A 57,671-nucleotide genomic window follows, 5' to 3' on the forward strand; every position below is an offset into this window, starting at 1 on the left:
ACCGGTGTGCCGGCCCCCCACCGCACCTCACCCCGCCGGTTACTTCGTGGGTGCCTGGGCGCCGGACTTTGCCGCGTGGGCCTCCAGCTCGCGGGCGAGCGTCTCCGCGTCGTACGGGCCGGTGTGCCGGCGGTCGCCGACGAAGAACGTCGGGGTCCCGCGGGCACCGCTGGCCTCGGCGCTCGCGGCGTCCGCCCGCACCCTGGCGGCGGTCCGCTCGTCGTCGAGGTCGCGGAGGAACCTCTCGACGTCGAGCCCGAGCCCGGCGGCGTAGCCGGCGAGGTCCTCGTACCCGAGTTCGTCCTGGTGCTCGAAGAGCAGGATGTGCATCTCCCAGAAGCGTCCCTGCGCGTCGGCGGCGACGGCCGCCCGCGCGGCGAGTTCGGAGTGCGGGTGCACGTCGGGCAGCGGCAGGTGGCGGAAGACGTAGCGGAACCGGTCGCCGAACCGTTGCCGCAGTTCCTGGGTGACGCCGGTGGCGCGGGCGCAGAAGGGGCACTCGTAGTCGCCGTACTCGACGAGGGTGAGCGGCGCCCCGGGGGGCCCGTAGACGTGGTCCGTCCCCGGGTCGACCGGGCGGTCCAGGCGGCGCGGCAGGTCCGCGTCGGTCTGGCCGCGCAGGACGGCGGCCAGGTGGAACACGAGCCAGCCGAGGGCGGTGGCGAACACGGCCGCCAGCAGCACGCCGACGGTGGCCTCGGCGCGTACCACCGGGTCGTCGAAGGCGAGCCCGACGATCAGCAGGGACACGGTGAAGCCGATCCCGGACAGGGCACCGCCGCCCAGGACGTGGCCCTGCCCCACACCGGTCGGCAGCCGCCCGAGGCCGGCCCGGGTGCCGAGCCGGGCGCCGCCCCAGATACCGGCCGGCTTCCCGACGACGAGACCCACGGTCACGGCCCAGGTGAGGGAGGAGGTCAGGGCGTTGGTCAGGACGCCGCCGCGCAGGTCGACACCGGCGTTGGCCAGCGCGAACACCGGGACGATGACGTAACTCGACCAGGGGTGCAGCACCGTCTGGAGCCGTTCGTTGACGGAGACGGCCCGCTGGAGGCCTTGGTGTGCGATCCTGCCGACGTCCGCGAGGGGGGACTGGCGGAAGGCGCGGAAGAGCCGCGCGGCCTGCTCCACCCCCTCGCGCGACGGGTTCCTGGCGGGGATCAGGAGACCGCCGAGCATGCCGGCGATGGAGGCGTGCAGGCCGGCCTGGAGGGTGGCGAGCCACATCACCAGGACGATCAGGACGTACGGGGCGGCCCGCCACACGCTGAAGCGGGTCAGCGCGGACAGCACCACGCCCAGGACGAGCGCGACGACCAGTTCCGGCACGCTGATGCTGCCGGAGTAGACCACGCCGATCACGGTGACGGCCACGATGTCGTCGATGACGGTGATGGCCAGCAGGAAGACGCGCAGCTGCGTGACGAAGTGCGGGCCCACCACGGCGAGCGCGCCCAGCATGAACGCCGTGTCGGTGCCGATGACCACACCCCAGCCCGTGGCGGCGTCACCCCCGGGCGCGATCGCCAGATACAGCAGGACGGGCACGATCATGCCGCCGATTCCGGCGAGGCCCGGGAGCATGAGCTTGCGGCGGCTGTTCAGCTCGCCCACGGAGACCTCGTAGCGGACCTCCAGGCCGATGACGAAGAAGAACAGGGCCATCAGCCCGTCGTTGACCCAGTGCCCCAGGTCCATCGACAGCCGGGTGTCGCCGAGGGAGATCGACAGGCCGGTGTGCCAGAGGGAGGTGTACGCCTCCGACCAGGGCGAGTTCGCCCAGACCAGGGCCACCGCCACCGCGGCCAGGAGCAGGCCCGCGCTGCCCGCCTCGGTCGCCATGAAGGTGCGCACCGGGGTGGACAGCTGGGCCGCCAGTTCTCTTCTCCGCGACCGGGACTGGGAGCCCCCGGACTTGTTCTTGCGCAGGATCATCAGGAGGTCACCGTGCCCGTCCGTCCGTCGGTCCGTCTCCTGGCCGTGTCACGCGGGTGAGGCGTGAGGGCGAGGGGGTGCCGGCCCGAGTGCTTCTCCTGAAGTGTCGCGCACATGTTCCTCACTTTCGTACAACCATGTGCCGCAGCCGCGTATCTGATCATGTGAGTCAACAGACTCCATGGTCACTCGGGTCCCGGACGTGACGACGAGCCGTTGGGTGACGTACCCAGAAGGTTGGGTGACGTACCCAGAAGGTTGGGTGACGTACCCAGAAGAACGTCGACCACCGGGACCCCTTTCTCCACATGGGGAACGCATGCGTATTCGTGCCACCGTCGCCGCAGTCTCCGGCGCCCTGGCCCTGTCCGCCCTCGCCGTCCCGGCCGCGCAGGCCGACGGTCCCGGCGACGGGAACCCGACCAAGTCCAGCGCCGCCGAGCGCTTCGGCACCTCCTCCGCCAAGTCCTCCGCCAAGTCGACGGCCCGGGTGGCCGCCGCCGCCGCGCCCACCGTCTCCAGCGTCAAGGTGAACGCCGGCAAGAACGTCGTCCTCGGCACCACCGCCGCCAAGACCTTCGCCGTGTCCCTGACCGCCAGCCACCCGAGCGGTATCGCGGACGCCTACATCGACCTCTGGCACGGTACCGACGTCGAGGACGGCCTCGACGGCTACCTCCCGCCGAACGAGGACGTCGCCACCTGCACGGCCATCAGCGCCACGACGTCCAGCTGCAAGCTCACCATCACCGCCGAGCCCGGCTACGAGGGCAACGTGTACGCCAACTTCCTGGCCGGCACCTGGAAGGTGTCCGCCGGCGTGCTGGCCAACGACGGCGAGATGTTCTGGGACGACTACTACAAGACCCACAAGGTCCAGCGCCTGTCGAAGCTGACCGTCAACGCCTCCCCGGAGCCGGTGACCAAGGGCAAGACCCTCACGGTCACCGGCAAGCTCAGCCGCGCCAACTGGGAGACCGGCTCCTACTCCGGCCTGCCCAGCGGCCAGTCCGTGGCGCTGCAGTTCCGCAAGTCGGGCACCAGCACCTACACCAACGTCAAGGGCATCAAGACCGCTGCGGGCGGCGCCCTGAAGACGACCGTCACGGCCGCCACCGACGGCTACCACCGCTTCAAGTACGCCGGCATCACGAGCACCCCCCCGGCCACCGCGGCGGGCGACTTCGTCGACGTGAAGTAACACCGCCCGGGCTGGTCACGCGGATCGCCGAGGCGCCCCCTTCCGGGGCGCGGAGCCGTGTCGGCACGCGGCTCCGCCGCGCGGGCGCGACCAGCCCCCACCGAACCCGCGGGTGATCCACAAGAGGTACCCCGCGGCGTTCACCCGCAGAGCCGAGCGCTAAGCGGGAAAGCGGCGGTCCACCCACTTCCACAGGAACTCCAGAGTGGCCGCCGCCACCGCCGCGATGCCGACCGCCACCCACGGCATCGTCATCCCGACCAGCTTCAGCGCGAAGAACTCCTGGAGCCACGGCACGACCAGCACCAGCAGGAACCCGGCGCCCATCGCCGCCACCAGGCCGATCCGCCACCACGTGTACGGGCGGGCGATGATCGCCAGCACCCAGATCGAGATCAGGAACAGCGTCAGCGTCGCCGCGCTCGTCTCCGCGTCCAGTGCCCCCTCACCGCTGTAGTGGTGGCGGGCGATCAGATACGTGGTGAACGTCGCCAGCGCGGCCAGCACGCCGCCCGGCACCGCGTACCGCATGACCCGCCGTACGAAGTTCGGCCGCGCCCGCTCCCTGTTCGGGGCCAGGGCCAGGAAGAACGCCGGGACGCCGATGGTGAGCGTGGACAGCAGCGTCAGATGGCGCGGCAGGAACGGGTACTCCACCTGCGAGCACACCACCAGCACCGCGAGCAGCACCGAGTAGACGGTCTTCACCAGGAACAGCGTCGCGACCCGGGTGATGTTGCCGATCACCCGCCGCCCCTCCGCCACCACCGACGGCAGCGTGGCGAAGCTGTTGTCGAGCAGCACGATCTGCGCGACCGCCCGGGTGGCCTCCGAGCCGGAACCCATCGCCACCCCGATGTCGGCGTCCTTGAGGGCCAGCACGTCGTTCACCCCGTCGCCGGTCATCGCGACCGTGTGCCCGCGGGACTGGAGCGCGCCCACCATGTCCCGCTTCTGCTGCGGGGTGACCCGCCCGAACACCGTGCCCTCGTCGAGCGCCCCGGCCATCGCCTCCGGGCCGGCGGGCAGCCTGCGCGCGTCGACGACCGTCCCCGCCAGCCCGAGCTTCCCGGCGACCGCGCCGACCGACACCGCGTTGTCACCCGAGATGACCTTGGCGTCGACGTCCTGCTCGGCGAAGTACGCCAGCGTGTCCGCCGCGTCCGGCCGCAGCCGCTGCTCCAGCACCACCAGGGCGGTGGGGCGGACCCCGACGGCGGCCTCGGGGTCGTCCAGGCCTCGCTCGCCGCGGGCGAGGAGCAGCACCCGCAGGCCCTGCTCGTTCAGCCGCCCCGTGCGGGCCAGAGCCGGGTGGTCGGCGTCGAGCAGGACGTCGGGTGCGCCGAGCAGCCAGACGGACGCGGTCCCGTCCTCCTCGGTGAAGGCGGCGCCGCTGTACTTGCGGGCGGAGGAGAAGGGCAGGGCGTCGGTGCGCCGCCAGTCACCGGTGTCGGGGTAGGCGTCGGCGATCGCCCGGAGCGAGGCGTTCGGCCGCGGATCGGAGACGCCGAGAGCGCCGAGCACCTTCCGCACGTACGCCTCGCCGCTGCCGCTGCCGCTGCTGCCGCTGCCGCCGTTGGTGCTGCTGCTGCCGCTGCCGCTGTCGGAGGTGCCGCCGTCGTCGAGCAGGTGCAGCTCCGTGACGTCCATGCCGCCCTCGGTGAGGGTGCCGGTCTTGTCCAGGCAGACCGTGTCGATGCGGGCCAGTCCCTCGATCGCGGGCAGCTCCTGCACCAGACACTGCTTGCGGCCGAGCCGGACGACCCCGATCGCGAAGGCCACCGAGGTGAGGAGCACCAGCCCCTCGGGGACCATCGGCACGATCCCGCCGACCGTGCGGGCGACGGAGTCCTTCACCTCGTTGTCCTTGACGAACAGCTGGCTGATGATCAGCCCGGTCGCGGTCGGGATCATCATCCACGTCACGTACTTGAGGATCGTGGAGATGCCCGAGCGCAGCTCGGAGTGGACCAGCGTGAACCGGGACGCCTCCTCGGCGAGCTGCGCCGCGTACGCCTCGCGCCCCACCCTCGTCGCCTGGAAGGCGCCGCCGCCCGCGACCACGAAGCTGCCGGACATGACCCGGTCCCCCGGCCGCTTGACCACGGGTTCGGCCTCTCCGGTGAGCAACGACTCGTCGATCTCCAGCGCGTCCGCCTCCGCGCACACCCCGTCGACGACGATCTTGTCGCCCGGCCCGATCTCGATCAGGTCGTCCAGCACGATCTGCGAGGTGCCGATCCTGGCGCTCGTCCCGTCCCGGCGCACCGTCGGCCGCGCCTCGCCGATCACGGCCAGGGAGTCCAGGGTCTTCTTGGCCCGCCACTCCTGGATGATGCCGATCCCGGTGTTGGCGAGGATCACGAAGCCGAACAGGCTGTCCTGGATGGGCGCGACGCCCAGCATGATCACCCAGAGGATGCCGATGATCGCGTTGAACCGGGTGAGGACGTTTCCGCGGACGATCTCGGTCAGCGACCGGCTGCTGCGCACCGGCACGTCGTTGACCTGCCCGAGGGCCACCCGCCGGGCCACCTCGGCTGAGGTCAGGCCGGTCACCGGTGACGTCGGGGTGCCGGGGTGCGCGGCACCGGACCGCGGGTCCGTGTCGAGATGCGTCATGCGGACGACGGTACGTGCGCGGGCGCGGCCTCACCCACCGGTTGCGCGGAAGATCCGACCCGGGGGAGGACGGCCGTAGGACCGTGGTCGTACGGGAGCCGCGGGTGACTCGGCCGACCGGCAGGGACGCGCGAAGACGTCCGACCGGCAGCGACGTCAGTCGGTCGAGGAGGCGGGGGAGGCAGGGGTGGTGGGGGAGGCGCTGCGGAGCGGTTCGGTCTCCGGGGCGTCCGTGCTTCCGACGGCCTGTCCGGCCCGCGCGCGCCTGATCGCGCTCTCGCGCCGGCGGACGTGCCAGATGCCGATGAAACCGAGGCCGCCGCCGGCCAGGCAGGTCCACAGCCACCAGGTGTGCCCGTGGTCGTCGAACCAGCCGTAGAACGGCAGTTGCACCAGGAAGAGGGCGAACCAGACGAGCGTGCCGCCGACGACGGTGGCGACCACGGGGCCCTCCAGGGGCTCCGGCGCCTCGTGCTTGGGGGTCCCCTTGACGATGTCGGAGAGACCCGAGAGGAAAGCGGCCATGCGGACAGCTTACGAGGAGCGGAGGGTGTGACGGCCGCCGCGTCCGCGCCACGCCGTCCGCTTCGGTCTACGCGCGGAGATAGCGAGAGCATCGTTATATGTTCATACTGAATCCGTTTGTCTCTGGCCACTTCTGTTCGTAGAAAACGCCAAAGGGCTTGGGGGAAGTCCGTCGGCGATGAGGTTTCCGCATGCCCACGTCGGCCCCCGCCAAGGCTCCGATGCCCGACCAGCCGGGGTCCGGCCCCGGCCCCGGCCACGGCGCACTCGACCGCTACTTCAGGATCTCCGAACGGGGCAGCTCCCTGCCCCGCGAGATCCGTGGCGGCTTCGCCACCTTCTTCGCGATGGCCTACATCATCGTGCTCAACCCGATCATCCTGGGCAGCTCGACGGACCTGTACGGCAACCAGCTCGACAACGGTCAGCTGGTCACCGCGACCGCCCTGACGGCGGCGTTCACCACGCTGCTCATGGGCGTCATCGGCAACGTGCCGATCGCGCTCGCCGCCGGCCTCGGCGTGAACTCGGTCGTCGCGCTCCAGCTCGCCCCCCGGATGTCCTGGCCGGACGCCATGGGCATGGTCGTGCTGGCCGGTTTCGTCGTCATGCTGCTGGTCGCCACCGGTCTGCGCGAGCGCGTGATGAACGCCGTCCCGTACGGTCTGCGCAAGGCCATCGCCATCGGTATCGGCCTGTTCATCATGATGATCGGTCTCGTCGACTCCGGCTTCGTCTCCCGCATGCCGGACGCCGCGAACACCACCGTGCCGTTGCAGCTCGGCACCGGCGGTCACCTCACCGGCTGGCCGGTTCTCGTCTTCGTCCTCGGCGCGCTGCTCACGCTGGCGCTGATCCTGCGCAAGGTGCCCGGCGCGATCCTCATCTCGATCGTGGTGACGACCGTCCTCGCCGTGATCATCGAAGCGGTGGCCGACGTCCCCTCCTGGGGCCTGACGGCCCCGGCCTGGCCCGGCAACCCGTTCGCCACCCCCGACTTCGGCCTGATCGGCGAGGTCAGCCTGTTCGGCGGCTTCGAGCAGGTCGGCCTGCTGACCGGTGTCCTGTTCGTCTTCACCGTGCTGCTGTCGTGCTTCTTCGACGCCATGGGCACGATCATGGGTGTCTCCGACGAGGCCAGGCTGACCGACGCCCGGGGGCAGATGCCCGGCATCAACAAGGTCCTCTTCATCGACGGTGTCGCGGTCGCCGCGGGCGGCGCCAGCTCCGCCTCCGCCACCACCGCCTTCGTGGAGTCCACGGCCGGTGTCGGCGAGGGCGCGCGCACCGGCTTCGCCAACGTCGTCACGGGCGCGCTCTTCGCCGTCGCGCTGTTCCTCACGCCCGTCGCCACCATGGTCCCGTCGCAGGCGGCGACCCCGGCGCTGCTCGCGGTCGGCTTCCTGATCCTGGCGGGCTCGGTCGGGGAGATCGACTGGGCGGACCACACCATCGCCATCCCGGCCTTCGTGACCATGGTGATGATGCCGTTCACCTACTCGATCACCAACGGCATCGGCATGGGCTTCATCACCTTCGTGGTGCTGCGCCTGGCGGCCGGGCGCGGCAAGGGGGTGCCGGCGGCGATGTACGTGGTGTCGGCGGTGTTCGCCTTCTACTACCTGATGCCGGCACTGGGCCTGACCTGAGCCGGTCCCGCGGGGGAACCCGTGGAGAACCCGTAGGGGAACCCGGGGGAGAGGGAGCACGGCTCAGATGACGTCGTAGAACTTCTCCGTCTCTTCGACGGCGGTCTGGAACCGCTGGTCGAAGTCATCGCGCATGAGCGTCCGGACGACGTAGTCCTGGACGCTCATTCCGCGTTTGGCGGCATGCTGCCGGAGTCGCTCGAGCAGCTCGTGGTCCATGCGCAGGCTGAGTACGTCGGTCCCCATGGCCATGAGCGTTGCCGCACATCCCGGCTCGGCGTGCGCGCTTCCACGCCGAGGTCACCCGTATGAGTGATTCGAGTGAGTAATTCGGCCTCGCGGTTCACCGGGGTGTGCGGGTGGCCGGTGTGCGCGTGGCCGGTGTCACGGGTGCCGGCGGAACCCGCGTGCGCCCCGAGGGGTCCTTTAGCGAGAGTAATGAGTTACGCTAAAGAACATGCCGGACCTCAGCCATGGCGACGACGCAGCCGCCGTGAACGCCCTTCGATCCGCCGTGATGCGACTGTCCCGTCGGCTCAAGCACCAGCGCGTCGACGAGTCGCTCAGCCCCACCGAGATGTCGGTGCTGGGCACCCTGGCCCGGTGCGGCCGGGCCACCCCGGGCGAACTCGCCCGCAAGGAGCACGTCCAGCCGCCCTCGATGACCCGCATCGTGGCGCTGCTGGAAGGCAAGGGCCTGGTCCGGCTGGAGCCGCACCCCGACGACCGGCGCCAGAAGGTCGTCACGCAGACCGAACGGGCCGAGGCGATGCTGGACGAGAGCCGCCGCAAGCGGAACGCCTTCCTGGCCACCCTGGCCGAGGAGCTCGACGAGGACGAATGGGCGAAGCTCCGTGCCGCCGCCCCCGTCCTGGAGAAGCTCGCGCACGTCTAGGCGTGCGGGGCACGCGGGGGCCGGGGCGCGCGGTGCGGCACCGGCGAGGTGCGAGGCACTGGGCACGAGGTACTGGACCCAGGTACCGGGCACGAGGTACCGGGCACGAGGTACGAGGCAACAACAGCTGTCACCAGGAGGCGAACCTTGAGTACGGGACCCGGAGCAGACTCCGCCCCCGCACCGGACCACGACGACGACCGGACCGCCCGCGCCACCGGAACCGGCACCCACACCGGAAGCGGCACCCACACCGGAAGCGGCACCGACACCGGCGCCGTGGGGGACACGCCCCGCAGGGCCGGGATGTTCTCCTCGCTGAAGATCAGGAACTACCGCCTCTTCTTCGCCGGCCAGGTCGTCTCCAACACCGGCACCTGGATGCAGCGCATCGCCCAGGACTGGCTGGTGCTCACCCTCACCGGCTCCTCGGCCGCCGTCGGCATCACCACGGCCCTGCAGTTCCTGCCGATGCTGCTGTTCGGCCTGTACGGCGGCGTCCTCGTCGACCGGCTGCGCAAGCGCCCCACCCTCCTGTTCACCCAGTCCGCGATGGCCCTCACCTCGCTGGCACTGGCAGCCCTCACGCTCACCGGCCACGTCCAGATCTGGCACGTCTACGTCGCCGCCTTCGTCACCGGCCTGGCCACGGTGCTCGACAACCCCGCCCGCCAGTCCTTCGTCGCGGAACTCGTCGGCCCCGGCCGGCTGCAGAACGCGGTCAGTCTGAACTCCGCGAACTTCCAGTCCGCCCGGCTGGTCGGCCCCGCCGTCGCGGGGGTGCTGATCACCGGCGTCGGCACGGGCTGGGCGTTCTTCCTCAACGGCGTGTCCTTCGTCGCGCCGATCGCCGGCCTGCTGATGATGCGCTCCCGCGAACTGCACGCCGTCACGCCGTCCCCGCGCGGCAAGGGGCAGCTGCGGGAAGGGCTGCGCTACGTCGCGGGCCGGCCCGAGCTGCTCTGGCCGATCGTCCTGGTGGGGTTCATCGGCACCTTCGCCTTCAACTTCCCCGTCTACCTCTCGGCCTTCGCCGACGACGTCTTCGACGGGGGCGCGGGCGCCTACAGCCTGTTCAACACGCTGATGGCGGTCGGCTCGGTGGCCGGCGCCCTGCTCGCCGCCCGGCGCGGCACGGCCCGCCTGCGGCTGCTGATCCTGGCCGCGCTGGCCTTCGGCGGACTGGAGATCGTCGCCGCCGGGGCACCCGCCCTGTGGCTGTTCGCCCTGCTCATGGTCCCGATCGGCCTGGTCGCGATGACGGTCAACGTCACCACCAACACCAGCATCCAGATGGCCACCGACCCGGCCGTACGCGGTCGCGTCATGGCCCTGTACATGATGGTCTTCCTCGGCGGCGCGCCCGTCGGCGCCCCGATCGTCGGCTGGATCACCGACACCCACGGAGCCCGCGTCGGCCTCGCGGCGGGCGGTGCGGTCGCGGCCCTCGCCGCCGCCGTGATCGGCCTGATCCTGGCCCGCGTCGGCAACCTGCGCCTGACGGTCGGCTGGCACGGTGGGCATCCCCGGATGCGGTTCGTGCCGCGGGAACGGCAGGAGGCGCTGACGCCGGTGGGGTGACGGGGCCGACGGAGCGGACGCGGGCGCCCGGGAGGGGCGGTCAGTCGCGGGGGAACCCGTCGGTCCTGAGGACGAGGCCGACGGCCGTCCGGGTCAGGTCGATCTCTTCGCCGAAGTCGAAGGTGACGTCGACGTGGTACTTCCCGTCCTTCGGCTGCGTGTGCAGGTGCCACTCGCCGGTGTACGGGTCCACGATCAGGTACACCGGTACGCCGGCGGTGGCGCAGGTGTCCTTCTTCGGGCCGTAGTCGTTGCTCGCGGTGTCCTTGAAGATCACCTCGGCGATGAACTCGACGTCCTCGTGACGCCAGCGGCCCTTGACACCCTGCTGGGCGCCGTCCGCGAGGGCCACCACGTCGGACGCGAACCCGTTGAGGCGTCCCGGGTGGTCCATACGGATGTCGGATGTGACGCGCTCGCGCGGGTACGTGGCGCGCGGTTGCTCAACGATGTCCAGGATGATGTCCCCGTGGGTGTTCCGCTGCGGCGTCATGAAGATGTGCCCCCCGACGATCTCGGTCTTGTATCCCTCGGGGACGGGCATCTTCTCCAGCCACTCGAACATCGCGTCGAGCGTGAGGTCGCCGGTGCTTTCGGCCATCTCGATCCTGTCGGCAAGGACCGTCATCGTGGCGCTCCTCCCCGGCTGCGCTCCGGACGAGTGCAGCCGCGCGGTACAACGATACGCACGGTGTCCAGGACACGCACGGGCGTACACGCGTTCCACCGGGAGACTGGACGCATGAGACTCTTCGCCGCCCTGCTGCCCCCCGACGACGTGTCCCGTGAGCTCGCCGCCGAGGTCGAGGTGTTGCGAGGGCTCCCCGGTGCCGAGGAGCTGCGCTGGACGGGCCGTCCCGGCCGGCACTTCACGCTCGCCTTCTACGGCGAGGTCGACGACGCTCTCGTGCCCGGGCTGACGGCGCGCCTGGAGCGGGCGGCGGCACGGACCGGGCCGTTCGAGCTGGCGCTGAGCGGGGGCGGCCACTTCGGGCACGGGAGGGCGGTGTGGGCCGGGGCGGACGGTGACCTGCGGACCCTGCGCCTGCTCGCCGGACGCGCCGAGGCGGCGGGGCGGAAGGCGGGCGTCGAGAGGGAGGAGCACCGCCGCTACAAGGCCCACCTGACGCTGGCCCGCAGCGGCACCGGCGTCGACGTGCAGCCGTACCTGCGGGCGCTCGCCGGGTTCCGGAGCCGTTCCTGGACCGTGGGAGAGGTGGCGCTGGTGCGCAGCCACCTGCCGAGGTCGGGCGTACCGGGCGAGCAGCCCCGTTACGAGGTGGTCGCGCGCTGCCCGCTCGGGCCGGCCGGTTAGGCTCGACGACGTGGACCCGAAAACCCGGAACCGGATCATGGCCGGTGCGCTCGTACTGATGTTCGTCGTGGTGGCGCTGGCGTCGGCGCTCGGAGGATAGAGCCCGATCCTCGCGCCGACGCCACCACCCCGACCGTGACGGCCGTCCTACCAGGCGAAGGCCTCCGGGGACGGGCCCGGGCCGGGGAAGATCTCGTCCAGCGAGGCCAGCAGCTCCTCGCCCAGTTCCAGCTCGACCGCCCGCAGCGCCGATTCCAGCTGCCCGGCGGTGCGCGGACCGACGATCGGACCGGTCACCCCGGGGCGGGTGAGCAGCCAGGCCAGGGCCGCCTCGCCGGGCTCGATGCCGTGCTTGTCGAGCAGGTCCTCGTACGCCTGGATCCGGGCACGGCCCGCCGGGTCGGCGAGGGTCTCGGCGGCCCGCCCGGAGGCACGGCGCCCGCCTTCGACCTGCTTCCTGATCACACCGCCGAGCAGCCCGCCCTGCAGCGGCGACCAGGGGATGACCCCGAGCCCGTACTCCCGCGCGGCCGGGACGACCTCCATCTCGGCCCGGCGCTCGGCGAGGTTGTAGAGGCACTGCTCGCTGACCAGGCCGATGGTCCCGCCGCGCCGGGCCGCGGTCTCGTTCGCCTGGGCGATCTTGTAGCCGGGGAAGTTGGACGACCCGGCGTAGAGCACCTTCCCCTGCTGGACCAGGACGTCGACGGCCTGCCAGATCTCGTCGAACGACGTGCTGCGGTCGATGTGGTGGAACTGGTACAGGTCGATGTGGTCGGTCCGCAGCCGCTTCAGCGAGGCGTCCACGGCCCGCCGGATGTTCAGGGCGGACAGCTTGTCGTGGTTGGGCCACGCCTCGCCGTCGGCGCCCATGTTCCCGTACACCTTGGTGGCGAGCACGACCTTGTCGCGCCGCCCGCCGCCCTTGGCGAACCAGTTGCCGATGATCTCCTCGGTGCGGCCCTTGTTCTCGCCCCACCCGTAGACGTTGGCCGTGTCGAAGAGGTTGATACCGGCGTCCAGCGCCGCGTCCATGATGGCGTGGCTGTCGGCCTCGTCGGTCTGCGGACCGAAGTTCATCGTCCCGAGGACGAGCCGGCCGACCTTGAGTCCCGTGCGTCCCAGCTGCGTGTACTTCATGACCCCAAGCCAACGTCTTGGAGTGCCCTCCAGGCAAGCGGGCCGGGGACGGGGGAGCGGGATCAGTCGCGGGGGAGGTCGGCCGTGCCTGCGGGGACGACCCAGGCCGTCGGCTGTCCGGTGACCGAGGCGATTATGTCGAAGTCGCCGTCATAGTGCAGAACGATGGCGTCGTGACGTTCGGCTGTCGCTGCGATGATCAGGTCGGAGACCGACAGGGCCTTCCAGTTCCCCCTCTGGATGAGAAGCGTCTGGACGCCGAGCGCCCGGTCCCAGGCTTCGTCCGGAGTCGGTAGCCACTCGAAGCCGCGCATTTCGTCGCGGATTCGTTCGGCGTCGGCCTTGGACCGGGCACTGTGCAGGACCTCGAGTTCCACCGCGCCGCACACCGCCAGCAGTCCGGCGTTGTGCAGGGGGTCGACGACGGCGCGGACCGTCGGCTTCGGATAACGGGCCAGGGCCGACTTGTCGATCAAGTAGTGGCCGGTCACGCGGCTCCCCGCGAGTCGGTCGTCTCCTCCACGGGCCCCGTGAGCCCGGGCAGCCCGCCTTCGGCAAGCCAGTTCAGGAACGACGCCCGCTTCCGGCGTTTGATGGCGTCCTCGAGAGCCGCGTTCACGGTGGCGACCTTGGTGTTCGTTCCGAAGATCTCGGCAGCTTCGGCCAGCTTGTCGTCGTCGATGTCGATGACTGTTCGTGCCATGTGAACCTCCGGGACGGGCCAGCGCTCAACAGGGCGAGGATATCAAAATCATCGACACTTGATATCTCTGGTTACCGTTTCCCCGGAGCCTCGCTCGGGGCTCCGGGTCTCGTAGGGCCCGCCCAGCTTCCAGCCCTGGTGCATCGCCTCCGCGAAGGCCTCCGCGATCCTGTGTTCGCCGTTCGCGTTGGGATGGGTGCCGTCGTACGTGTCGGTGTGGATGTCGTACGCGGACGGGAGGGTGGCCAGCAGGACGGGGGAGGCCGGGGTGTCGAGGTCGGCGGCCGCCTTCGCCAGGAGTTCGTTGAAGCGGGTGACCTGGGCGGCGAAGTCCGGGTCGGCCCCCGCGCGGATGTTGGGGATCACCGGGAGCAGGACCAGGCGGACGCGCCGGTTGGCCGCCCGTGCCTCGGCGACGAAGGAGGCGACGTTGTCCGCGGTCTGTTCGGCGTTCGTGTAGAAGCCGAGGTCGATCAGGCCCAGGGAGACCAGGAGGACGTCGGCGCGCAGGGCCCGGACGGCCCCGCCGATCAGCGGTGCCATGTGGTGCCAGCCCTCGCCCCAGCCGGCCAGGTGCCCGCGCGGGAAGTCCGGGTCGGCGTAGGCGTACGAGGTGGGGGCGTCCGTCTGTTGGTCGTGCAGCGTCTCGCGCGGGCCGACGAGGGTGAACGGGCCGCCGTACTCCGCGCACAGGTGCTGCCACAGGCGGTAGCGCCAGGTGTGTTCACCCGCGCTCCCGATGGTCATCGAGTCGCCGACGGGCATGAACCTGAGCATCGGATCATCATGGACGATCGGGCCCCGCCACCGCGATGTGAGTCCGACCACCCGACGTGAACCGCTCGGCCCCCCGCCGTGAACTGCGCGGTGCGGTGGCAGTCTTGGGTCATGCGCCGACCCTTCGCACTGCTCGCCGCGACCCTCCTCCTCGGGGCGGGTGCCGCACCCGCCTCCGCCGCCGACGGCGACGACGCGGGTGCCGGGAACGAGTCCTTCACGATCCGGGACCCGCGGATCACCGAGTCCAGCGGGCTCGCCGCCTCCCGGCTCCACCCGGGCGTCTACTGGACCCACAACGACAGCGACGACGGCGCCCACCTCTACGCCGTCGACAGCGCGACCGGCGAGACCGTCGCCCGGATCACCTTCACCGGGGTCGGCAGTCCCCGGGACGTCGAGGGCATCTCCATCGGGCCGGACAACCGGATCTTCGTCGGGGACATCGGCGACAACCTCGGCGGCACCTGGCCCCACGTGTGGATCTACGAGCTGCCCGAGCCGAAGGAACTGCGGGACCAGACCGTGCGGGCCACGCAGTACGTCGTCACGTACTCCGACGGGGCCCGCGACGCCGAGTCCCTCGTCGTGCACCCGAAGACCGGGCGCGTCTACATCGTCGACAAGAAGGAGGAGGGCGGGCACCTGTACGAAGGGCCCGCCGAACTCTCCGCCTCGGGCGGCAACGTCTTCCGGCCGGTCGCCCCCGTCGACCTGTGGGCCACCGACGCCGCCTTCTCGCCCGACGGCCGGGAACTCGCCGTGCGGTCGTACTTCGGCGGCATCCAGTACGCCTGGGACGACGCCACGGACGGGAAGATCGAGCGCAAGGGGCGGCTCAGCGTGCCGCTCGCGGGGCAGGGCGAGTCCGTCAGCTACTCCGCCGACGGCTCCCGGCTGATGTACGGGAGCGAGGGCGAGCAGAGCCCGGTCGAGTCCCGGGAGGTGCCCGGGGGCGGCGGCGCCGGTGGTGGGGGCGGGGAGTCGTCCGGGGGCGGGGGCTCGGCGGCGGACGGGGAGGGCGGGGCCGGTGGGGACGGGCTCGGGGTCGGGGTGGTCGGGGTGGTCGTCGTGGGGGCCGTCCTGCTCGGGCTACGCCGGCTGTTCCGGCGGAGCTGACCGGTCCGGCCCGGCCGCCGGGGCGGACGGCGGGGCGCCCTTCGCGGTGCGGGCGGTCACGAACACTTCCAGGCCGTCCAGGATGCGTTGCAGTCCGAACTCGAAGTGGTCGAAGTCGGAGCCGAAGGTGTCCTCGGAGAGCGAGGCCAGGACGGGGTAGCGTCCGCTGAGCATGGCCTTCTCCAGGGCCGGCCGCTGTGCCTCCCAGAACTGCGCGTCCGTCAGTCCCGAGCGGTGCTCGGCCTCCGCCCCGTACAGCTGGGTGCGGGCGGCACCGACGACGTATCCGTCGATCATGACGATCGCCGACACCAGTTCGGGGTCGGACAGGTTCATCGGCTTGATCCGGGTGAGTACCTTCTCCATGCCGTCGAGCGCGCTCGGGCCGAGGATCGGGCGGGACTGGTTGACCTCCAGCAGCCACGGATGGCGGCGGTACAGCGCGAGGGTGGCGCGGCCCAGGGCTTCCAGGGCGGAGCGCCAGTCGCCGGCACCGAGGTCGGCGGGATCCTCCGACGGGCGCTGCACACGGTCCAGCATCAGGTCGAGCAGCTCGGCCTTGCCGGGGACGTAGCGGTACAGGGACATCGTGCCGGTGCCGAGCTCGGTGGCGATCCGGCGCATGGAGAGCGCGCCGAGCCCCTCCCGGTCCGCGACCTCGACGGCGGCCTCCACCACGCGGTCCAGGGTCAGGCCAGGCTTCGGCCCCCGGCTGGGCCGTCGGCCGGTGTCCCACAGCAGGTGGAGGGTGCGGGTGATGTCACCGCTGCCACTGGATTCCGTACCGCCCGTACCACTCTTCATGGGGGCAGTTTAGGTCCGCGCGAAAAAACTGAGTACGGCGTACGCGCAATCGGGTACGGTGTACCCGGTTATCGGAAGGGGGACCCATGAACGACGGTTACGCGGTGCGGGCCGAAGGGCTGGACAAGCGGTACGGCGAGAAACGCGCCCTCGACGGCTTCGATCTCGCCGTCCGCACGGGCACCGTGCACGGCCTGCTGGGGCCGAACGGCGCCGGCAAGACCACCGCGGTACGCATCCTGTCGACGCTGGTCCGGCTGGACGGGGGGCGGGCCACGGTGGCCGGTCTCGACGTCGGACGGCGGGCGCGTGAGGTGCGGGCGCGGATCGGGCTCACGGGGCAGTACGCCGCCGTGGACGAGGTGCTCACCGGGCGGCAGAACCTCGAGATGTTCGGGCGGCTGTTCCACCTGGGCGGGAAGCGGGCCCGGTCGCGGGCCACCGAACTGCTGGAGCGGTTCGACCTGAGCGGCGCCGCGGACAAGGGCGTCGGCGGATACAGCGGAGGCATGCGGCGGCGCCTGGACCTCGCCGCCTCCATGATCCTCGCGCCGGCCGTGCTCTTCCTGGACGAGCCGACGACGGGGCTCGACCCCCGCAGCCGGAACGAGGTCTGGGACTCCGTACGGGCGTTGGTCGCGGACGGCACGACCGTGCTGCTCACCACGCAGTACCTGGAGGAGGCCGACAAGCTGGCCTCCCGCATCACCGTCATCGACCAGGGGCGGGCCATCGCGGACGACACCCCGGACGGGCTGAAGAACCTCGTCGGCGGCGACCGCATCGAGGTCGTCGTCGCCGAACGGGCCGACATCCCGCGGGTGGTGAAGGTGGTGTCCCGGGTCACCGACGGCGAACCCGAGTCGGACGAGAGCGAGTTGCGCGTGCACGCCCCGGTGACGGACCGGGTGGCCGCGCTGACCGAGGTGGCGCGCACCCTCCAGGACGAGGGGGTGCGGGTCGAGGACATCGGCCTGCGCAGGCCCAGCCTCGACGACGTGTTCCTGCGTCTCACCGGCCACCGCACAGAGGTTTCGCAGACGAAGGGGGCCGCCGCGTGAGCGCCGTCGACCTGGCCGGCCCGACCGGCCCGACCGAACCGACCGGCCCGACCACCGCACCCGTCGCGCGCAGCCGCGCGTACTGGGCGCTCTCCGACTGCTGGAACATCGTCCGTCGCGGCCTGACCCACTACCGGCGCCAGCCCGTCAACATCGCCTGGCAGCTGGGCTTCCCGATCCTGTCGGTGCTGCTCTACGGCTACGTCTTCGGCAGCGCGATGAGGGTGCCCGGCGGCGGGGACTACAAGGACTTCCTGATGCCCGGGATGTTCGTGATGACGATGGCGTTCGGCTTCATCAACACCGCGACCATCGTGGTGTACGACGCCACCAAGGGTGTGATCGACCGGTTCCGCTCGATGCCGATGGCGCCGTCCGCGGTGGTCGCCGGGCGCGGGGTGACCGATCTGGTCGTGGCCTGCGCCGAGTTGGGCATCCTCGTGCTCACCGCGCTGGCCATGGGCTGGCGGCCGGACGGTGGCTGGGGCTTCCTCGCGGCGTTCGGGCTGCTGCTGTGGCTGCGGTTCGCGCTCATCTGGCTCGGGGTGTGGCTCGGACTGATCGTGCCCAACCCGGAGGCGGCGGGCGGGCTGTTCGCGGTCGCCTTCCCGCTGACGATGATCTCCAGCATCTTCGTGGCCCCGCAGCTGATGCCCGACTGGCTGGGCTGGATCGCCGGCTGGAACCCGATCTCGTCCACGGCCGCGGCCACGCGTGAGCTGTTCGGTACGCCGGTCGGCGGCGGCGACTCCTGGGTCGAACAGCACGCGCTGCTGATGGCGGGGGTGTGGCCGCTCGTCCTGACGGCGGTCTTCCTGCCGCTCGCGGTGCGGAGGTTCCAGCGGCTCAGCCGGTGAGCGGCTGACCGGGTGTGACGCGGGCATGAGGCGGACACGGGGCGGGCGGTGTTCGAGAGGTGAACACCGTCCGCCTTCTTGACGTGTCCATGCGGCATGGCTTGCATGGAGGACGCGGGGTAGTGGGAGCGCTCCCATTCGTTCCGGGCCCGCCCCTCCGAGAGGAAGCAGCGACATGTTCTGCAGCTTGCGAAGAGCGCTGTGCGTGGCCGTGGCGGCGTTCCTGTTACCGCTGGCGGGTGTGCAGTCGGCCGGCGCGGCGGAGCCGGGCGACGGCACGGCCCGTACGGCGGCGGCCGGTGAAGGGTACTGGCACACCGACGGCCGTCGGATCCTGGACGCGTCCGGGCAGCCCGTACGCCTCGCCGGCATCAACTGGTTCGGCTTCGAGACCGACGTCCACGTGGCCCACGGCCTGTGGGCCCGCGACTACAAGGGCATGCTCGACCAGATCAGGTCCCTCGGCTACAACACCGTCCGCGTCCCCTACAGCGACGACATCCTCAGGCCGGGCACCCTGCCCGACAGCATCAGCCACGACGGCATCAACACCGACCTGCGGGGCCTGACCTCGCTCCAGGTGCTGGACCGGATCGTGGCGCACGCGGGGCGGGCGGGCCTGAAGATCGTGCTCGACCGGCACCGTCCGGACGCGGCAGCCCAGTCCGCGCTCTGGTACACCGACGCGGTCCCCGAGGCGACGTGGATCACCAACCTCAAGGCACTCGCCGCCCGTTACGCAGGCGACCCGACCGTCATCGGCATCGACCTGCACAACGAGCCCCGCGACCCCGCCTGCTGGGGCTGCGGCGACACGGCGCGCGACTGGCGGCTGGCCGCCGAGCGGGCCGGCAACGCGGTGCTGTCCGTCAACCCCGAACTGCTGGTCTTCGTCGAGGGCGTGCAGTCGTACAACGGGGTCAACGGCTGGTGGGGCGGCAACCTGATGGGCGTCGCCGAGCACCCGGTCCGCCTGGACGTGCCGGACCGGCTCGTCTACTCCGCCCACGACTACGCCACCAGCGTGGGCCGGCAGCCCTGGTTCGAAGACCCCTCCTTCCCCGCCAACATGCCGGGGATCTGGGACAGGTACTGGGGCTACGTCTTCAAGCAGGACATCGCCCCGGTCTGGCTCGGCGAGTTCGGCACGACCCTCCAGTCGGGCGTGGACCAGCGGTGGCTGTCCGCACTGGTGTCGTACCTGCGGTCCACCCCGGAGCACGGGGCCGACAGCTTCCACTGGACCTTCTGGTCCTGGAACCCCAACTCCGGTGACACCGGGGGGATCCTCAAGGACGACTGGACGACCGTGGACACGGTGAAGGACGGGTACCTCGCGGGCATCAAGGCGCCGGGATTCGCGGCGGGCGACCCCGGCGATCCGGGTGACCCCGGCGACCCCGGTGACGGGGCCGAGTGCGCCGCCGCCTACACCGTCAGCAGCGACTGGGGCGGCGGCTTCAACGCCGAGGTGAAGGTCACCAACACCGGGACCGTGCCGCTGGGTTCCTGGAAGGTGACGTGGACCTGGAGCGGGAGCCGGCGGGTCACCAGCATGTGGAACGCCTCCTACACCCAGTCCGGGGCGACGGTCACCGCCGTCAACGCCGGACACAACGGAGCGCTCGCGGCGGGTGCGTCGGCGAGCTTCGGCTTCGGGGGGACTCCCGGCGGCGGGAGCGTACCGGGCGTGAGCTGCGAGGCGATGTGAGCGACGTCTGATCAGGACCCGGCACAGTATTCCGGACACGGTGCCGGGTTTCCTGCCGACGCAGGCCGTACGACTGATGCCAGGGGGCGTGAGTTCCAGGAAAGGTCCGATTCACCCGTCGCCGATACGCTGCCTGTATGGGGCAGCTGGTGCTTCCACCTGCGGATTTCCGGCTCTACGGGGAAAGTGGCCCTCACGGAGGGGGAGCTTTCGGTCACGTGTCCACACGGTGGCTGGATGGCTTGCTGTCTGGCTCAGGTGGCGCGACACTGGGCGGTCGAGGTCCTATGTGTTTTTTGGAGAGCACTCAAAGGATCTTGCTCTCGTAGACCCCCGGTGTGCCGGGGGTTTCTGCGTTTCTGGGCGCCATCCGTGTCGAGCCACACGATGCCATCGGTACCGTGGTCGGGAAGCCAGTGCTGTGACAACCGCCGGTAGGACTTCGCCACAGCCCTCACTGGATTCATCTTCGGGGTCCCGGTCGTTCACCTCGTTCAGCGGCGCGCTCCGGGAGCGCCGACGGGGGAGTGCGTCAAGAAGTCGCCGGAGCATGAGCCCTCGTTGTCTCCGGGAGTGTGAAGCGGGCCCACACGCACTTCGTGTACGGCTCCTGCCCGCATCCCCACGCGTCGGCCAGCGCCTCCACGAGGATCAGTCCGCGTCCGCCTTCTCCGCCGGGTGCCGGGCGGCGCGGCCGGGGGAGCCGGTCCCGGTCGGGGTCGGTGACCTCGAGGACCAGTTCGGCTCCGTCCAGGGTGAGGGTGACGCGGACCTGCGCGCAGGAGACACGGCAGTGGAGCACGGCGTTCGTGACCAGCTCGCTCGTCAGCAGGACGACGGTGTCCGTGAGTTCCTCCGCGACGCCCCAGTCCGCGAGGGCTTCGCGTAAACGCCGCCGAGCCGCTGACACGTGTCGCCTGTGCTGGGGATGCGGAAGGTTTCGGTTGAGGGCATGGCGTGAAGGTAGGGCTGAAATCAGGGCGGATGCAATGCTCTCAAGTGAATGCATTCAGTTGTCCACTCGATCGAGTGATGGAATTTCGGAGCTGACGGCCCGTGCGGCATCGTTGCGTTCGGACGAGGGAGGTCTCATGCCCGCAGGTGGACGGCCGACGGTGCGCAGCAGGCGCCTGGGTACGGCGCTGAGGCAGTACCGGCTGGCCGCCAAGCTCGACCAGCCGCAGGCCGCCGAGGTCATCGCGTCAAGCCAGGCCAGAGTCAGCCGACTTGAGACCGGACACGTCACCGCGCGCGTCATCGAGGTGCGGCTGCTGCTGGACGCGTACGGGGTCACGGACCCGGAAGCGCGAGCGAAACTCGAGGAGTTGGCCAAGCACTCCAAGAAACGCGGCTGGTGGCTGGAGCACGCGGCGCACCTGCGCCCGGACTACCTCGACCACATCGCGCTGGAGGACGACGCGACGTACATCCGGGAGTGGCAACCGGTGCTCGTCCCAGGGCTTTTGCAGACCCCGGCTTATGCCGAGGAGATCACGGCGGGAAGCCCCAACTGCATCGCCCCGGACCGGGTTGCCCAGTTGCTGAAGGTCCGGGAGGCGCGGCAGTCGAAGATCGAGGAGGGTGGGGCAACCTACTCCGCCATCCTCTGGGAGTCAGTCGTCGCACGTCCGCTGGTGCGCGTCGAGATTCATCGGGAGCAACTCGCGGCGATCCTGGAGATCGCCCAGCGGAAGAACGTCACCGTGCAGGTGCTGCCGTCCAGTACGGGCGTGCTCGGAGCGGTGACGTCTGCCTTTTCCACGTTCAGCTTCGACTCCGAGCCGGTGGTGGAAGCGGTGGCCCTGGAGAACCTGAGAGGGACGTCGGTCCTCGAGGGTTCGGAAGACCTCACCGCTTACGCCAATATGTACGACCTACTACGATCGTCGGCACTGGCGCCGGACGCGAGCGCGAGGCTCATCCGGAGCGTACTGCGGAGTTTGAAGGAAGACGCATCGTGACCGAGGTTATAGGCCCCTTCCGGAAGTCGTCCTACTCCCAGGCGGAGAGCAACTGCGTCGAGGTCGCCGAAACGGCCCCAGGCGGCCCGGCCGTCCGTGACAGCAAGCAGTGTGAAGGAGGCCCCCTGCTCACCGTCTCCCGCGAGAGCTGGCAGGCTTTTCTCCGCCAGTTCGCGTAGGCATCGGGTACACGCAGGGCGCCCGGCGGATCACCGCCGGGCGCCCTGCGTCGTTGTGCCGGGGGACGGTTACAGCTGCCCGATGACGTAGTCCACGCACTTCGTCAGGGCCTCGACGTCCGCCGGGTCGACCGCCGGGAACATCGCCACGCGGAGCTGGTTGCGGCCGAGCTTGCGGTACGGCTCGGTGTCGACGACGCCGTTGGCGCGCAGCACCTTGGCGACCGCGGCGGCGTCGATCTCGTCCGTGAAGTCGATGGTGCCGATGACCTGGGAGCGCTTCGCCGGGTCGGTGACGAACGGGGTCGCGAACTTCGACTCCTCGGCCCAGCCGTACAGGCGGGTCGACGAGTCCTTGGTGCGGCCGGTGGCGAAGTCCAGGCCGCCCTGGCCGTTGAGCCACTTCAGCTGCTCGTTCAGCAGGAACAGGGTGGCCAGCGCCGGGGTGTTGTACGTCTGGTTCTTGCGGGAGTTGTCGATCGCCGTGGGGAGGGAGAAGAACTCCGGGACGTGGCGGCCGGACGCGTGGATCCGTTCGGCGCGCTCGATCGCGGCCGGGGAGAACACGCCGATCCACAGGCCGCCGTCGGAGGCGAAGGACTTCTGCGGGGCGAAGTAGTAGACGTCCGTCTCGGCGATGTCCACGGGCAGGCCGCCGGCGCCGCTGGTCGCGTCCACGAGGACCAGGGAGCCCTCGTCGGCGCCGGGCACCCGCTCGATCGGCATGGCGACGCCGGTGGAGGTCTCGTTGTGCGTGAACGCGTAGACGTCCACGCCGGCCTCGGCGGCGGGCGTGGGGTGCGTGCCCGGGTCGGCGGCGACGACGGTCGGCTCGGCGAGCCACGGGGCGAGCCTGGCCGCCTTGGCGAACTTGGAGCTGAACTCGCCGAAGGCGAGGTGCTGCGACCTGTTCTCGATCAGGCCGTGGGTCGCGACGTCCCAGAACGCGGTGGAGCCGCCGTTGCCGAGGACGACCTCGTAGCCGTCGGGGAGCCGGAACAGCTCGCGGACGCCCTCGCGCACCTCGCCGACCAGGTTCTTCACCGGGGCCTGGCGGTGGGAGGTGCCCATCAGGGACGTGCCGGTCGCGGCCAGCGCGTCCAGCGCCTGTGTCCGCACCTTGGAGGGACCCGCACCGAAACGACCGTCGGCGGGCTTGATGTCAGCAGGAATCCGGATCTCAGCCACGACGGGAGCCTAGCGGCTCCGGGAAACCCCGGTGAAACCTCGTCCGTCGGCTGAGACGCGGATCCGAGGGGCGGTCGCACCGCTGGACGGGCGGGAAACGTCCGTCCAGCGGTGCGGCCCCGGGCGGGTCAGCCCAGCGTGACCGGAAGCTCGTACAGGTCGTTCTGCGTGACCACCGGCTTGTTGCGGAGTGCGGACGCCCCGACCGCCAGGTCCAGCTTCGGGAAGCGCGCGTACAGGGCCGGCAGGGCCACGCCCGCCTCCAGGCGGGACAGGGCCGCGCCGGGGCACACGTGCGGGCCGTGCCCGAAGGCGATGTGCCGGTTGGCGCTCTCACGGGTGATGTCGAAGACGCCGGCGCTCGGGCCGTGCGCCCGCTCGTCCCGGCCGAGCGCGGCGTACGACACGATCAGCGCCTCCCCGGCCGGGAGGACGGCGTCGCCGACCGGTACGTCCTCGGTGGCGAAGCGGATCAGTACGTGGGAGGTGGGCGTGGAGTACCGCAGGGTCTCCTCGACCACCGCCGACCAGCCCACCTCGCCGGACAGCACCCGGGCCCGCTGTTCGGGGTGGAGGGAGAGGTTGACCACCGCGTTGACGATGAGCGAGATCGTCGTCTCGTGACCGGCCGCGATCATCAGCTGGAGCGTGGAGACGATCTCCTGGTCGGTGAGCCGGTCGCCGTTCTCGGACGCCTCGATGAGCGCGGACGTCAGGTCGTCGCCGGGGTTCTCCCGCTTGTGCGCGACCGTCTCCGTCATGATCTGCGCCAGTTCGGTCAGCGTCGCGACGACCTCCTCGGGCGGGGTCTGCGTCGAGAAGAACTTCTCGAACAGCTCCTTCAGCCGCGGCAGCCGCTCCTCGGCGAGCCCCATCAGGTCGGCGACCACGTACATCGGCAGCGGGTAGGCGAACAGGGCCTTCAGGTCGACCGTCGGGCCCCGCTCCTTCGCCACCCGGTCCAGCAGGCCCTCGGTCAGCTCCGTGATCCGCTCGCGCATCCGCTCCACCCGGCGCACGGTGAGCGCCTGGGCGACCAGGGTGCGCAGGCGGCGGTGGTCGGCGCCGTCCACGGTCAGCATGGAGCGGCCCGGGTTCGCCAGTCCGATCAGCGGCCAGTCGTTCGCGATCTCGCCGCGCTGCCAGGCGCCCCAGACGCCGATGTCCTTCACCACCCGGGGGTCGGTGAGCAGTTTCTTCGCCTCGGCGTGGTGCGTGACCGCCCACACCGGCACGTCGCCCGGCAGCACCACCCGGGCGAGGGGGCCCGCGGCCCGTAACGCCGCGCTCTCCGCGTCGAGATCGGTGACGAACGGGTCCAGGGGGATCGGGTTCCCCCCGGTGCCGGGCGCGGGTGTCTGTGTGTCCGTACCAGCCGTCATGGGTGCGAGCCTCCGTGGGCGGGAGTGGGTGTGAACGTGACCGGGAGTTCGGACAGCCCGCGCAGCCACGGCGACGGGCGGCGGGTCAGGGACGCGGCCGGCACCGTGAGGTCGATGTCCGGCAGCCGGTCCAGGACCACCTCGATGCCGGTCCGCGCGATCACCTCGGCGATCTCCTGCGCCGGGAACGGGCACCGGTGCTCCCCGTGGCCGAAGGAGAAGTGCGCGCTGTTCCCGCCGGTCAGGGCCGAACCGTCGGGCCGCACCTGGGGATCGGAGTTGGCGCCCTGGAGGCCGAGGAGCACCAGGTCGCCGGCGCGGATGCGGCGGCCGCCCAGCAGGGTGTCGCGGGAGGCCCAGCGGCCGGCCACGTTCTGCGAGGGAGTGTCCTCCCACAGCACCTCGTTCATCGCCTCGGCGACGCTGTTGCGGCCGCCGAACAGGGACGCGGCGAACCGCTGGTCCGTCAGCATCAGGTGCAGGGAGTTGCCGATCCAGTCGGCGGTCGGCTGGTGCCCGGCCGCCATCATCACCATCAGGTCCTGGACGATCTCCTCGTCGGTGAACCCGGCGGTGTCGGCGAGCATCCGCGACGCCACGTCCTCGGCGGGTTCCTTCCTGCGCGCGGTGACCAGTTCGGTCATCGACGTGAACAGGTGGGTCTGCCCCGCCAGCGCCCGCTCCCGCCCGTCGATCATGTCGTTGAGGGCGGTGACGAGCGCCGGCCCCTGCTCGTCGGAGAAGCCGTAGAGCCGGGCCAGGACGCGTACCGGCAGCAGCATCGCGAACTCGCCGATGATGTCGGCAAAGCCCTGGGGACAGATGCCGTCGATCAGTTCGTCGGCGAACCTCTCCGTGTACCCGCGCAGTTCGAACGGGTCCACCGCCTCCAGCGCGTGGGCCAGCATCCCGGCCCGCTCGCGGTGCCGCTCGCCGACGGTGTAGAGGATGGAGGGCTGCTTACGGCCGATCATCGGAAGCAGCGGCCAGTCGTCGGGGATGACGTCCCACTGGTTCCACAGCTCGGAGTCGCGGCTGAACAGCACCGGGTCCCCGGTGATCTGGTGCAGTTCGCGGTAGCCGAGCACCAGCCAGGCCGGTACGCCGCCGTCGAGCAGCACCGGGACCACGCTGCCGTGCTCGCGCCGCATCTTCCGGTACGCCCCGGCCGGGTCGTTCTGGAGCAGGGGGCCGCCGAAGCGGACGACGTTGGGGACGGAGGCAGGGCTCACACCAGCTCCTGACGGGAGACTCGGGCCTGGTCGGCGTAGAGGGCCTGGACGTGCTCCACCAGCGTGATCAGCACCAGCTTGCTGGACTCCCGGGACCGCGCGTCGCAGGTGACCAGCGGTACGTGCGGGTCGAGGTCGAGTGCCTCGCGGATCTGCTGCGGGGCGAAGGCGGGACCGCCGAAGTCGTTGCAGGCCACGATGAACGGCGTGCCGTGCTTCTCCAGCCGGTCGATGGCGTACCAGGAGTCGTCGATGCGCCGGGTGTCGACCAGGACGACCGCGCCCAGCGTGCCCGAGAACAGCCGGTCCCACAGGAACCAGAAGCGCTCCTGCCCCGGTGCCCCGAACAGGTACAGCACGTTGTGCCGGTCCAGGGTGATGCGGCCGAAGTCGAACGCCACGGTGGTCGCGGTCTTGCCGCTCACCGCGCTGATGTCGTCGACGGCCTCTCCGGCCCTGGTCATCGTCTCCTCGGTGCTGAGCGGACGTATCTCGCTCACCGAGCGGACCATCGTCGTCTTGCCGGCACCGAAGCCGCCCACGACCACGATCTTGAGGCCGTTGTCGGCCGACGCGCCCAGCGGCGTACGTGTCTCGGACGGCGTACACGTCTCAGAGGTTGCGGAGTCCAACGAGCACCTGCTCCAGGATGTCGGGGTCGGGTAGGGCCGCCTTGCGGGGGTGACGGGCGCTGACGCGACCCGACGCCTGGAGGTCGGCGAGCAGGACGCGGGTGATGCTCACCGGCAGCTTCAGCTCGGCCGCGATCTCCACGACCGCCGTGGGCCGTTCGGTCAGCCGCAGGATCGCGGCGTGCTCGGACTGCATGCCGGGCACCGGATCGCACTCGGCGACGACCAGGGTGACCAGGTCGAAGGGGTTGTCGGCCCCGGACCGGCTGCGCCCGCCTGTGACGGTGTACAGACGATCGGGTGCGTCGTCCCTGCCCGGCCTGCTCATGAGCTGCGCGGGGGAGCGGTCAGGTGGTCCCCGAGTTGCTCCACGAGCTCGCTCATGTTGTGCCCGATGAGCCCGGCGTCGGCGTCCTCGCTGGTGACCAGGGCCAGATGCGCGCCCTGGCCGGCCTCCACGATGAACAGCACGCCGCCGTAGAACTCGGTCATCGCCGAGCGGACGCCTCCGCTGCCGTCGCCGAACTCCACGGACGCGCCGTGCGACAGCGACTGGATGCCCGCGGCGATCGCGGCGAGCTGGTCGGCCTGGTCGGCGGAGAGTTCGGGGCTGCGGCACAGTTTCAGGCCGTCCCTGGACAGGACGAGCGCGTGCCGCGCGCCCGGTGTGCGCTCCAGCAGGCCCTCTATCAGCCAGGTGAGCTTCTCGTCGGCGGTCGTCGTGCCGGTCATGAGGTGGTGTCGCCTTCCGGGGTCGCGGGAGTGGTGGGGGTGGCGTGCGGGGCGGCCCCGGACGGGGCGCCTCCGGTGGCTTCGACGGCTTCGGTTCCCGGGGCTGCGTCCGTGACCGTGGCATGCGTGGCCGTGCCGTGTGCGGGGGTGGCGCGTACGGCCTGGCGGAAGCTGCTGAAGCGGGCCGTGCGGGCCTTCGTCTCCTCGGCGCCGGACGGCGCCTGGCGCGGGGAGGCGGTACGGTTTTGGGAGCGGGCGCGCTCGGCCTCGGCGAGGGTCCGGCCGCGGCTGCGGCGGGGGAGGACGAGCGGGGGTTCGGCCGTGTCCGCGTCGGCGCCGGTGGCCTTGCCGGTGCCCGGGGACTCGTGGGTGGGCACCGGGTCGGGGTCGAGGTCGGCCGCCGCGCGGGACGCCGCGTACGAGTGGCTGGGCGTGGAGGAGGGACCGGGCGTCTCCCGGTCCGTCTCCGTCCGGGGCACGGCGTGCGTGTCCCGGACGTCCCGGACCTCCTGGGTGCCGGGTCCCTCGTGCGGGGTGCTGCGGTCCGTCTCCGGGGCCGTCCCGTCGGCGGGGTGGGCCGCCGGTGTGCCGGCCGGTCGGGCGCGACGGCGCTGCGGTAGGCCGTCCGCGGTGGAGGGCCCGGGGCCCGTGGCCGTTGGAGTCCGCGGCTGCCCGGCCACGGGGGTCTCCGGCTCGGCGGCGGTGGGCGGCTGGACGGACCGGGTGTGCGTCGCGGTGCCGGACGGGGTGCCGCTGCCGGTGGTGGTCGCCGTGGCGGTACGGGCCGCCGGGACCGTCGTGCGGGGGAGCGAGGGCTTGGGCGCGTCCTGCTGTACGAGGAGGTCCTGCGGTACGAGCACCAGGACGCCCGTGCCGCCGCGGGCCGAGGGGCGGTACGAGACCCGGAGTCCGTACCGCTGGGCCAGCCGGCCCACCACGGCCAGGCCGAGCCGTGTGCCGGTGAGGCCGCCGAGCCCGGCCGTCTCGCCGGCGACCGCGCGTTCGGCGCGCCGCAGCTGGGCCTCGCCCATGACGAGCCCGCTGTCCTCGACCGAGACGATGACCCCGGCCGGTACCTCCTCCACGTAGACGTGGACCTCGGCGGTCGGCGGCGAGAAGTTGGCCGCGTTGTCGAGGAGTTCGGCGAGCGCGTGCATCACGCCCTCGGCTGCGTGCCCGGCGACGGCGACGTCGGCGGCGGAGTGGACGCGGACCCGCCGGTAGCCGCTGATCCGGCCCATGGCGCCGCGCAGGATCGACTCCATGCTGATCGGCCGGGCCCAGCGGCGCCCGGAACGGGCACCGGTGAGGACGGCGACGGAGTCGGCGAGCCGGCCCGCCTGTGCGGTGCGGTGGTCGAGGTGGAGGAGGTCGGCGAGTACCTCCTCGTCGTGGTGCTTGTCCTCCATCGCGCGCAGGTCCGCGAGCATGCCCGTGGACAGGGCCTGCATCCGGCCGGCCGCGTTGGCGGTCGCGGACAGGGCGGCCGCGCGGGCGCTGTTGGCCTCGCGCAGCCGGACGGCGAGCCGGGCGTTCTCGTCGATGTGGCGGTCCCGGTCCCGGGACAGCCGCTCCCGCTCCTCGCCCAGCCGGTCACGTTCCTCGCGGAGCCGGTCGCGCTCGGCGGAGTGCTCCTGGAACAACGCGGCGGTGTGGACGGCGTGTTCTTCCTCGCGTCGGCGCAGTTCCCCGGCGTGCTCGTCGGCGAGCCTCGCGAGCGAGGCCGCGTGGTCGTCCGTGAGCCGGGTGATCTCGGCGGTGTGCTGCTCGGTGAGCCGGGCCCGTTCGGCGATGTGGTCGTCGGTGAGCCGTGCCCGCTCGGCGGCGTGCTCCTGCGCCAACCGGGCGGTGGCGATGTCGTGGTGTTCGTTCAGGCGATCGCGTTCCGCGGCCAGGGACTGTGCGAGGTGGGCCCGCTCCTGGTCCAGTTCGGCCGACAGGCGGGCCCGTTCCCGGGTGAGTTCGCCGGTCAGCCGCTCGTGCTGGCGGCGGTACTCCTCGGCCTGCCGGGTGCGTTCCTGGATCAGCCGGTCGACGTCCGCGTTGGCCGTTCCCAGCCGTGTGCGGAGCGCTCGCGCGGACAGGACGGCGTGGGTGGCCCAGGTGACCGCCGCACACAGCAGCAGGGCCGCCACCGTCCCGGTGGTCCCGACGGCGCCGCGTGCGGGTTCCGGTCCCAGCGTCACCGCGACGGCGACCGCGCCCGCGGCGAGCACCAGGGTGAGCAGGGGGACGGGCAGCAGGCTGCGGGGCGTGGGCCGGTCGCCGGGGAGCAGGGGGGAGGTCATCAGTCAGGTCCTCGGTCGTGTCCTCGGTCGGTCCGCGGTCCGTTCGTGGTCGTGCGCCGTTCGGTCTGCGCGGCCTTCGGGCGGTTCCGGCAGCCCACGGCTGTCCGGCACCCGGGTCGCCGGGCACCCGCTCGCCCGTGTATCCGCCCGACCACGTGCTCGGCCGCACGCGAGCGGCCGTCCACGTGCTCGACTGCCCGGCCCCCGCTCGAACGCCACTGTACGAACAGGAGCCGTCACGGGTGCACAACCCGCGGTCACTATAGGGGAGTTCGTGATCCATTTGGGAAGGTTCTTGTTCCGTTTCCAGGATTTGACCTGACCCCGGGACAAGCGCGCCGTCGACCGGCGGGCCGCGCGGTCACCGCGGGGCCGCCCGTACGGGGGCATCCTGAAGGCATGACGGATCTCCGGGAACTGCGGGCCGGGCTGCGCGCGGACGTGCGTGGCGAGGTGGATTTCGGCACCACCGCGAGGGCGCTCACCACCATGGACGCCTCCAACTACCGCCGGGTGCCGCTGGGTGTCGTGTCCCCGAGGGACGCCGACGACGTGGCGGCGGCCCTGGCGGTGTGCAGGGCGCACGGAGTCCCCGTGGTGCCGCGCGGCGGCGGCACGTCGATCGCGGGGCAGGCGACCGGTTTCGGCGTGGTGCTCGATTTCACACGTCACATGAACCGTCTGCTGAGCCTCGACCCGAAGGCCCGCACGGCCGTCGTCCAGCCCGGCCTCGTCCTCGACCGGCTCCAGGAGGCCGCCGCCCCGCACGGTCTGCGCTTCGGCCCCGACCCTTCCACTCACAGCCGCTGCACCCTCGGCGGCATGATCGGCAACAACTCCTGCGGCTCGCACTCCGTCGCCTGGGGCACGACGGCGGACAGCGTCCGCGAACTGTCGGTCGTCACCCCGCGGGGCGAGCGACTGCGCCCCGGCCGGGGATGGGCCGGGGCGCCGGAGGGACTGCGGGAGCTGGTCGGCGGCGAACCGGCCCGCCTGCGCACCGGTTTCCCCGAGCTGCCCCGCCGTATCTCCGGATACGCCCTGGACGCCCTGCTGCCCGAGAACGGCGCCGACGTCGCCCGCTCCCTCTGCGGCTCGGAGGGCACGCTGGGCGTACTGACGGAAGCGGTCGTGGATCTCGTACGGGCGCCCCGCGCGCGTGCGCTCGCCGTGCTGGCGTACGCCGACGAGACCGGGGCCGCCGAGGCGGCGGCCGGCCTGCTGGAGCACGGGCCGCTGACCGTGGAGGGCATGGCGGCCGACCTGGTGCCGTCCGCGGCGGACCTCCCGCGCGGGGGAGCCTGGCTGTTCGTGGAGACCGGCGGGGACACGGAAGGGGAGGCACGCGCGCGTGCGGAGAGGATCGTCCGCGCGGCGGACGTCTCGGACTCCCTCGTGGTCACCGACCCGGCCCGGCAGCGCACGCTGTGGCGCATCCGGGAGGACGCGAGCGGCACGGCGACCCGGATGCCGGACGGGACCGAGGCCTGGCCCGGCTGGGAGGACTGCGCGGTGCCGCCCGCCCGGCTCGGCGCCTACCTGCGGGACTTCCGCGGCCTGCTGGCAGCCCACGGGCTGCGCGGCGCCCCGTACGGGCACTTCGGGGACGGTTGCATCCACGTCCGGATCGACTTCGACCTGCTGACCGCGCCGGGCATCACCCGTTTCCGGAGCTTCTCCGGGGAACTCGCCGACCTGGTCGTCGCCCACGGCGGATCGCTCTCCGGCGAACACGGCGACGGGCAGGCGCGCGCCGAACTGCTGCCGCGCATGTACGGCCCGGACATGATGGCCCTCTTCGAGCGGGTGAAGGGCGTCTGGGACCCGGACGACCTGCTCAACCCGGGGATGCTGGTGCGCCCCGAGCCCCTGGACGCGAACCTCCGCTTCTCCGTCCTGCCGAGGGAGCCGGTCGACGTCGCCTTCGGGTACCCGGCCGACGGCGGTGACTTCTCGGCGGCCGTCCGCCGCTGCGTGGGCGTCGCCAAGTGCCGTACGGCCTCGGCGCCGGGGCCGACGGTGATGTGCCCCTCCTTCCGGGCGACGGGTGAGGAGGAGCACTCCACGCGCGGCCGGGCCCGCCTGCTGCACGAGATGCTCGCCGGCGAGCTGGTGACCGACGGCTGGCGCTCCACGGAGGTGCGGGACGCGCTGGACCTGTGCCTGTCCTGCAAGGGCTGCCGCTCGGACTGCCCGGTCGGGGTCGACATGGCCACCTACAAGGCCGAGTTCCTCCACCACCACTACGCCGGCCGTCGCCGCCCGGCCGCGCACCACGCGATGGGACGGCTGCCGGTGTGGCTGGGCTGGGTGGCGCGGACCAGGTCGGCGGGGGTGGTCAACGCCCTGGCCTCGGTGGGCCCGCTCGCCCGGGTGGCGAAGCGGCTGGGCGGGATCGCGGGGGAGCGGGAGATCCCGCGCGTGGCAGGGGAGACGTTCACGCAGTGGTGGCGGGGGCGGGGAACCGCCGTGTCTCCCGGCGGCGACGGAACCCTGGTGGTCCTGTGGCCGGACACCTTCAGCGAGCACCTCTCGCCCTCCGTGGGCCGGGCCGCCGTACGGGTTCTGGAGGCGGCGGGTCTGCGGGTGGCCCTGCCTCCGACGCTGCGACCGGACGGGCGCCCGGTGGGGGACGGCCGCTCACGGTCGGCGCTCCGGCTGCTGGCGGCCCGCAGGGGCCGGGTCTGCTGCGGGCTGACGTACATCTCCACGGGCCAGCTCGACCGGGCCCGCGCGGTGCTGCGCCGCACCCTCGACCTCATGGAGCCGGTCCTGGCCACGGACGCCCCGGTCGTCGTCCTGGAACCGAGCTGCGCGGCGGCCCTGCGCACGGACGCACCGGAACTGCTGCACGACGACCCCCGCGCGGCACGGCTCGCCGCGCGGGTCCGCACCTTCGCGGAGACCCTGGAGCAGTACGCTCCCGACTGGACCCCGCCGGACCTGAGCCGCCCCGTCACCGGCCAGACCCACTGCCACCAGCACGCGGTCCTGGGCGAGGGCCCCGACCGCCGCCTGCGCGAGGCCGCCGGCCTCACCGGCGAACTGTCCGGCGGCTGCTGCGGCCTGGCGGGCAACTTCGGCTTCGAGGAGGGCCACTACGAGGTGTCCGTGGCCTGCGCGGAGGACCAGCTCCTGCCCTCGGTACGGGAGGCACCGGACGGGGCGGTGATCCTGGCCGACGGCTACTCGTGCCGGACGCAGCTGGAGCAACTGGCGGGGGCGCGGGGGAGGCACCTGGCGGAGGTGCTGGCGGAGGCACTGGAGGAGGCACTGGAGGAAAAACCGTGAGCACTCGCGGCTGATCCGTCCCGGGGGTGCTCGGACCAGCCGGTGCGGTGGGCACGGCGGCGGCCGTCAGGGCGTGGTCTCGCCCCGTACCAGCGGCAGGCACACCGGCTGGACGTCCTCGGGCAGGTCGTCCGGGCGGCACCAGCGGGCCTCCAGGACCTCGAAGGGGTCGATGCGCAGCTCGCCGCCCAACAGGCGGGCCTCGTAGGCCACTTCCAGGCGGGTGCGGAAACCGCTGTTCAGCATCACGAGGCGGCCCGCCTCCACGTCGAGGTTGGTCTCCTCCTTGACCTCGCGCACCACGGTTTGCCGGAAGTCCTCGTCCTTGTGCGCGAAGCCGCTCGGCAGGCCCCACTGTCGGCCCGGTGGCCACATCCGGTGCCGGAGCAGCAGGACCCGCCCCTCGCCGTCGCGCACGACGCCGGTCACCCCGACCACGAACTTGGCGTTCAGGAACCACATGACGCGGCTCTGAACGGGGCGCAGAAGTCGCCAGAGACGGGCAAGAAGTCGTCGCACGGGGCCTCGGGAGGTAGGAGCGGGGCGGAGAAGGGCTTCGCCGGTGGGGACGGTACCCTCCCTGGTGCCCGCCCCTCGCCCATCGACACCTCCGACGCCTCGGCCGGAACCTCCCGGACGGGGCGTCTCCGTCCGGTGGCACACGCTCCGGTGGTGGCCCGGCTCGCGTCCCTCGGGCTGTCGATGGGCGCGCTCGGCGACGAGGGTGCCGCGGCCCTGCCGAGCGGTCAGCCGCTCACCCACCTGCGCGCTCTCGACCTGCACCACCACTACCTCGGCGACGCCATGGTGCTGCGGGTCCGGGAGGCCCTCGAACCGGCGGGCGTACGGGGGGACCTGTCCGAACAGGAGCAGGAGGAGGACGAGGGCACCCGCTACGTCGTCGCCGAGCGACTTCTCCTTCCCGCCCCGCCCCGGCTGCTCCCCCGATGCCCCGGAGGTACTCGGTCCGCATGACGGACGGAGTTGACCCGGGCGGGGCGGGGGACTCATCGTCAGGTACGTAGGCGTGTCACGGTGCTGACCAAGGTCATACCCTGGACCGGGAAGTCCACCGCGATGCAACGTTGCCGAAGGGGCCCTCCGCTCCCTTCGCCCAGCCCGAGGAAGGCGCCGTGACGACGTCGAGTGCTGCCAGCCCGTCCACCCCGGCCGCCGTCCCCGGGGCGGCTCCGGGGCATGCGCCGGAAGCGGCGGGCGCCCCGCGCGGGCGCGGCTCCCTGGGGCCGGTCGGGCTGGTGCTCGCCGGGGGGATATCCGTACAGTTCGGCGGGGCGCTCGCGGTGACGCTGATGCCGAGGGCCGGTGCGCTCGGCGTCGTGACGCTGCGGCTCCTGGTGGCCGCGGTCGTGCTGCTGGTGGTGTGCCGGCCCCGGCTGCGCGGCCACTCGCGCGCCGACTGGACCACGGTGATCGCCTTCGGCATCGCCCTGGCCGGGATGAACGGCCTCTTCTACCAGGCCGCCGCCCGCATCCCCCTCGGCACGGCGGTCACCCTGGAGGTGCTCGGCCCGCTCGCCCTCTCCGTCCTCGCCTCCCGCCGCGCGATCAACCTCCTGTGGGCCGGACTCGCCCTCGCCGGCGTCGTCCTGCTCGGCGGCAAGGGCTTCGACAGTCTCGACCCCCTGGGCGCCGCGTTCGCCCTGGGCGCCGGTGTCATGTGGGCGGCCTACATCGTCTTCAGCGCGCGGACCGGCCGCCGCTTCCCCCAGGCCGACGGGCTCGCCCTCGCCATGGCGGTGGCGGCGGTCCTGTTCCTGCCGCTGGGCATCGCCGAGTCCGGTGCGAAGCTCCTCGACCCGACGGTCCTCGCCCTGGGCGCGGCGGTCGCGGTGCTCTCCTCCGTCCTCCCGTACACCCTGGAACTGCTCGCCCTGCGCCGCCTGCCCGCCTCCACGTTCGCCGTCCTGATGAGCCTGGAACCGGCCATCGCCGCGACCGCCGGCTTCCTCGTCCTCAGCCAGGCCCTCACCCTCACCGAGGCCGCCGCCATCGCCCTGGTCATCGCGGCGAGCATGGGCGCGGTACGGACCCAGGTGGGACGGGGGCGGGCGAAGGTGCCGGGGGACGATTCCTGACGATCGCGGCGACGGGGCGGGGCGCTCCGGTACCAGAGGGTTCCTCTACATGATCACGCCCCGCTCGGAGCCTGTCGCCATCCGGCAGGTCACGCCCGACCCGCTTCCCTGACAGACCGCGCAGGCCGATGGGACCGCCCCGGCGCGGGTGCGGGGAAGCGACGCGGTCGCGCGCACCTCGTCGGCTGCCCGCGTCGCACGGGTCCCATGACCCTCCCCACCCCGCCTCGTCCCTTCATTCCTGAACCGCCGACGGTCGAGGGCTGGTCCCCGCCCGGCCACCGGATAAAAGTCCTAATACCGCATGAGCCGCTAACTGGGTTGCTTTTCCCTGCGATGGGGCACGAAGAGGCTGCGTGTGGTGCATGGTCGGCTGGTCGGACGGGGGGCAAGGCGGACATGGACGAGTCGAGACTGGCGGCAGCCGCGGCGCGGGCGGTGGCGGAGAGCGCCCCGCTGGCCCGGGAGCTGGCGGCCGGGCTGCGGGAAGTGGAACGGACCGTGGGCCGGCCGACGGATCTGTCCGACGGCGCGGCCCTGACGGAGGAACAGCGCGCCCTGTACACCGAGGAGCGCCGACTGCGGCGCCGGGCCGTCGAACTGGTGGGGGAACTGGCCGGCGGCCGGTTACGGGCGCTGGACACCTTCAACGTCGTCCTCTTCGGCCGTACCGGGGCCGGCAAGAGCTCGCTGGTCGAGGCGCTCACCGGGGGTGACGGGGCACGGATCTCCCCGGGCCGTCCCGACCACACGACGGAGGTGGAGGAGGTCCGGTGGGCGGGCCTGCGGCTGTTCGACACGCCCGGCACCAACGGCTGGGGGCGTGACGGCGACAACCGGCACCTGGAGGAGGCGGCCAGGCAGGCGGTTCTGGTGGCCGACGTCGTGCTGCTGTGCTTCGACGACGACAGCCAGCTGGAGGGCGAGTTCACGAAGGTGGCCCAGTGGGTCCTGGCCTACGGCAAGCCGGCCGTGGTCGTACTGAACTGCAAGGTGCCGGTCTGGCGTGACACGGACGCGATCGCCGAGCGGGACGTCCGGGTCTTCCTGTCCACGACCGTGGCCCAGCACGCCGCGCACATCCGCGAGTGGCTCGCGGCCCTCGGGCTCCCGCAGGTCCCCGTGGTCGCGCTGAGCGCCCAGCGCGCGGTCGCGGCCCGGGCCGCCGACCCGTACCGGGGCAAGGACGGGAACAGCATCCGGAACATGCGCCGGGCGGGCCGGACGACGCTGCTGAGGCGTTCCAACCTGCCCGTCCTGGAGTCCCTCCTCACCGAGGCCGTCGGCAGCGGCGCGGCGCAACTGCGGTACGGCGGACTGCTGACGCAGACGGCCGGCGCACTGAGCGGGATAGCCGACGAACTCGACCGGGTGCTGACCGCGCCGGCCCTCGAGGGCGCCAGGACGATCGAGACGGGGCTGGAGGAACTGCTGGAGGAACTGGGCCTCCCCGAGGACCTCCTGCCACCCGGAACCGACACCGCCGACGGGCCCGGCACGGTTCCCGGCGGGGGAGACGGAGTCCCGGCGGACGTGCCGGGGCGGCACGAGGACGCCGACGCGGACCTGGCCAGGGTTCTGCGCGAGCTGCGGGAGCTGCAGAAGCTGCGGGGCGGTCCCTTCCCCGCACCGGCGCGCGGGAGGGCCCGCGTCCATCTGGACCACCTGCTCACCTCCGGCTTCGGCAAGCTGCGCCTCACCCTGGAGGCCCGCGCCGAGAAACTGGTGGACACGGCGTTCCGGGAGCGCAAGCCGCTGTCCGCGGAGGACTTCAACGCGGCCGTGTTCAAGAGCGACGAGCTGACCGCGGTGATCGACAAGTCGCTCGCGTCCTTCACCTCCGATGTCGAGAGCCGCCTCGGCCTGGTCGTCGCCGACCTCCGGGCGGGACTCGCGCGGGTGGACGCGCGGGTGGACGGCCTCGGAAGGGAGGTGAGGGGCGACGCGGGGTCCGGGTACCGGACGTTCGGCTGCCTGGCCGGTTACACCAGCGCGGGAGCGAGCCTGCTGTCGGTCGGTGCCTCCGCCGCCTCGTTGCTGTTCCTGACGACCCCGGTGGGCTGGATCGCCGCGGCCGGACTGGCCGTCGTCGCCGGAGGCGGCCGGCTCGCCGCCCGGTTCGGTCTGCGGCGCGGTCAGCAACGCCGGTACGAGGCCCGGGGCGAGTACCTGGAGCAGGCGCGCGAGGCCGTGTACCAGGAGACCGAGGCGGTGCGGGAGCGGGTCGCCGCGCACTGCGTGGCCCTCGTGCGGCAGGCCGTACTGGTCGAGGTGGGGCCGCTCGTCCGGCAGGCCGTGGCGCTGCGCCGCATCGCCGGGGCCGCCTCCCGCGACAGGGCACTGCTGAACAGAACGGTGGAGGAACTGCCGCAGGGCCGCGACGCCGCCGACATCCTGGCGGAGGCCGTGGGGCGCGCCGAGGCCGCCGCGGGCGTCACCCATCCCGCCGGGGCCGACCGGCTCTGGCTCGGCTCCGACTGGTGCGACGACCCGCACAACCTCCTGGCCGGGGGCGGGGCGGCGGAGGGCCGCCGCAACGGGCGGTCGCCCGGCCTCGCACCGAACGTCCTGGACCGGCTGCGCACGGTGTTCCGGCGCGGCCCGCACGGCCCGGCACCCGGCGCCGGCCGGCAGTGGCTCGCGGAACTGCACCGGTGGTTCGACGACGACCCCCACGCGGCCGGACTGCTGGCCGAACTGGACGCGCTGGCCGCCGATCCGAGGCCCCGGATAGCGGTCACCGGAAACCTGAGCACCGGGAAGTCGGCGTTCGTCCACCGCCTGCTGGTGGAGTCGGGCCTGCCCGTCCCCGAATCGCTGACCAGTGCCGCCGGCCCCGAGACCTGGCGGGTGGTGCCCTACGAGTGGGGCGATCTGGTCCTGGTGGACACGCCGGGATTCCAGAGCGGGCGGGAGGGCCACTCCGAGGCCGCCCGCACGGCCCTCGCCGACGCAGCCGCCGTCATCCATCTCTTCTCCCCCCTCATGCTGGTCGGAGAGCGTGCCGACCTCCTGCTCCTGTTGCGGGGTGCGCCGGAGGCGGGGCGTTTCAGCAAGCAGGGCCGCACCCTGTGGGTGATCAACAAGATCGACCGGCTCGCGGTCGCCGGCGACGCGCGCGACCTGCGCGCCCACGTCGGACGCGCGAAAAAGGAACTGGCCGCCGCGCTCGAGCGGATCGCCCCCGGCGGCCGGGCGTCGCACCGTGAGCACATCGTGTCCATGGCGGCGGCCCCGTACGGCCTGCGTGCCGCCCACAGCCGCCACTACGACGACTTCCGCGCGTGGGACGGCTTCGGGGACTTCGCCGCGTCCGTACGGGAACTGCGCCTCACCCTGGAGCCGAACGCCGGGGACGTCACTCTGCTGCACGGCGGCGCCGCCCGTCTGGGCGTGCTGCGGGCCGGGGCCCTCGAGCAGGCGGAGGACATCGAGCGCAGAATCGTCGAGGTCGGCCGGCTCGCCGACGAGGCGGTGGCGGGCGCCCGCACCGGACGGGGCGTGGTCGCCTCGATGACCAAGGGGGCCGAGCGCCTGGCGGTCGCGTTCACCACCCGTCTCGTCCACGAGACGCTGGAGGAGGGCGTGGACGCGCCGGTCCGCGAGGCCCGGGGCCGGCGGCTGGAATCCTGGACGACGGACAAGGAGTTCGCCGGCGGGTGGCAGCGGCACCGCGCCGGCTGCGAACGGGCGGCGCAGGCCTGGCTGACGTCGGTGGCGAACGCCGTGGAGCGCAGGGCCGCCTCACCGGCCTACGCCACGGCGTTCCCGGACGACGGCAACCGCGTCGACCTGTCGTTCCTGTCCGCGGAGTCGCTGCGGGTCTGGAGCGGCGACCTCCTGGTCAACGCCTCCGTCGGTCTCGCCCCGGCCGGCGAACTGCGCGCCGACGACCTCGTCGCCCTGGCCGCGCAGTACGACGTGGCACTGGACGCCGGGGAGCTCGACGGACTGCTGGGGGGCGTGCACGACGTCGGCGTCATCCTCAAGATCATCAACGCCGTGAGCATGATCAGCGCCCTCATGACGCAGAGCAAGCGGGAGGAGGAGCTGGAGGAGTTCCGTGTCCGGCTCACCGAGACCATGCGGAGGTCCGCCGAGGCATGGGCGCAGAGCGTGCGCGGCGGCTGCGGCGCCGTGGAGGAGGTGTGCGGCCGGCTGGAGGCCCTGGCCGTGCAGCTGACCCGGAAACAGGGCGAGTTGCTGGAGGAACTCACGCGCACCCGCCGGCGCGCGCAGCGGTGCACCGCCGCCATCGAGGGGGCGCGCCTGAGGCTGGGCGAACCCGCCGGGGCCGGCGCACCCACGGGGGACGGACGAAAGGGCGGAAGGCGATGAACGCGGCCGACAACACCAGGAGCACCCCGGCCGACTGGCCGGACCGGGCCCGGGCCGCCGTCCGGGAGGCAATGGGCGACCGTGCGGCCGCCGCCGTGGCGGGCACGTGGGCCGCCCGGGAGGCCGACCCGGAGGTGAACGTGGTGCTCTACGGCCCGCAGAACGCGGGCAAGACCAGCCTGCTGCGCCGCCTGCTGGCGGAGGACGGCACCCCCGTTCCCGCGTGGGCGACCGTGAGCGGCGGCAAGGAGACCTACGAGGCCGGCGGGGTCGGCTCCGCCGGGCTGCGCTACGTCGACACCCCCGGTGTGCAGGCGGGCGACCCCCTGCACACGGAGCGGGCCGTGGCCGCCCTGCTGGAGGCCGACGCGCTGCTGCTGGTCCTCGGCCGGAGGCTGTTCGGCGGGGCGGCCGGGGAGGTCCTGCCGCTGGTGACCGGCACGGCCGTGCACCCGGACCGCCCCCGGCCGTATCCCGTCGGCGCCCTGCTGCCGGTGGTCTGCAAGGCCGACCGGTGGGGGAAGGAGCCGGGCAGTGAGGAGTTCGCCGACGAGGTGGAGGCCGTGCGCGGGGAGTTCAGGGAGCAGCTCGGCGCCCACATGGACGCGCGGCACCTGCCGGAGCTCCATGTCGTGGTGGCCGACTACTACGGCCTCAGCACCCCGATCCGCCCGGCTGACCTGCGCCGCGACCACTATCTGTCCTTCGGGGGCCACGACGGCGTCGAGGCCCTGTGGAGGGCCCTGCGGACACTGCCCGGGCGCAGGGCCCAGCTGCGGGCCGAGACCCGGGTGCGGTACTGGTGCCGGGCCGCGGTCCGCGCGCTGGAGGCGGCGCGGGCCGAGCGGGAGAGGGCCGGGGCCGCCCGCGACGGTGCCCGGCGGGTGGACACCCGCTTCGCCCTGCTGGAGAACCGGCTCGACGAACTGCGCGAGGCCGGCCGGGTGGAGCTGCGCGCCGCCGTCCGGGAGGAACTGCTGCGCGCCGCGGACTCGGCCGCCTCCGCCGGGTCGGCGGAGGAAGCCGCCCGCGAGCGTCTGGCCACCGCGGTACGGGGCTGGCAGGCGCGCTGGACCGGAAAGGCGCAGCAACTCGCGCTCCAGGGCAGGGCGGAGGCGATGACCGTGCGGACCGTTCCGGGGACGCAGGCGTTCCTCGCCTGCATCGACGACGTTCGCGCCGTCCTCGCCACCGCCGGTGACACCTCCGTCCCCGCCTCCCGGTCCGCCGTCCCGGAGGTCACGACCGCCGTCGTCCTGGGCCTCGGCCCGCTTGCCCACATCGTCCAGCACGAGCTGGGCAAGCGCCGTCGCGAGCGGATCGGCGAGGTCCTGGAGCAGCGGGACGGGGCGGCGGACCCCGGGACCGGCCAGGGCCGGGACGCGGCGACCACAGGCCAGGCCTCCGACGGGTCCGACCCCTACGCCTACGCCCTGCTCCCCCTGCCCGGCGCACCCGACGTGTCCGACGCGCCCGGCCGCGACGGCCCCGACGCTCCCGAGGGAGGTGCCGGCGGGTCCCCCGGCCCCGTACCGGGGACTTCCGACCCCGCGGATCCGCTGACGGCGGGGGACCCGGCGACGGGTGGTCCTCCCGCGGGTGACACGGCACCCGACGGTCCGGCGGCCGGGGATGCCGCGGGGGGCGATTCGGTGACCCTCTTCGGGGAGCAGCTCCTGGTCATCGCCGTGTCCGAGATCCGCGACCTCATTCAGAGCAAGCTGGCGGAACAGGCCGAGAACCGCCGCGCCGAGCGGCGCGAGGCCGCCGGGAAGGCGACCGAGCGCATCGCCGCGATGCTGGAGGCCCCCTGGCTGGAGGAGCTGGAGAAGGCCCGCGCGGGCCTGAGCGCCCAGCGGCCCGATGCGGCGACCATGGCCCTGGTCGAGGAGGAGTGGGCTCATCTGGACCGTGCGGTGAAGGGCCTGGAGCAGGTGCTGGGAGAGGCGCCGCTGTGACCGCGGCGGCGGAGCCGGTGCCGCGTGTCTTCGTCGGACACAGCGCGGACGACCGGGAGGCGTTCGTGGAACCCCTCGCCCGGGAGCTGGCCGCACAAGGGGTCAGGGCGTGGGTGGAGTTCTGGGATCTCCGGCTCGGCGACAGCCTGACCGGAACCGTGTTCACGGACGGCATGGACGAGGCGGACTGCTTCGTCCTGGTCGTCTCCCCGCTGTGGCACCGCAAGCCCTGGCTGCGGGAGCAGCTGGAGGCGACCGCGCACCGGCGCATCCGGGACCGGCGCACGCTGATCCCCGTGCTCCTCGACGGGGTGCAGGCACCGTCGCCGCTCAGCCACCTCAAGCCGCTCTCCTGCCCCCGCAGCCACGAAGGCGCGGCCACCGCCGCCCGCCGGATCGCCGACCAGCTGTACGGCGTCGACCCGCGCCCCGCCGTCAGGCCGCGGCGGGGACACCGCCCGTACCCGGGCGCCGGACAGTCACCCGCACCCGCCCCCACGGCGCACGTACCGCTCGCACCGGGGCGGCCCGCCTTCCCGGGGCTCGCGGACGCCGAGGTCGCCGTCCTCCAGCGGATCATGACCGTGGCGCTGCGGGAGGGGACGCTGGGCCCGCTGCCCTGGTCCGAGGTCGGTCCGGCCCTGCGCGACGCCGAGCCGGACACGGCGAGGACGGTCCGCACGCTGGCCCGCCTCGAGAAGGCCGGACTGGCGCGGTGCGCGCAGGCCGGGGAGCGGGTGGCGTGGTGCGAACTCACCGAACGGGGCTACCGCCTGACGGCGCCCCGGGCCGTACCCGACCTGGAGCAGGCCAAGAGCCGGCTGCTCCTCGCCCTGGCGGGCCGGCAGCGGCCCGCCGGTGAGCGCTCCCACGGCCGGGACGCGGCCGAACTGGCGGAGGCGGCGGGCACGTACGTCCTGGTCGCCGAGCGGTTCCTCGCCGACCTGGCGCACAACGGGCATGTGACGGTGCTGCGCGGAGGCGGCCGTACGCTCGTCACCGACGTCGATCCGGTGCTCGGTGACTGGGCCCGTGCACTGGGGGAGGAGCAGCGGGCATGAGGGACGGGACGGCGCACACGGCCGAGGGGCAGGTGTTCATCAGTTACGCGGGGCCGGACCGGACCTGGGCCGAGTGGACTGCCTGGACCCTTCAGGAGCAGGGGATCCGGGTCATGCTGGACCTGTGGGACTGGCGCACGGGCGAGCGCTTCGACGAACGGCTGACCGCCGCCGCGGCCGGGAACGGCGTGCTGGTCCTGCTGCTCTCGCCCGACTACCTGACGTCGCCGCACGCGCGGACCGAGTGGACGACCGTGCTCGCGGCGGCGGGGACACGGCAGCGGCTGCTGCCGGTGGAGGTCGAACCGCTGCCCGTCGCCGGCCTGCCGCCCGAACTGCACTCGATCCACCGGTTGCAGATCTTCGGACTGCCGGAGGAAGAGGCCTCCGAGCAGTTGGTTCTCGCCGTCCTGGAGGCGGTGTCCCGGGAGGCGGAACGCGACCGCGCCCGGCGGGCCGCCGACGGCGGCGTCCCGGGCACCCCCGAAGCGCGTCCGGTTCCCCGCCGCATGCCGGAGCAGCGTCCCGAGGCTCCCGGCCCGGCCCGTCGCCCCGGAGGGCCGGCGGAGCCCGGCCGGAAGCACCGCCCGGTCCGCCGCCCCCGACGGCCCGCCGGGCCTCCTTCCGGCACCGGCACGCCACCCCGTCTGCCGGGCACCGGCACGGGCCCGCGGGTGTCGAACGTACCGGCCGACCCGCCCGGCGTCCCGGACCGGGAATCGCTGCTGCAGCAGCTCAGGCTGCAGCTGAACACCACACATCTCGCGTCCCTGTCGTTCGGGCGCGGCCCGGACGGCGTCGACGCGGTCGACGTCGCCCGGGAGTACGCGGCCCGCTTCGGCAGCCAGTACGACCTGATCTGGTGGGTGGACGCCGGTGACGCCGACGAGGTCAGGACGTCGTACGCCGAACTGGCCGGCCGGCTGGGCCTGACCGTGGACGGAGAGCCCGGCGCCGTGGCCGAGGCGCTCTTCGCCCGGCTCGCGGACCTGCCGCGCCGGCTGATCGTGTTCGAGGGGGCGGCCGGCCCCGGGCTGCTGGCGGGCCTGGTGCCGCCGGAACCCGGCCACCTGCTGGTGGTGTCGCGGCACCCCGGCTGGCTGGAGGGCGCCCACCGGTACCGGGGACCCGCACCGTCGCCCGGTGGGGGCGACGACGGCCTCGGGCACCCGGAGCCCTCCCGCCCGCTGCGGGTCCTCGCGGTCGCCACCGAGTGGGCGTCGCGCCTCGGCGGCCTGAGCACCTTCAACCGCTGCCTGTGCCGGGCCCTCGCCGCCGCCGGAGCGCAGGTGTACTGCCTGGTGCCCAGGGCCGGCCGGGAGGAGGAGGCGGACGCGAAACGGCACGGCGTGCACCTGGTCGAGGCGCAGGTGCCGCCGGTGTGGACCGGTGACCTGTCCCTGCTGCGCAGACCGGAGAAGCTGCCCGTGGTGCCCGACGTGATCCTGGGCCACGGCCGCGTCACCGGCCCGGCCGCCCAGCTGCTGCGCGACCAGCACTACGGGGACGCCCAGCTGGTACACATCATCCACATGCTGCCGTACGAGATCGAGTTCCTGAAGGAGGACCGCGCGGACGACCCCGCGCAGCGTGCCGACGAGCGGACCGAGGTCGAACTGGCGCTGGCCGGGTCGGCCGACCACGCCGCGGTCGTGGGCCCCTTCCTGCACAACAAGTTCGCCCGGCACTTCCCCGGGCAGGAGCCGTTCAGTACCACGTTGCTCTGCGTCCACCCGGGCTTCGACGCGGGAGCGGGGACACGCTCCGGTGCCTGGGCAGCCGAACCGCGGCCGGTGCCGGCCGGAGACCCGGCGGTCCTCGTCTTCGGCCGCGCCGAGGACGTCCGGCTCAAGGGCCTCGACCTGGCGGCACAGGCGCTCGGCCGGTTCGTGCGGCGGACCTGCGCCGACCGCAAACTGGACTTCGTCGTCCGCGGCCTGGCGCCCGGTCAGTCCGGTGCCGAACTGCGCGAGCACATCGACCGGCACGCCGGCAGCGGCAACCTGACCGTGCACATCAAGCCGTACCGCACCGACAGCCGTGTCCTGGCGTCCGATCTGACGTCCGCCAGTCTGGTGTTGCTCCCCTCCCGCAGCGAGGGTTTCGGCCTGTCCGCCGCGGAGGCGATCGCCGCGGGCACACCGGTCCTGGTCAGCGACGCCAGCGGAATCGGTCTGCTGCTCCGCGAGACCCTGGGCCGGGAGGAGGCGGCACACCACGTCGTGGAGACCCGGGGCGGTGAGCAGGACGCCGAACGCTGGAGCCAGGCGGTGGAACGCGTCCTCGGCGACCGCCGGGCGGCCTTCCACCGGGCGGCACGTCTGCGCGAGCAACTCGCGGAGAGCCACACCTGGCAGGCCGCGGCGGCCTCCCTGCTCGGCCCGCTGCGCGACCGCGGCGACCGCGGCGGCCGGCAACGGTCCCGGTGAGAGAAGAAGGGCGCCGGCAGGGGTGGGGGGTGGCACACCCGGGTAGGCACGGGGCAGTTACCGGGGGGACGGGAGAACACCATGCTGGCCGGGGCGATCGGCGATGTCGTGCTGGGGCTGCTGGCCAGCTGCCTGAGCGGCCTGGCGGTGTGGCTGTGGCAGCGCGGCAGACACGGCCGGGACCTCCGGGCGCGGATGCGCGTCGTCGGCGCCCGCCCCGGAGACACCTGCCTGATCGTGATGAACAACAAGTACGGCGCTCCGGGCACCACCCATCACCACGACGTGCAGGCGATGATCGAGGCAGCCGTCCTCAGTCACAGTCTGGAGTGCGAGGTCGAGATCGTCCGCAGCGACGACTTCCGGGGCAGCAACGGGAACAAGCCGGAGTTCTGCATAGGGGGCCCGCTCGGCTCGAACGTGCGGAGCGCGGGCCATCTCGCCCACAGCCTCCCCGGCGTCACGTTCCACCCCTACACCCATCCGGACCATCCGCTGGCCATCGAGGCGGGCGGTGCTTTCTACCGCTGGGACCGCGAGAACCAGGGGTACGCGCTGCTCGCGAAGTTCACCGCTCCGGGAGGGTCCCGTCCCGTCATCCTCATCTGCGGGCAGAGCGCCGTCACCAACCACGCCGCCGCGTACTTCCTCCGCCACTCGTACCGCCGGATAGCGGACGCCGTCTCCTCCACCGAACGCTTCTGCCTGATCCTGAGGATCCCCTCGATCCGCACCTACGGCTTCCAGGGGGCCACCCTGGAACGCGACCTCACCGACGCGGTCTTCGCACCCGGGCCGTAGCGGTCCCCGCGCACACGGCGCGGGGAGAGCGGCCGACCCATTCATGCAAGCACGCTTGCTTGTTTCTCGGTCCGCTGCCATGCTCCACGCAACCGCGCCGCACACCGTCGTGCCCCGAGGGGAGCGCCATCGTGTCCGATCCGTCGTCCGTGATCGACGATCTGCATGAGGAGAGCGAGGAGGCCGACCGGCTCGTGGCCCGGCTCGGGCCCGAGGAATGGGGGCTGGCGACGCCCGCCGCCGGGTGGAGCGTCGCTCATCAGATCGCGCACCTCGCCTGGACCGACCACTCGGCGCTGCTCGCCGTCACGGACGGGGACGGGTTCCGGGCACTGGTCGAGCAGGCGCTCGCCGCCCCGCACACCTTCGTCGACGAGGGTGCCGAGGAATACGCCCGGCTCGCGCCCGCCGAGTTGCTCGCGCGGTGGCGCAAGGGGCGCGCGGCGCTGGAGAACGGGCTGCGGTCGGCCCCGCCCGGGGCGCGCTTCCCCTGGTACGGGCCCCCCATGTCGGCGGCCTCCATGGCGACGGCCCGGCTCATGGAGACCTGGGCCCACGGGCTCGACATCGCGGACGCGACCGGTGTGCCGCGGCCACCCACCGACCGGCTGAGGCACGTGGCCCGGCTCGGGGTGCGGACCCGGGACTTCGCCTACGGAGTCCACGGCCTCACCCCGCCCGCCGAGCCCTTCCGCGTCGAACTCGTCGCACCGAAGAGCGCGGGCGGCGAGCTGTGGTGCCACGGGCCCGAGGACGCCCCGCAGCGGGTCACCGGGCCGGCGCTCGACTTCTGTCTCCTGGTCACCCGGCGCGCCCACCGCGCCGATCTCGCCCTCACCGCCGACGGGCCCGACGCCGACCGCTGGCTCGACATCGCCCAGGCCTTCGCCGGGCCGCCCGGGGGCGGACGCCCGCCGAAGGAGGAGGGCAGGGGCGGCCGGGGGCACACCCCGTGACGGCGGACCTGCGCATCGGCAACGCCTCCGGCTTCTACGGGGACCGCTTCGACGCCCTGCGCGAGATGCTCACCGGCGGTGAGCTCGACGTCCTCACCGGCGACTACCTCGCCGAGCTGACCATGCTCATCCTCGCCCGCGACCGGCTCAAGGACCCCTCCGCCGGGTACGCCCGCACCTTCCCGCGGCAGCTGGAGGAGTGCCTCGGCCTCGCCCACGAGCGGGGGGTGAGGATCGTCGCCAACGCCGGCGGACTCAACCCGGCGGGGCTCGCCGGTGCCGTACGGGAGCTGGCCGGGCGGCTCGGCATCCCGGTGCGGGTCGCGCACGTCGAGGGCGACGACCTCACCGCCGCCCATCCGGGGAGCCTCGCCGCCCACGCCTACCTCGGCGGCTTCGGCATCGCGGCCTGCCTGCGCGCGGGCGCCGACGTCGTCGTGACCGGGCGGGTCACCGACGCCGCCCTGGTCACCGGCCCGGCCGCCGCGCACTTCGGCTGGGCGCCGACCGACTACGACCGGCTCGCGGGGGCCGTCGTCGCCGGACACGTGCTGGAGTGCGGGACCCAGGCCACCGGCGGCAACTACGCCTTCTTCCACGAGCGGCCCCCCGCCGACCTCCGGCGGCCCGGCTTCCCGCTCGCCGAGGTGCACGAGGACGGCAGCAGCGTCATCACCAAGCACCCCGGCACCGGCGGCTTCGTCGACGTCGGCACCGTCACCGCGCAGCTGCTCTACGAGACCGGCGGCGCCCGGTACGCCGGGCCGGACGTCACCGCCCGGCTCGACAGCGTGCGGATCGGCCAGGACGGGCCCGACCGGGTACGGATCGACGGCGTGCGCGGAGAGGCGCCGCCGCCCACGCTCAAGGTCGGGCGGAGCCGGCTCGGCGGATTCCGCAACGAGGTCGTGTTCGTCCTCACCGGGCTCGACGTCGAGGCCAAGGCGGACCTCGTGAAGGAGCAGATGGCCGGCCCGCTCGCCACGTCGTCGCCCGCCGAGGTGCGCTGGGAGCTCGTACGGACCGACCGGCCCGACGCGGACACCGAGGAGACCGCGAGCGCCCTGCTGCGGCTCGTCGTGCGGGACCCGGCGCAGGACGCGGTCGGACGGGCGTTCAGCGGTGCCGCCGTCGAGCTGGCGCTGGCCGGCTACCCCGGATTCCATGTGCTGGCGCCACCGGGAAAGGGCGCCCCCTACGGGGTCTTCGAGGACGTGTACGTCCCCCAGGGTTCCGTCGGCCACCTGGCCGTCCTCCACGACGGCCGCCGCATCCCGGTGGGCCCGCCCCACGACACCGCCGTCCTCGCGGACGTACCGGAGCCGGAACCGCCCCGGCCCCTGGCACCCGGACCGGCCCGGCGCGCCCCCCTCGGCCTGGTCGCCGGTGCCCGCAGCGGGGACAAGGGCGGCGACGCCAACGTCGGGGTCTGGGCCAGGAGCGACGCCGCCTGGCGGTGGCTCGCGCACGAGCTGACCGTCGAGCGGCTGCGCGAGCTGATCCCCGAGGCCGCCGGCCTGCCCGTCACCCGGCACGTCCTGCCCCGCCTGCGCGCCCTGAACTTCGTCGTCGAGTCCCTCCTCGGCGAGGGCGTCGCCGCGCAGGCCCGTTTCGACCCGCAGGCCAAGGCGCTCGGCGAATGGCTGCGCTCCCGCCACCTGGACATCCCGGAGGCCCTCCTGTGACCGTCCTCGCATCCGCCCTGGACACGGCGGGCCCCGACTACCGGGCCCACCGCGAGGCCATGCTCGGCAAGCTCGCCGCACTCGACGCCGAACACGCCAAGGCCCTCGCGGGCGGCGGCGCGAAGTACGTCGACCGGCACCGCGCGCGCGGCAAGCTCCTCGCCCGCGAACGCGTCGAACTGCTCCTCGACCCCGACACCCCGTTCCTGGAACTGTCCCCGCTGGCCGCCTGGGGCAGCGAGTACACGGTCGGCGCGTCCCTGGTCACCGGGATCGGGGTCGTCGAGGGCGTGGAGTGCCTGATCACGGCCAACGACCCGACGGTGCGCGGCGGTGCCAGCAACCCGTGGAGCCTGAAGAAGGCCCTGCGGGCCAACGACATCGCGCTCGCCAACCGGCTGCCGTGCGTCAGCCTGGTGGAGTCCGGCGGCGCCGACCTGCCCTCGCAGAAGGAGATCTTCATCCCGGGCGGTGCGATCTTCCGCGACCTCACCAGGCTGTCGGCGGCCGGCATCCCGACCGTCGCCGTCGTCTTCGGCAACTCCACCGCCGGAGGCGCGTACGTCCCCGGCCTGTCCGACCACGTGATCATGGTCAAGGAGCGGGCGAAGGTGTTCCTCGGAGGCCCGCCGCTGGTGAGGATGGCCACCGGGGAGGAGAGCGACGACGAGTCCCTGGGCGGCGCCGGGATGCACGCGCGGGTGTCGGGCCTCGCCGACTACTTCGCCGTCGACGAACCGGACGCCCTGCGCCGGGCCCGGCGGGTCGTGGCCCGCCTCAACCACCGCAAGGCGTACCCCGATCCGGGGCCCGCCGAGCCCCCCAGGTACGATCCGGAGGAACTCCTGGGCGTCGTGCCCGGCGACCTGAGGACCCCCTTCGACCCGTGCGAGGTGATCGCGCGGATCGTCGACGGCTCCGACTTCGACGCGTTCAAACCGCTCTACGGGCCCAGCCTCACCACCGGCTGGGCCACCCTGCACGGCTACCCGGTCGGCATCCTCGCGAATGCCCGGGGGGTGTTGTTCAGCGAGGAGTCGCAGAAGGCCGCCCAGTTCATCCAGCTCGCCAACCAGCGCGACGTCCCGCTGGTCTTCCTGCACAACACCACCGGCTACATGGTCGGCAGGGAGTACGAGCAGGGCGGGATCATCAAACACGGCGCCATGATGATCAACGCGGTCGCCAACTCGAGGGTCCCCCACCTGTCGGTGCTCCTGGGCGCCTCGTACGGCGCCGGGCACTACGGCATGTGCGGGCGGGCGTACGACCCGCGGTTCCTGTTCGCCTGGCCCGGCGCCAAGTCCGCCGTCATGGGACCGCAGCAGCTCGCCGGAGTGCTGTCCATCGTCGCCCGGCAGTCCGCGGCGGCGAAGGGCCGGCCGTACGACGACGAGGCGGACGCGGCACTGCGCGCCATGGTCGAGCAGCAGATCGAGTCCGAGTCGCTGCCCGTGTTCCTGTCGGGGCGGCTGTACGACGACGGCGTCATCGACCCGCGCGACACCCGCACCGTCCTCGGCCTGTGCCTGTCGGCCGTCCACACGGCGCCCTACGAGGGCGTGCGCGGTGGCTTCGGCGTCTTCCGGATGTGAGGGGATCATGGTGATCAGTACTGTCCTCGTCGCCAACCGGGGCGAGATCGCCTGCCGGATCGCCCGCACCTGCGGCGAACTCGGCATCCGGACGGTGGCCGTGCACTCGGACGCCGACGCGAACGCGCTGCACGCGCGCGCGGCGGACGAGGCCGTACGCCTCGTGGGGGCGGCGCCCGCCGACACGTATCTGCGCGGCGACCTCATCGTGAAGGCCGCGCTCGCGGCCGGCGCGGACGCCGTGCACCCCGGCTACGGCTTCCTCTCCGAGAACGCCGGCTTCGCGCGCGCCGTACGCGACGCCGGCCTGGTGTGGATCGGGCCGCCCCCCGAGGCGATCGAGGCGATGGCCTCCAAGACGCGCGCCAAGGAACTCCTGGGCATCGCGCCCCTGCGCGAGGTCACCGAGGCCGACCTGCCGGTCCTGGTGAAGGCGGCCGCGGGCGGCGGCGGGCGCGGGATGCGCGTCGTACGGAGCCTCGCCGGCCTGGACGCCGAACTGGCCGCCGCCCGCGCGGAGGCCGCGAGCGCCTTCGGCGACGGCGAGGTGTTCGTCGAGCCCTATGTGGAGGGCGGGCGCCACGTGGAGGTGCAGGTCCTCGCCGACACGCACGGCACGGTGTGGGCGCTGGGCACCCGGGACTGCTCCCTGCAGCGCCGCCACCAGAAGGTGATCGAGGAAGCCCCGGCACCCGGCCTGACCGGCGAACTCACCGCGGAGCTCCACACCCTCGCCGTACGCGCCGCCCGCGCGGTGGGCTACACCGGCGCCGGGACCGTCGAGTTCCTCGTCGCCGGCGACCGGGCGCACTTCCTGGAGATGAACACCCGGCTCCAGGTGGAACACCCGGTAACGGAGGCCGTGTTCGGCCTCGACCTGGTCGCCGAACAGATCCGCGTCGCCGAGGGCCACGCCCTCGACAACGACCCGCCCCCCGCGCGCGGACACGCCGTGGAGGCCCGCCTGTACGCCGAGGACCCCGCCCACGACTGGGCGCCGCAGACCGGCCGCCTGCACCGCCTCGCCGTCCCCGGCGGGATCCGCCTGGACACCGGGTTCACCGACGGCGACGACATCGGCGTCCACTACGACCCGATGATCGCCAAGGCCGTCGCCCACGCGCCCACCCGCGCGGAGGCGGTCCGCAAGCTGGCGTCCGCCCTGGAACGGGCGGCGATCCACGGCCCCGTCACCAACCGGGACCTGCTCGTCCGCTCCCTGCGGCACCCGGAGTTCACCGACGGCCGCATGGACACCGGCTTCTACGACCGTCACCTGACAGCACTGACCGAACCCGCCCCCGACCCCCGCGCCCCGCTCGCCGCCGCCCTCGCCGACGCCCACGGCCGCTCCCGGTTCGGCGGCTGGCGCAACCTTCCCTCGCAACCGCAGGTCAAGCGGTACGCCGTGGCGGGCGAGGAGCGCGAGGCGCGTTACCGGCACACGCGGGACGGGCTCGCGGTGGACGGGGCGCGGGTGGTGCACGCCGACGCCGGTCTCGTCGTCCTCGAGGCCGACGGCGTCCGACGCCGCTTCGGGGTCAGCCGCTACGGCGACCGGGTGTACGTCAACGGCACCGCCCTGACCGCCCTGCCCCGCTTCCCCGAACCCGCCGCCCAGCACACCCCGGGCTCCCTGCTGGCCCCCATGCCGGGCACCGTCGTCCGGGTCGCGGAGGGACTGGCCGTCGGTGCCTTCGTCCAGGCCGGTGAACCTCTGCTCTGGCTGGAGGCGATGAAGATGCAGCACAGGATCACGGCCCCGGCCACGGGGACGGTGAGCGCCCTGCACGCCGTCACGGGACAGCAGGTGGAGCCCGGCACGTTGTTGGCGGTGGTGCAGCCCGGCTAGGGCCTGGGGCGAAAGGGGCGCCTGCCGTGCGACGCCCGGCACACACTCCCCGCACCCGCACCCGCACCACCCGGAAGCCCGGGTACGCCCGCCCGGTACGAGGGCTTCCGGGCGGCGCGCCGGGAGCACGCTCCCCCGAGCTCCCGGTTTCGCCCGAGCAGGGAGGACCCCATGACGTCGCGCGGCCGCCCTCCGGGCGACGACGCCCCTTCCGCCACAGGTCCCAGGGGCGCGAACCACGCGAGGAACCACAGACCACCCGCACCCTCCACACGACGCGAAGCCCCTCCCCCTCAGGAGCGCTCATGCCCGTCATCGAATCCGAAGAGCACAAGGCCCTCCGCACGGCCGTCGCCGCCCTCGGCCACCGCTACGGCCGCGCCTACCTCACCCGCACCGTCGCCGGAGGCAGCCACCCCGCCGAACTCTGGTCGGAGGCGGCCGAGCTCGGCTACCTCGGCGTCAGCCTCCCCGAGGAGTACGGAGGCGGAGGCGGCGGCATCGCGGAACTCTCCCTCGTCCTCGAAGAGCTCGGCGCCGCCGGCTGCCCGCTCCTGCTGCTGGTCGTCTCGCCCGCCATCTGCGGCACGGTCATCGCCCGCTTCGGCACCGAGGCACAGAAGCGGGAGTGGCTGCCGGGCCTCGCCGACGGCACCCGCACCATGGCGTTCGGCATCACCGAGCCCGACGCCGGTTCCAACGCGCACCGCATCACGACCACCGCGCGCCGCGACCCCGGCACCGGCGACTGGCTGCTCACCGGCCGCAAGGTGTTCGTCTCCTGCGTCGACGTCGCCGACGCCACCCTCGTCGTCGGCCGCACCGAAACCGTGTCCGCAGAGAAGGGCCGTACCGGCCGGATCAAGCCCTGCCTGTTCATCGTCCCGCGCGACGCCGAGGGCTTCGAGCGGCGGCAGATCGACATGGAACTCAGCGCCGTCGAGAAGCAGTTCGAGCTGTTCCTCGACGACGTACGGCTGCCCGCCGACGCGCTCGTGGGCGATGAGGACGCGGGCCTGCTGCAGCTGTTCGCCGGGCTCAACCCCGAGCGGATCATGACGGCCGCCTTCGCGATCGGCATGGGACGCCACGCCCTCGTCAGGGCCGTCGAGTACGCGCGTGAGCGCACCGTGTGGAACGCCCCCATCGGCGCCCACCAGGCCGTCGCCCACCCCCTCGCCCAGGCGCACATCGACCTCGAACTCGCCCGCCTGATGATGCAGAAGGCTGCTCTGCTCCACGACACCGGCGACGACACGGGCGCGGGCGAGGCCGCCAACATGGCCAAGTACGCCGCCGCCGAGGCCTGTGTGAAGGCCGTCGACCAGGCCGTGCACACCCTCGGCGGGAACGGCCTCACGCGCGAGTTCGGCCTCGCCTCGCTGGTGACCGCCGCGCGGGTGTCCCGGATCGCCCCGGTGAGCCGGGAGATGATCCTGAACTACGTCTCCCACCAGACCCTGGGCCTGCCCAAGTCGTACTAGGCCGTCTTGGAGGAACCATGTTCCGCAGCGAGTACGCAGACGTTCCACCCGTCGAACTCCCCATCCACGAAGCCGTGTTCGCACGCGCCGCCGAGTTCGGGAGCACTCCGGCACTGATCGACGGCACCGACGGCACCACCCTCACGTACGAGCAGGCCGACCGGTTCCACCGGCGCGTGGCCGCCGCCCTCGCCGAGGCGGGCGTGCGCAAGGGCGACGTGCTCGCCCTGCACAGCCCCAACACGGTCGCCTTCCCGCTCGCCTTCTACGCGGCCACCCGCGCGGGCGCCTCGGTCACCACCATCCACCCGCTGGCCACCGCAGAGGAGTTCGGCAGGCAACTGGCGGACTCCTCGGCCCGCTGGATCGTCACCGTGTCCCCGCTGCTCCCGACCGCCCGCAGGGCGGCCGAACGCGCGGGCGGCGTCGAGGAGATCCTCGTCTGCGACAGCGCGCCCGGCCACCGCTCCCTGGTCGACATGCTGGCCTCCACCGCCCCCGAGCCGCAGGTCGCCATCGACCCCGCCGAGGACGTCGCCGTCCTGCCGTACTCCTCCGGCACCACCGGCACCCCCAAGGGCGTGATGCTCACGCACCGCCAGATCGCCACCAACCTCGCCCAGCTCGAACCGCTGATCACCGCCGGCCCCGGCGACCGCGTCCTCGCCGTGCTGCCGTTCTTCCACATCTACGGTCTGACGGCCCTGATGAACGCCCCCCTGCGCCAGGGCGCCGCCGTCGTCGTCCTGCCGCGCTTCGACCTGGAGACGTTCCTGGCGGCCGTCCAGAACCACCGCATCACCGCGCTGTACGTGGCCCCGCCCATCGTCCTGGCCCTCGCCAAGCACCCCCTGGTCGCCGCGTACGACCTCACCTCCCTGAAGTACGTCATCAGCGCCGCCGCACCCCTGGACGCGAGCCTCGCCGCCGCCTGCTCGCAGCGGCTCGGCCTGCCGTCCGTCGGCCAGGCGTACGGCATGACGGAACTGTCGCCGGGCACCCACGTCGTCCCCCTGGACGCCATGGACGACGCGCCGCCCGGCACCGTCGGCAAGCTCGTCGCCGGCACCGAGATGCGCATCGTCGCCCTCGACGACCCGGCCGGGGACCTCGGCCCCGGCGAGTCCGGCGAGATCCTCATCCGCGGTCCCCAGGTCATGAAGGGCTACCTCGGCCGCCCCGACGCCACCGCCGCGATCATCGACGGGGACGGCTGGCTGCACACCGGCGACGTCGGCCACACCGACGAGGACGGCTGGCTGTTCGTCGTCGACCGGGTCAAGGAACTCATCAAGTACAAGGGCTTCCAGGTCGCCCCCGCCGAACTCGAGGCGCTGCTCCTGACCCACCCCGGCATCGCCGACGCCGCCGTCGTCGGCGTCCACGACGACGACGGCAACGAGGTCCCGCACGCCCACGTCGTCCGCCGGCCGTCCGCCCCCGGGCTCTCCCGGAGCGAGGTCATGACGTACGTCGCCGAACACGTCGCCCCGTACAAGCGGGTCCGCCACGTCACCTTCATCGGCGCCGTCCCCCGGGCGGCCTCCGGGAAGATCCTGCGCCGCGAACTGAGGGCGCGGTCGGAGGAGCCCTCATGACCCTGATCGGCCGCAGGCGCGCGCGGGGCGTCGAGATCCTCAGCCTCGACGCCTCCGAGCGCCGCAACGCCCTGTCCGCCGCCCTCGTCGGGGAACTGGCCGACGCGCTCACCGACGCCGGCCGGGACGCCGACGTCCGCGCGGTCGTGCTCACGCACACCGGGAACACCTTCAGCGCGGGCGCCGACCTGCGCGACCCACCGACCCCCCAGGCGCTGACCGGCCTGCTGCGGCACATCGTCGAACTCCCGAAACCGGTCGTCGCGCGGGTCACCGGGCACGTCCGCGCGGGCGGCCTCGGCCTGCTCGGCGCCTGCGACGTCGCCGCCGCCTCGGACACGGCCACGTTCGCCTTCACCGAGGTCCGCATCGGGGTCGCCCCGGCCGTCGTCTCCCTGCCGCTGCTGCCCCGCGCCGACCCGCGTGCGCTGGCCCGCTACTCCCTCACCGGGGAGCGCTTCGACGCCGCCGAAGCCGTCCGCGCCGGCCTGCTCACCGTGTCGGGCGAGGACGTCGACCAGGTCCTCGCCCCGGTCCTCGACGGCCTGCGCCGGGCCGCACCCGAGGCCCTGGCCGAGACGAAGCGGCTGCTCACGGCTAGGGTGCTGGAGACCTTCGACCGGGACGCCGCCGACCTGACGGCGCTCTCGGCCCGCCTCTTCGCCTCCGCCACCGCACGGGAGGGGATGACGGCCTTCCTCGAACGACGGGACCCGCAATGGGCGGTGTGAGCACGACCGGCCGCAGCGACCGCAGCGACCGTGCCGAGCGCGTTCCCAAGCAGGACCGCAGCCGGGTCACCCGGCAGCGGCTCCTGGAAGCCGCCGTGGCCTGCCTCGCCGAACACGGCTGGGCGGGCTCCACGGTCCTGGTCGTCGCCGAACGCGCGGGTGTCTCCCGGGGCGCGGCCCAGCACCACTTCCCGACCCGCGAGGACCTCTTCACGGCCGCCGTCGAGTACGTCGCCGAGGAACGCTCCACCGCCCTGCGGGCCCTCTTCCCCGACGGCACGACCGCGGGCGACCGCCGCGCGGTGGTCACCGCGCTGGTCGACCTCTACACCGGGCCCCTGTTCCGCGCCGCCCTCCACCTGTGGGTCGCCGCCTCCGACGAGGAGCAGCTGCGGCCCCGCGTGACCGAGCTGGAGTCCCGCATCGGGCGCGAGAGCCACCGCGTCGCCGTGGACCTCCTCGCCGCCGACGAGACCCGCCCCGGTGTCCGCGAGACCGTCCAGGGCCTCCTCGACATGGCCCGCGGCCTGGGCCTGGCCACCCTCCTCACCGACGACGCGGCCCGGCGCGAGCGGGTGGTACGGCAGTGGGCGGCACTGCTGGACGAGGCGCTGGGCTGAGGCACCGGGGCGAGGTGCCGGGCCGAGGCCGCCGGGACGACTCTGCTGCGCAATTCCGGGACGTCTCCGCCGAGGGGACCGCGACCTGCGACGCCCCGGTGATCGTCGCGGCCTCCCCGGTCGGTTTCTGCTGCCCGGCCGCATCGCGCAGCAGAGTCCGGGACGGCTGCAAAGATCCGGGCGGCGGCGCACGGGGTGCTCCACGGGAGCCGGCACCCGCCCTGACGCCTCCGGCAGCCGGTCCTTCGGCACGTTCCGCACGCGAACGGGTGTCCCGCGAGCCGCCCGGTCCCGGCGCGGCACCGGTGAGGTGCCCGCCCGTTCACGGGCTCAGCCGCTCCACCTTCCAGCCGCCGTCCGGCCGGGCCGTGTAGCGCAGGCGGTCGTGAAGGCGGTTCTCGCGGCCCTGCCAGAACTCGACCGCCTGCGGGACCACCCGGAAACCGCCCCAGTGCGGCGGGACCGGCACCTGCTCGCCCTCCGGGTGGCGGGCCGCCAGCTCCGCGTACGTCGCGTCCAGGTCCGCACGGTCGGCCAGCACCGACGACTGGCCGCTCGCCCACGCGCCGAGCTGCGAGCCGTGCGGGCGGGTGCGGAAGTAGGCGGCCGTCTCGTCCCGGCCGGTGCGCCGCGCGGCGCCGGTGACGATGACCTGCCGGGCCATCGGATGCCACGGGAACAGCAGCGAGACGTACGGGTTGACGGTCAGCTCGCGCCCCTTGCGGGAGTCGTAGTTCGTGTAGAACACGAACCCCTGCTCGTCGAAGTGCTTCAGCAGCACCGTGCGGGAGCTGGGCCGGCCCCGCGCGTCCGCCGTGGACACGATCATCGCGTTCGGCTCGAACAGGCCGCCGTCCGTCGCCGCCTGCTTGAACCAGCGCGCGAACTGCTCGACGGGGGTGGCGGCCAGGTCGGCCTCGGAAAGCCCCTCGGCCCGGTACTGCTTGCGCATCGAGGCGGGATCGAAGGGGGCGGAGTCTCGGGCGGTCACGTGGTCATCCTGCCGCATGAGCGGATCCCGTGGGCACGGAGTCCGCAGGTCGGTGCGGCAGGGGCCGCGCGATGCGCGCGCCGGGAGGGCCGTCCGGAATTCAGTGGCACTGAGTGCCGAAAACACTCCCCAAAACTGGCACTCAGGGATATCGTTGCTGGGCAACTGCTCCGGTTGGGTGGCCGCCGGCCGGGCATCACAGGGGTGACGTCCCGGACCGCGAGTCCTCGCGACGACGACCGCGGATCCCCCGGACGCGCACTCGCCCCAACCGGCCGACCGGTCACCGGTCGGCCGGCTCACCGACCGGCCGGCGCATGGCCGTCCCACCCACACGGCCGTCCGCCGCCCCCATCACGAGGAGCCGCCTGATGTCCGACTTCGTACCCGGGCTCGAAGGAGTCGTCGCGTTCGAAACGGAGATCGCCGAACCGGACAAGGAGGGCGGCGCACTCCGGTACCGGGGCGTCGACATCGAGAACCTGGTCGGGCACGTCTCCTTCGGGAACGTCTGGGGCCTTCTCGTCGACGGCGCCTTCAACCCCGGTCTGCCGCCCGCCGAGCCCTTCCCGATCCCCGTCCACTCCGGTGACGTCCGCGTCGACGTCCAGTCCGCGCTCGCCATGCTGGCACCGGTCTGGGGCCTGAAACCGCTGCTCGACATCGATGCCGGGCAGGCCCGCGACGACCTCGCGC

47 protein-coding genes and 1 pseudogene (1 of these 48 only partly in view) are annotated in these 57,671 nt (G+C 72.8%); 28 read left to right on the top strand and 20 right to left on the bottom strand.

The annotated features are described in order from the left end of the window. Positions 1–39: 39 nt before the first annotated feature. The gene (nhaA, locus tag TU30_RS13450; RefSeq protein ID WP_078878270.1) at positions 40–1,935 is read right to left on the bottom strand and encodes a Na+/H+ antiporter NhaA; all 1,896 of its coding nucleotides are present in this window, start codon (positions 1,933–1,935) and stop codon (positions 40–42) included. A 319-nt stretch (positions 1,936–2,254) separates the two neighbouring features. On the opposite strand from nhaA, the gene TU30_RS13455 reads away from it, so the two are divergent. Next, positions 2,255–3,136: a hypothetical protein gene (locus tag TU30_RS13455; protein WP_042169053.1), complete on the top strand. Its 882-nt coding sequence runs from the start codon at positions 2,255–2,257 to the stop codon at positions 3,134–3,136. Between the two features lie 159 nt (positions 3,137–3,295). Here the strand turns inward: TU30_RS13455 and TU30_RS13460 are convergent, their stop codons facing one another. Continuing rightward, positions 3,296–5,758, bottom strand: a complete 2,463-nt coding sequence (locus TU30_RS13460) for an HAD-IC family P-type ATPase (protein ID WP_042169056.1) — start codon at positions 5,756–5,758, stop codon at positions 3,296–3,298. Positions 5,759–5,914: 156 nt separating this feature from the next. Then, positions 5,915–6,253 (bottom strand): DUF2530 domain-containing protein, encoded by a 339-nt coding sequence (locus TU30_RS13465; RefSeq protein ID WP_042169329.1) that lies wholly within the window; start codon positions 6,251–6,253, stop codon positions 5,915–5,917. 221 nt (positions 6,254–6,474) lie between these two features. Between TU30_RS13465 and TU30_RS13470 the strand changes: the two genes are divergently transcribed. Further along, complete coding sequence (locus TU30_RS13470) at positions 6,475–7,932, top strand: NCS2 family permease (RefSeq protein WP_042169058.1); 1,458 nt, start codon at positions 6,475–6,477, stop codon at positions 7,930–7,932. Between the two features lie 63 nt (positions 7,933–7,995). Here TU30_RS13470 and TU30_RS13475 read toward each other — a convergent pair whose 3' ends face one another. Beyond that, complete coding sequence (locus TU30_RS13475) at positions 7,996–8,178, bottom strand: ribbon-helix-helix protein, CopG family (RefSeq protein ID WP_042169331.1); 183 nt, start codon at positions 8,176–8,178, stop codon at positions 7,996–7,998. 211 nt (positions 8,179–8,389) lie between these two features. Between TU30_RS13475 and TU30_RS13480 the strand changes: the two genes are divergently transcribed. Continuing rightward, positions 8,390–8,827: a MarR family winged helix-turn-helix transcriptional regulator gene (locus TU30_RS13480; protein ID WP_042169059.1), complete on the top strand. Its 438-nt coding sequence runs from the start codon at positions 8,390–8,392 to the stop codon at positions 8,825–8,827. 147 nt (positions 8,828–8,974) lie between these two features. Further along, positions 8,975–10,408: an MFS transporter gene (locus TU30_RS13485; protein ID WP_042169061.1), complete on the top strand. Its 1,434-nt coding sequence runs from the start codon at positions 8,975–8,977 to the stop codon at positions 10,406–10,408. Between the two features lie 40 nt (positions 10,409–10,448). On the opposite strand, the gene TU30_RS13490 is transcribed toward TU30_RS13485, so the two are convergent. Next, the gene (locus TU30_RS13490) at positions 10,449–11,036 is read right to left on the bottom strand and encodes a Uma2 family endonuclease (RefSeq protein WP_042169064.1); all 588 of its coding nucleotides are present in this window, start codon (positions 11,034–11,036) and stop codon (positions 10,449–10,451) included. A 114-nt stretch (positions 11,037–11,150) separates the two neighbouring features. Here TU30_RS13490 and thpR point away from each other — a divergent pair, with 114 nt between their 5' ends. Beyond that, the gene (thpR, locus tag TU30_RS13495; RefSeq protein ID WP_042169066.1) at positions 11,151–11,723 is read left to right on the top strand and encodes an RNA 2',3'-cyclic phosphodiesterase; all 573 of its coding nucleotides are present in this window, start codon (positions 11,151–11,153) and stop codon (positions 11,721–11,723) included. Positions 11,724–11,870: 147 nt separating this feature from the next. Here thpR and TU30_RS13500 read toward each other — a convergent pair whose 3' ends face one another. The 4 genes from TU30_RS13500 to TU30_RS13515 all read right to left on the bottom strand — a co-directional run bounded on the left by TU30_RS13500 (position 11,871) and on the right by TU30_RS13515 (position 14,343). Continuing rightward, positions 11,871–12,863, bottom strand: coding sequence for an aldo/keto reductase (locus TU30_RS13500; RefSeq protein ID WP_042169068.1), 993 nt, complete (start codon positions 12,861–12,863; stop codon positions 11,871–11,873). A gap of 62 nt (positions 12,864–12,925) precedes the next feature. Beyond that, entirely contained in the window at positions 12,926–13,354 is a 429-nt protein-coding gene (locus TU30_RS13505) for a PIN domain nuclease (RefSeq protein ID WP_042169070.1), read from the bottom strand. Further along, positions 13,351–13,566, bottom strand: coding sequence for a type II toxin-antitoxin system VapB family antitoxin (locus TU30_RS13510; protein ID WP_042169071.1), 216 nt, complete (start codon positions 13,564–13,566; stop codon positions 13,351–13,353). Before TU30_RS13510 ends, TU30_RS13505 begins: the two co-directional genes overlap by 4 nt. A gap of 48 nt (positions 13,567–13,614) precedes the next feature. Then, positions 13,615–14,343 (bottom strand): SGNH/GDSL hydrolase family protein, encoded by a 729-nt coding sequence (locus TU30_RS13515; RefSeq protein WP_042169072.1) that lies wholly within the window; start codon positions 14,341–14,343, stop codon positions 13,615–13,617. Between the two features lie 111 nt (positions 14,344–14,454). Here TU30_RS13515 and TU30_RS13520 point away from each other — a divergent pair, with 111 nt between their 5' ends. Further along, positions 14,455–15,462 (top strand): hypothetical protein, encoded by a 1,008-nt coding sequence (locus TU30_RS13520; protein ID WP_042169073.1) that lies wholly within the window; start codon positions 14,455–14,457, stop codon positions 15,460–15,462. On the opposite strand, the gene TU30_RS13525 is transcribed toward TU30_RS13520, so the two are convergent. After that, entirely contained in the window at positions 15,436–16,266 is an 831-nt protein-coding gene (locus TU30_RS13525) for a TetR/AcrR family transcriptional regulator (protein ID WP_042169074.1), read from the bottom strand. The two genes, TU30_RS13520 and TU30_RS13525, sit on opposite strands and share 27 nt — an antisense overlap. A gap of 86 nt (positions 16,267–16,352) precedes the next feature. Between TU30_RS13525 and TU30_RS13530 the strand changes: the two genes are divergently transcribed. The 3 genes from TU30_RS13530 to TU30_RS13540 all read left to right on the top strand — a co-directional run bounded on the left by TU30_RS13530 (position 16,353) and on the right by TU30_RS13540 (position 19,895). Beyond that, a complete protein-coding gene (locus tag TU30_RS13530) occupies positions 16,353–17,327 on the top strand; it encodes a daunorubicin resistance protein DrrA family ABC transporter ATP-binding protein (RefSeq protein WP_042169076.1) in 975 nt (324 codons plus the stop codon). After that, positions 17,324–18,184, top strand: coding sequence for an ABC transporter permease (locus TU30_RS13535; RefSeq protein WP_370626645.1), 861 nt, complete (start codon positions 17,324–17,326; stop codon positions 18,182–18,184). Before TU30_RS13530 ends, TU30_RS13535 begins: the two co-directional genes overlap by 4 nt. Positions 18,185–18,359: 175 nt before the next feature. Continuing rightward, positions 18,360–19,895 (top strand): cellulase family glycosylhydrolase, encoded by a 1,536-nt coding sequence (locus tag TU30_RS13540; protein ID WP_042169077.1) that lies wholly within the window; start codon positions 18,360–18,362, stop codon positions 19,893–19,895. Positions 19,896–20,427: 532 nt separating this feature from the next. Here the strand turns inward: TU30_RS13540 and TU30_RS13545 are convergent. Then, complete coding sequence (locus tag TU30_RS13545; protein WP_234307856.1) at positions 20,428–20,805, bottom strand: ATP-binding protein; 378 nt, start codon at positions 20,803–20,805, stop codon at positions 20,428–20,430. A gap of 181 nt (positions 20,806–20,986) precedes the next feature. Here TU30_RS13545 and TU30_RS13550 point away from each other — a divergent pair, with 181 nt between their 5' ends. Continuing rightward, a complete protein-coding gene (locus tag TU30_RS13550; protein WP_042169079.1) occupies positions 20,987–21,856 on the top strand; it encodes a helix-turn-helix transcriptional regulator in 870 nt (289 codons plus the stop codon). Further along, positions 21,853–22,035 carry a DUF397 domain-containing protein gene (locus TU30_RS13555; protein WP_042169081.1) on the top strand — a complete coding sequence of 61 codons (183 nt, stop codon included), beginning with the start codon at positions 21,853–21,855 and terminating at the stop codon, positions 22,033–22,035. Before TU30_RS13550 ends, TU30_RS13555 begins: the two co-directional genes overlap by 4 nt. 69 nt (positions 22,036–22,104) lie before the next feature. Here TU30_RS13555 and serC read toward each other — a convergent pair whose 3' ends face one another. From serC to TU30_RS13590, 7 genes are all read right to left on the bottom strand, one after another. Continuing rightward, the gene (serC, locus tag TU30_RS13560; RefSeq protein WP_042169083.1) at positions 22,105–23,223 is read right to left on the bottom strand and encodes a phosphoserine transaminase; all 1,119 of its coding nucleotides are present in this window, start codon (positions 23,221–23,223) and stop codon (positions 22,105–22,107) included. A 128-nt stretch (positions 23,224–23,351) separates the two neighbouring features. Further along, complete coding sequence (locus TU30_RS13565) at positions 23,352–24,605, bottom strand: cytochrome P450 (protein ID WP_042169085.1); 1,254 nt, start codon at positions 24,603–24,605, stop codon at positions 23,352–23,354. Beyond that, a complete protein-coding gene (locus TU30_RS13570) occupies positions 24,602–25,837 on the bottom strand; it encodes a cytochrome P450 (protein WP_042169087.1) in 1,236 nt (411 codons plus the stop codon). The genes TU30_RS13565 and TU30_RS13570 overlap by 4 nt, the downstream gene beginning before the upstream one ends. After that, positions 25,834–26,469 carry an ATP/GTP-binding protein gene (locus TU30_RS13575; RefSeq protein WP_042169088.1) on the bottom strand — a complete coding sequence of 212 codons (636 nt, stop codon included), beginning with the start codon at positions 26,467–26,469 and terminating at the stop codon, positions 25,834–25,836. The genes TU30_RS13570 and TU30_RS13575 overlap by 4 nt, the downstream gene beginning before the upstream one ends. Beyond that, the gene (locus tag TU30_RS13580; RefSeq protein ID WP_042169091.1) at positions 26,450–26,797 is read right to left on the bottom strand and encodes a DUF742 domain-containing protein; all 348 of its coding nucleotides are present in this window, start codon (positions 26,795–26,797) and stop codon (positions 26,450–26,452) included. Before TU30_RS13580 ends, TU30_RS13575 begins: the two co-directional genes overlap by 20 nt. Next, a complete protein-coding gene (locus TU30_RS13585) occupies positions 26,794–27,201 on the bottom strand; it encodes a roadblock/LC7 domain-containing protein (RefSeq protein WP_042169093.1) in 408 nt (135 codons plus the stop codon). Before TU30_RS13585 ends, TU30_RS13580 begins: the two co-directional genes overlap by 4 nt. Beyond that, entirely contained in the window at positions 27,198–29,489 is a 2,292-nt protein-coding gene (locus TU30_RS13590; RefSeq protein WP_042169095.1) for an ATP-binding protein, read from the bottom strand. Before TU30_RS13590 ends, TU30_RS13585 begins: the two co-directional genes overlap by 4 nt. Positions 29,490–29,888: 399 nt before the next feature. Here TU30_RS13590 and TU30_RS13595 point away from each other — a divergent pair, with 399 nt between their 5' ends. Beyond that, entirely contained in the window at positions 29,889–32,780 is a 2,892-nt protein-coding gene (locus tag TU30_RS13595; protein ID WP_042169096.1) for an FAD-binding and (Fe-S)-binding domain-containing protein, read from the top strand. Positions 32,781–32,846: 66 nt separating this feature from the next. On the opposite strand, the gene TU30_RS13600 is transcribed toward TU30_RS13595, so the two are convergent. After that, positions 32,847–33,299, bottom strand: coding sequence for an NUDIX hydrolase (locus TU30_RS13600; RefSeq protein ID WP_042169099.1), 453 nt, complete (start codon positions 33,297–33,299; stop codon positions 32,847–32,849). Positions 33,300–33,362: 63 nt separating this feature from the next. On the opposite strand from TU30_RS13600, the pseudogene TU30_RS13605 reads away from it, so the two are divergent. From TU30_RS13605 to TU30_RS13675, 15 genes and pseudogenes are all read left to right on the top strand, one after another. After that, a pseudogene (locus TU30_RS13605) lies at positions 33,363–33,755 on the top strand (hypothetical protein); the annotation flags it as partial. 158 nt (positions 33,756–33,913) lie between these two features. Beyond that, a complete protein-coding gene (locus TU30_RS13610; protein WP_042169102.1) occupies positions 33,914–34,876 on the top strand; it encodes a DMT family transporter in 963 nt (320 codons plus the stop codon). Between the two features lie 399 nt (positions 34,877–35,275). Further along, on the top strand, positions 35,276–39,214 hold the full coding sequence (locus TU30_RS13615) for a GTPase (RefSeq protein WP_042169105.1): 3,939 nt from the start codon (positions 35,276–35,278) through the stop codon (positions 39,212–39,214). Beyond that, positions 39,211–41,172, top strand: coding sequence for a GTPase domain-containing protein (locus TU30_RS13620; protein ID WP_042169108.1), 1,962 nt, complete (start codon positions 39,211–39,213; stop codon positions 41,170–41,172). Before TU30_RS13615 ends, TU30_RS13620 begins: the two co-directional genes overlap by 4 nt. Then, entirely contained in the window at positions 41,169–42,233 is a 1,065-nt protein-coding gene (locus TU30_RS32855) for a toll/interleukin-1 receptor domain-containing protein (RefSeq protein WP_052479792.1), read from the top strand. Before TU30_RS13620 ends, TU30_RS32855 begins: the two co-directional genes overlap by 4 nt. Further along, complete coding sequence (locus tag TU30_RS32860; RefSeq protein ID WP_052479793.1) at positions 42,230–44,662, top strand: TIR domain-containing protein; 2,433 nt, start codon at positions 42,230–42,232, stop codon at positions 44,660–44,662. The genes TU30_RS32855 and TU30_RS32860 overlap by 4 nt, the downstream gene beginning before the upstream one ends. A gap of 81 nt (positions 44,663–44,743) precedes the next feature. After that, positions 44,744–45,463, top strand: coding sequence for a hypothetical protein (locus tag TU30_RS13635; protein WP_042169111.1), 720 nt, complete (start codon positions 44,744–44,746; stop codon positions 45,461–45,463). Positions 45,464–45,594: 131 nt separating this feature from the next. Further along, the gene (locus TU30_RS13640; protein ID WP_042169114.1) at positions 45,595–46,419 is read left to right on the top strand and encodes a TIGR03084 family metal-binding protein; all 825 of its coding nucleotides are present in this window, start codon (positions 45,595–45,597) and stop codon (positions 46,417–46,419) included. Continuing rightward, the gene (locus tag TU30_RS13645; protein WP_042169116.1) at positions 46,416–48,104 is read left to right on the top strand and encodes an acyclic terpene utilization AtuA family protein; all 1,689 of its coding nucleotides are present in this window, start codon (positions 46,416–46,418) and stop codon (positions 48,102–48,104) included. Before TU30_RS13640 ends, TU30_RS13645 begins: the two co-directional genes overlap by 4 nt. After that, positions 48,101–49,699 carry an acyl-CoA carboxylase subunit beta gene (locus TU30_RS13650; protein WP_042169117.1) on the top strand — a complete coding sequence of 533 codons (1,599 nt, stop codon included), beginning with the start codon at positions 48,101–48,103 and terminating at the stop codon, positions 49,697–49,699. Before TU30_RS13645 ends, TU30_RS13650 begins: the two co-directional genes overlap by 4 nt. A gap of 10 nt (positions 49,700–49,709) precedes the next feature. Further along, positions 49,710–51,551 (top strand): biotin carboxylase N-terminal domain-containing protein, encoded by a 1,842-nt coding sequence (locus tag TU30_RS13655; protein WP_042169337.1) that lies wholly within the window; start codon positions 49,710–49,712, stop codon positions 51,549–51,551. 305 nt (positions 51,552–51,856) lie between these two features. Further along, positions 51,857–53,035 (top strand): acyl-CoA dehydrogenase family protein, encoded by a 1,179-nt coding sequence (locus tag TU30_RS13660; RefSeq protein ID WP_042169120.1) that lies wholly within the window; start codon positions 51,857–51,859, stop codon positions 53,033–53,035. A 17-nt stretch (positions 53,036–53,052) separates the two neighbouring features. After that, the gene (locus TU30_RS13665) at positions 53,053–54,633 is read left to right on the top strand and encodes a 4-coumarate--CoA ligase family protein (RefSeq protein WP_042169123.1); all 1,581 of its coding nucleotides are present in this window, start codon (positions 53,053–53,055) and stop codon (positions 54,631–54,633) included. After that, positions 54,630–55,364, top strand: coding sequence for an enoyl-CoA hydratase family protein (locus TU30_RS13670; RefSeq protein WP_042169125.1), 735 nt, complete (start codon positions 54,630–54,632; stop codon positions 55,362–55,364). The genes TU30_RS13665 and TU30_RS13670 overlap by 4 nt, the downstream gene beginning before the upstream one ends. After that, on the top strand, positions 55,352–55,984 hold the full coding sequence (locus TU30_RS13675) for a TetR/AcrR family transcriptional regulator (protein ID WP_042169128.1): 633 nt from the start codon (positions 55,352–55,354) through the stop codon (positions 55,982–55,984). The genes TU30_RS13670 and TU30_RS13675 overlap by 13 nt, the downstream gene beginning before the upstream one ends. A gap of 322 nt (positions 55,985–56,306) precedes the next feature. Here TU30_RS13675 and pdxH read toward each other — a convergent pair whose 3' ends face one another. Beyond that, a complete protein-coding gene (gene pdxH, locus TU30_RS13680; RefSeq protein ID WP_042169339.1) occupies positions 56,307–56,975 on the bottom strand; it encodes a pyridoxamine 5'-phosphate oxidase in 669 nt (222 codons plus the stop codon). Between the two features lie 371 nt (positions 56,976–57,346). Here pdxH and TU30_RS13685 point away from each other — a divergent pair, with 371 nt between their 5' ends. After that, positions 57,347–57,671, top strand: the start of a protein-coding gene (locus tag TU30_RS13685) for a citrate synthase 2 (protein WP_042169131.1). The gene runs 782 nt beyond the window's last position; only the first 325 of its 1,107 coding nucleotides appear in the window; the start codon lies at positions 57,347–57,349; its stop codon lies beyond the right edge, outside the window.

It is taken from the genome of Streptomyces sp. NBRC 110035 (assembly GCF_000829695.1).
GTDB lineage: Bacteria > Actinomycetota > Actinomycetes > Streptomycetales > Streptomycetaceae > Streptomyces.

Excerpts from the sequence above, each read along its gene's own strand:
- nhaA (WP_078878270.1), bottom strand. The coding sequence starts at position 1,935 with ATGATCCTGCGCAAGAACAAGTCCGGGGGCTCCCAGTCCCGGTCGCGG.
- TU30_RS13455 (WP_042169053.1), top strand. The coding sequence starts at position 2,255 with ATGCGTATTCGTGCCACCGTCGCCGCAGTCTCCGGCGCCCTGGCCCTG.
- TU30_RS13460 (WP_042169056.1), bottom strand. The coding sequence starts at position 5,758 with ATGACGCATCTCGACACGGACCCGCGGTCCGGTGCCGCGCACCCCGGC.
- TU30_RS13470 (WP_042169058.1), top strand. The coding sequence starts at position 6,475 with ATGCCCACGTCGGCCCCCGCCAAGGCTCCGATGCCCGACCAGCCGGGG.
- TU30_RS13475 (WP_042169331.1), bottom strand. The coding sequence starts at position 8,178 with ATGGGGACCGACGTACTCAGCCTGCGCATGGACCACGAGCTGCTCGAG.
- TU30_RS13480 (WP_042169059.1), top strand. The coding sequence starts at position 8,390 with ATGCCGGACCTCAGCCATGGCGACGACGCAGCCGCCGTGAACGCCCTT.
- TU30_RS13490 (WP_042169064.1), bottom strand. The coding sequence starts at position 11,036 with ATGACGGTCCTTGCCGACAGGATCGAGATGGCCGAAAGCACCGGCGAC.
- thpR (WP_042169066.1), top strand. The coding sequence starts at position 11,151 with ATGAGACTCTTCGCCGCCCTGCTGCCCCCCGACGACGTGTCCCGTGAG.
- TU30_RS13500 (WP_042169068.1), bottom strand. The coding sequence starts at position 12,863 with ATGAAGTACACGCAGCTGGGACGCACGGGACTCAAGGTCGGCCGGCTC.
- TU30_RS13510 (WP_042169071.1), bottom strand. The coding sequence starts at position 13,566 with ATGGCACGAACAGTCATCGACATCGACGACGACAAGCTGGCCGAAGCT.
- TU30_RS13515 (WP_042169072.1), bottom strand. The coding sequence starts at position 14,343 with ATGCTCAGGTTCATGCCCGTCGGCGACTCGATGACCATCGGGAGCGCG.
- TU30_RS13520 (WP_042169073.1), top strand. The coding sequence starts at position 14,455 with ATGCGCCGACCCTTCGCACTGCTCGCCGCGACCCTCCTCCTCGGGGCG.
- TU30_RS13525 (WP_042169074.1), bottom strand. The coding sequence starts at position 16,266 with ATGAAGAGTGGTACGGGCGGTACGGAATCCAGTGGCAGCGGTGACATC.
- TU30_RS13530 (WP_042169076.1), top strand. The coding sequence starts at position 16,353 with ATGAACGACGGTTACGCGGTGCGGGCCGAAGGGCTGGACAAGCGGTAC.
- TU30_RS13540 (WP_042169077.1), top strand. The coding sequence starts at position 18,360 with ATGTTCTGCAGCTTGCGAAGAGCGCTGTGCGTGGCCGTGGCGGCGTTC.
- TU30_RS13550 (WP_042169079.1), top strand. The coding sequence starts at position 20,987 with ATGCCCGCAGGTGGACGGCCGACGGTGCGCAGCAGGCGCCTGGGTACG.
- TU30_RS13565 (WP_042169085.1), bottom strand. The coding sequence starts at position 24,605 with ATGACGGCTGGTACGGACACACAGACACCCGCGCCCGGCACCGGGGGG.
- TU30_RS13580 (WP_042169091.1), bottom strand. The coding sequence starts at position 26,797 with ATGAGCAGGCCGGGCAGGGACGACGCACCCGATCGTCTGTACACCGTC.
- TU30_RS13585 (WP_042169093.1), bottom strand. The coding sequence starts at position 27,201 with ATGACCGGCACGACGACCGCCGACGAGAAGCTCACCTGGCTGATAGAG.
- TU30_RS13590 (WP_042169095.1), bottom strand. The coding sequence starts at position 29,489 with ATGACCTCCCCCCTGCTCCCCGGCGACCGGCCCACGCCCCGCAGCCTG.
- TU30_RS13595 (WP_042169096.1), top strand. The coding sequence starts at position 29,889 with ATGACGGATCTCCGGGAACTGCGGGCCGGGCTGCGCGCGGACGTGCGT.
- TU30_RS13615 (WP_042169105.1), top strand. The coding sequence starts at position 35,276 with ATGGACGAGTCGAGACTGGCGGCAGCCGCGGCGCGGGCGGTGGCGGAG.
- TU30_RS13620 (WP_042169108.1), top strand. The coding sequence starts at position 39,211 with ATGAACGCGGCCGACAACACCAGGAGCACCCCGGCCGACTGGCCGGAC.
- TU30_RS32860 (WP_052479793.1), top strand. The coding sequence starts at position 42,230 with ATGAGGGACGGGACGGCGCACACGGCCGAGGGGCAGGTGTTCATCAGT.
- TU30_RS13635 (WP_042169111.1), top strand. The coding sequence starts at position 44,744 with ATGCTGGCCGGGGCGATCGGCGATGTCGTGCTGGGGCTGCTGGCCAGC.
- TU30_RS13660 (WP_042169120.1), top strand. The coding sequence starts at position 51,857 with ATGCCCGTCATCGAATCCGAAGAGCACAAGGCCCTCCGCACGGCCGTC.
- TU30_RS13665 (WP_042169123.1), top strand. The coding sequence starts at position 53,053 with ATGTTCCGCAGCGAGTACGCAGACGTTCCACCCGTCGAACTCCCCATC.
- TU30_RS13670 (WP_042169125.1), top strand. The coding sequence starts at position 54,630 with ATGACCCTGATCGGCCGCAGGCGCGCGCGGGGCGTCGAGATCCTCAGC.
- TU30_RS13675 (WP_042169128.1), top strand. The coding sequence starts at position 55,352 with ATGGGCGGTGTGAGCACGACCGGCCGCAGCGACCGCAGCGACCGTGCC.